The organism is Spirosoma aerophilum (assembly GCF_054782495.1).
This window is the reverse complement of sequence record NZ_BAAGSJ010000017.1, coordinates 461,373-519,043: the sequence shown is the minus strand read 5'-3', so window position 1 is coordinate 519,043 and position 57,671 is coordinate 461,373. Positions and strand designations below refer to the sequence as shown.

The 57,671-nt window shown below is 52.2% G+C and carries 43 protein-coding genes and 1 tRNA gene (2 of these 44 cut by a window edge); 15 read left to right on the top strand and 29 right to left on the bottom strand.

Going from position 1 to position 57,671, the window contains the following annotated elements:
- Positions 1-785 carry the 3' portion of a lysophospholipid acyltransferase family protein gene (locus tag ACYVK4_RS24505; protein WP_461130202.1) on the top strand. Its footprint begins 19 nt before the window's first position, so only the last 785 of its 804 coding nucleotides appear in the window; the start codon falls outside the window, past its left edge; its stop codon occupies positions 783-785.
- A gap of 181 nt (positions 786-966) precedes the next feature.
- Here ACYVK4_RS24505 and ACYVK4_RS24500 read toward each other — a convergent pair whose 3' ends face one another.
- The 4 genes from ACYVK4_RS24500 to ACYVK4_RS24485 form a co-directional block, all read right to left on the bottom strand.
- Complete coding sequence (locus ACYVK4_RS24500) at positions 967-2,388, bottom strand: inorganic phosphate transporter (RefSeq protein WP_461130201.1); 1,422 nt, start codon at positions 2,386-2,388, stop codon at positions 967-969.
- Positions 2,389-2,681: 293 nt separating this feature from the next.
- Positions 2,682-3,731 (bottom strand): dual-specificity RNA methyltransferase RlmN, encoded by a 1,050-nt coding sequence (gene rlmN, locus ACYVK4_RS24495; protein WP_461130200.1) that lies wholly within the window; start codon positions 3,729-3,731, stop codon positions 2,682-2,684.
- A 62-nt stretch (positions 3,732-3,793) separates the two neighbouring features.
- Positions 3,794-4,321: a CvpA family protein gene (locus ACYVK4_RS24490; protein WP_461130360.1), complete on the bottom strand. Its 528-nt coding sequence runs from the start codon at positions 4,319-4,321 to the stop codon at positions 3,794-3,796.
- Between the two features lie 104 nt (positions 4,322-4,425).
- Entirely contained in the window at positions 4,426-4,875 is a 450-nt protein-coding gene (locus ACYVK4_RS24485) for a GatB/YqeY domain-containing protein (protein WP_461130199.1), read from the bottom strand.
- 156 nt (positions 4,876-5,031) lie between these two features.
- On the opposite strand from ACYVK4_RS24485, the gene ACYVK4_RS24480 reads away from it, so the two are divergent.
- Both ACYVK4_RS24480 and mnmH read left to right on the top strand, forming a co-directional pair.
- Positions 5,032-5,760: a pyridoxine 5'-phosphate synthase gene (locus ACYVK4_RS24480; protein ID WP_461130198.1), complete on the top strand. Its 729-nt coding sequence runs from the start codon at positions 5,032-5,034 to the stop codon at positions 5,758-5,760.
- 231 nt (positions 5,761-5,991) lie between these two features.
- Positions 5,992-7,068, top strand: coding sequence for a tRNA 2-selenouridine(34) synthase MnmH (mnmH, locus tag ACYVK4_RS24475; RefSeq protein WP_461130197.1), 1,077 nt, complete (start codon positions 5,992-5,994; stop codon positions 7,066-7,068).
- Positions 7,069-7,174: 106 nt separating this feature from the next.
- Here mnmH and ACYVK4_RS24470 read toward each other — a convergent pair whose 3' ends face one another.
- Entirely contained in the window at positions 7,175-7,765 is a 591-nt protein-coding gene (locus ACYVK4_RS24470) for a hypothetical protein (RefSeq protein WP_461130196.1), read from the bottom strand.
- A gap of 191 nt (positions 7,766-7,956) precedes the next feature.
- Here ACYVK4_RS24470 and prfA point away from each other — a divergent pair, with 191 nt between their 5' ends.
- Positions 7,957-9,030 (top strand): peptide chain release factor 1, encoded by a 1,074-nt coding sequence (gene prfA / locus ACYVK4_RS24465; RefSeq protein WP_461130195.1) that lies wholly within the window; start codon positions 7,957-7,959, stop codon positions 9,028-9,030.
- Positions 9,031-9,114: 84 nt separating this feature from the next.
- Here prfA and ACYVK4_RS24460 read toward each other — a convergent pair whose 3' ends face one another.
- From ACYVK4_RS24460 to ACYVK4_RS24385, 16 genes are all read right to left on the bottom strand, one after another.
- Complete coding sequence (locus ACYVK4_RS24460) at positions 9,115-10,626, bottom strand: sulfatase family protein (protein WP_461130194.1); 1,512 nt, start codon at positions 10,624-10,626, stop codon at positions 9,115-9,117.
- Between the two features lie 397 nt (positions 10,627-11,023).
- The gene (locus tag ACYVK4_RS24455) at positions 11,024-12,343 is read right to left on the bottom strand and encodes a Gfo/Idh/MocA family protein (RefSeq protein WP_461130193.1); all 1,320 of its coding nucleotides are present in this window, start codon (positions 12,341-12,343) and stop codon (positions 11,024-11,026) included.
- A 185-nt stretch (positions 12,344-12,528) separates the two neighbouring features.
- Positions 12,529-14,817 carry a DUF7133 domain-containing protein gene (locus ACYVK4_RS24450; protein ID WP_461130192.1) on the bottom strand — a complete coding sequence of 763 codons (2,289 nt, stop codon included), beginning with the start codon at positions 14,815-14,817 and terminating at the stop codon, positions 12,529-12,531.
- A gap of 18 nt (positions 14,818-14,835) precedes the next feature.
- Positions 14,836-15,657, bottom strand: coding sequence for a ceramidase domain-containing protein (locus ACYVK4_RS24445; RefSeq protein WP_461130191.1), 822 nt, complete (start codon positions 15,655-15,657; stop codon positions 14,836-14,838).
- A 59-nt stretch (positions 15,658-15,716) separates the two neighbouring features.
- On the bottom strand, positions 15,717-17,966 hold the full coding sequence (locus ACYVK4_RS24440) for a DUF7133 domain-containing protein (protein ID WP_461130190.1): 2,250 nt from the start codon (positions 17,964-17,966) through the stop codon (positions 15,717-15,719).
- Between the two features lie 209 nt (positions 17,967-18,175).
- Positions 18,176-19,774: an arylsulfatase gene (locus tag ACYVK4_RS24435; RefSeq protein WP_461130189.1), complete on the bottom strand. Its 1,599-nt coding sequence runs from the start codon at positions 19,772-19,774 to the stop codon at positions 18,176-18,178.
- Positions 19,775-19,884: 110 nt separating this feature from the next.
- A complete protein-coding gene (locus ACYVK4_RS24430; protein WP_461130188.1) occupies positions 19,885-20,037 on the bottom strand; it encodes a hypothetical protein in 153 nt (50 codons plus the stop codon).
- 88 nt (positions 20,038-20,125) lie between these two features.
- A complete protein-coding gene (locus tag ACYVK4_RS24425) occupies positions 20,126-23,194 on the bottom strand; it encodes a DUF6797 domain-containing protein (protein WP_461130187.1) in 3,069 nt (1,022 codons plus the stop codon).
- A 28-nt stretch (positions 23,195-23,222) separates the two neighbouring features.
- On the bottom strand, positions 23,223-25,622 hold the full coding sequence (locus ACYVK4_RS24420) for a GH92 family glycosyl hydrolase (RefSeq protein ID WP_461130186.1): 2,400 nt from the start codon (positions 25,620-25,622) through the stop codon (positions 23,223-23,225).
- A gap of 91 nt (positions 25,623-25,713) precedes the next feature.
- Positions 25,714-27,669 (bottom strand): glycosyl hydrolase family 95 catalytic domain-containing protein, encoded by a 1,956-nt coding sequence (locus ACYVK4_RS24415; protein WP_461130185.1) that lies wholly within the window; start codon positions 27,667-27,669, stop codon positions 25,714-25,716.
- Positions 27,656-28,303 (bottom strand): glycoside hydrolase family 95 protein, encoded by a 648-nt coding sequence (locus tag ACYVK4_RS24410; protein WP_461130184.1) that lies wholly within the window; start codon positions 28,301-28,303, stop codon positions 27,656-27,658. The genes ACYVK4_RS24415 and ACYVK4_RS24410 overlap by 14 nt, the downstream gene beginning before the upstream one ends.
- Before the next feature lie 197 nt (positions 28,304-28,500).
- Positions 28,501-30,204: a hypothetical protein gene (locus ACYVK4_RS24405; RefSeq protein WP_461130183.1), complete on the bottom strand. Its 1,704-nt coding sequence runs from the start codon at positions 30,202-30,204 to the stop codon at positions 28,501-28,503.
- 233 nt (positions 30,205-30,437) lie between these two features.
- Entirely contained in the window at positions 30,438-30,926 is a 489-nt protein-coding gene (locus ACYVK4_RS24400) for a GtrA family protein (RefSeq protein WP_461130182.1), read from the bottom strand.
- 363 nt (positions 30,927-31,289) lie between these two features.
- Positions 31,290-32,048, bottom strand: coding sequence for a succinate dehydrogenase/fumarate reductase iron-sulfur subunit (locus ACYVK4_RS24395; RefSeq protein WP_461130181.1), 759 nt, complete (start codon positions 32,046-32,048; stop codon positions 31,290-31,292).
- Positions 32,049-32,163: 115 nt separating this feature from the next.
- A complete protein-coding gene (locus ACYVK4_RS24390; RefSeq protein WP_461130180.1) occupies positions 32,164-34,101 on the bottom strand; it encodes a fumarate reductase/succinate dehydrogenase flavoprotein subunit in 1,938 nt (645 codons plus the stop codon).
- 89 nt (positions 34,102-34,190) lie between these two features.
- Positions 34,191-34,886, bottom strand: a complete 696-nt coding sequence (locus tag ACYVK4_RS24385; RefSeq protein WP_461130179.1) for a succinate dehydrogenase cytochrome b subunit — start codon at positions 34,884-34,886, stop codon at positions 34,191-34,193.
- A 372-nt stretch (positions 34,887-35,258) separates the two neighbouring features.
- On the opposite strand from ACYVK4_RS24385, the gene fabD reads away from it, so the two are divergent.
- The 5 genes from fabD to ACYVK4_RS24360 all read left to right on the top strand — a co-directional run bounded on the left by fabD (position 35,259) and on the right by ACYVK4_RS24360 (position 39,015).
- A complete protein-coding gene (gene fabD / locus ACYVK4_RS24380; protein ID WP_461130178.1) occupies positions 35,259-36,134 on the top strand; it encodes an ACP S-malonyltransferase in 876 nt (291 codons plus the stop codon).
- Positions 36,135-36,259: 125 nt separating this feature from the next.
- Positions 36,260-36,330: transfer RNA gene (locus ACYVK4_RS24375), tRNA-Gln, on the top strand.
- Between the two features lie 315 nt (positions 36,331-36,645).
- Positions 36,646-36,903 (top strand): hypothetical protein, encoded by a 258-nt coding sequence (locus ACYVK4_RS24370; RefSeq protein WP_461130177.1) that lies wholly within the window; start codon positions 36,646-36,648, stop codon positions 36,901-36,903.
- 285 nt (positions 36,904-37,188) lie between these two features.
- Complete coding sequence (locus ACYVK4_RS24365; protein WP_461130176.1) at positions 37,189-37,752, top strand: cupin domain-containing protein; 564 nt, start codon at positions 37,189-37,191, stop codon at positions 37,750-37,752.
- A 90-nt stretch (positions 37,753-37,842) separates the two neighbouring features.
- Positions 37,843-39,015 carry a threonine aldolase family protein gene (locus tag ACYVK4_RS24360; RefSeq protein ID WP_461130175.1) on the top strand — a complete coding sequence of 391 codons (1,173 nt, stop codon included), beginning with the start codon at positions 37,843-37,845 and terminating at the stop codon, positions 39,013-39,015.
- Between the two features lie 27 nt (positions 39,016-39,042).
- Here ACYVK4_RS24360 and ACYVK4_RS24355 read toward each other — a convergent pair whose 3' ends face one another.
- Together ACYVK4_RS24355 and ACYVK4_RS24350 are read right to left on the bottom strand one after the other, a co-directional pair.
- Positions 39,043-39,522 carry a hypothetical protein gene (locus ACYVK4_RS24355; protein ID WP_461130174.1) on the bottom strand — a complete coding sequence of 160 codons (480 nt, stop codon included), beginning with the start codon at positions 39,520-39,522 and terminating at the stop codon, positions 39,043-39,045.
- A gap of 200 nt (positions 39,523-39,722) precedes the next feature.
- Complete coding sequence (locus ACYVK4_RS24350; protein ID WP_461130173.1) at positions 39,723-40,130, bottom strand: Hsp20/alpha crystallin family protein; 408 nt, start codon at positions 40,128-40,130, stop codon at positions 39,723-39,725.
- A 280-nt stretch (positions 40,131-40,410) separates the two neighbouring features.
- Between ACYVK4_RS24350 and hemC the strand changes: the two genes are divergently transcribed.
- The 3 genes from hemC to ACYVK4_RS24335 all read left to right on the top strand — a co-directional run bounded on the left by hemC (position 40,411) and on the right by ACYVK4_RS24335 (position 43,159).
- Positions 40,411-41,337, top strand: coding sequence for a hydroxymethylbilane synthase (gene hemC, locus ACYVK4_RS24345; protein ID WP_461130172.1), 927 nt, complete (start codon positions 40,411-40,413; stop codon positions 41,335-41,337).
- Positions 41,334-41,771: a GNAT family N-acetyltransferase gene (locus tag ACYVK4_RS24340; protein ID WP_461130171.1), complete on the top strand. Its 438-nt coding sequence runs from the start codon at positions 41,334-41,336 to the stop codon at positions 41,769-41,771. The genes hemC and ACYVK4_RS24340 overlap by 4 nt, the downstream gene beginning before the upstream one ends.
- 71 nt (positions 41,772-41,842) lie before the next feature.
- Entirely contained in the window at positions 41,843-43,159 is a 1,317-nt protein-coding gene (locus ACYVK4_RS24335; protein ID WP_461130170.1) for an ABC transporter permease, read from the top strand.
- A gap of 74 nt (positions 43,160-43,233) precedes the next feature.
- On the opposite strand, the gene ACYVK4_RS24330 is transcribed toward ACYVK4_RS24335, so the two are convergent.
- From ACYVK4_RS24330 to ACYVK4_RS24310, 5 genes are all read right to left on the bottom strand, one after another.
- Positions 43,234-44,280, bottom strand: coding sequence for an adenylate/guanylate cyclase domain-containing protein (locus ACYVK4_RS24330; protein WP_461130169.1), 1,047 nt, complete (start codon positions 44,278-44,280; stop codon positions 43,234-43,236).
- Positions 44,277-44,657, bottom strand: a complete 381-nt coding sequence (locus ACYVK4_RS24325; protein WP_461130168.1) for a response regulator — start codon at positions 44,655-44,657, stop codon at positions 44,277-44,279. The genes ACYVK4_RS24330 and ACYVK4_RS24325 overlap by 4 nt, the downstream gene beginning before the upstream one ends.
- 72 nt (positions 44,658-44,729) lie before the next feature.
- A complete protein-coding gene (locus ACYVK4_RS24320; RefSeq protein WP_461130167.1) occupies positions 44,730-45,785 on the bottom strand; it encodes an alpha/beta hydrolase family protein in 1,056 nt (351 codons plus the stop codon).
- A 62-nt stretch (positions 45,786-45,847) separates the two neighbouring features.
- Positions 45,848-47,218, bottom strand: a complete 1,371-nt coding sequence (locus ACYVK4_RS24315) for a sensor histidine kinase (RefSeq protein WP_461130166.1) — start codon at positions 47,216-47,218, stop codon at positions 45,848-45,850.
- Positions 47,215-50,397 carry a cyclic nucleotide-binding domain-containing protein gene (locus ACYVK4_RS24310; RefSeq protein ID WP_461130165.1) on the bottom strand — a complete coding sequence of 1,061 codons (3,183 nt, stop codon included), beginning with the start codon at positions 50,395-50,397 and terminating at the stop codon, positions 47,215-47,217. The genes ACYVK4_RS24315 and ACYVK4_RS24310 overlap by 4 nt, the downstream gene beginning before the upstream one ends.
- 401 nt (positions 50,398-50,798) lie before the next feature.
- Between ACYVK4_RS24310 and ACYVK4_RS24305 the strand changes: the two genes are divergently transcribed.
- The 3 genes from ACYVK4_RS24305 to odhB all read left to right on the top strand — a co-directional run bounded on the left by ACYVK4_RS24305 (position 50,799) and on the right by odhB (position 57,243).
- Positions 50,799-52,427, top strand: coding sequence for a SulP family inorganic anion transporter (locus ACYVK4_RS24305; protein WP_461130164.1), 1,629 nt, complete (start codon positions 50,799-50,801; stop codon positions 52,425-52,427).
- A gap of 289 nt (positions 52,428-52,716) precedes the next feature.
- Positions 52,717-55,506 (top strand): 2-oxoglutarate dehydrogenase E1 component, encoded by a 2,790-nt coding sequence (locus ACYVK4_RS24300; RefSeq protein WP_461130163.1) that lies wholly within the window; start codon positions 52,717-52,719, stop codon positions 55,504-55,506.
- 105 nt (positions 55,507-55,611) lie between these two features.
- A complete protein-coding gene (gene odhB / locus ACYVK4_RS24295; RefSeq protein WP_461130162.1) occupies positions 55,612-57,243 on the top strand; it encodes a 2-oxoglutarate dehydrogenase complex dihydrolipoyllysine-residue succinyltransferase in 1,632 nt (543 codons plus the stop codon).
- 227 nt (positions 57,244-57,470) lie between these two features.
- Here the strand turns inward: odhB and gpmI are convergent, their stop codons facing one another.
- Positions 57,471-57,671, bottom strand: partial view of a 2,3-bisphosphoglycerate-independent phosphoglycerate mutase gene (gene gpmI / locus ACYVK4_RS24290; protein ID WP_461130161.1) — the end only. It continues 1,377 nt past the right edge of the window; the window shows 201 of its 1,578 coding nt (coding positions 1,378-1,578); its start codon lies beyond the right edge, outside the window; its stop codon occupies positions 57,471-57,473.

Here is a 57,671-nt window from a genome sequence, read left to right as displayed (position 1 = left end):
CTAAATTCAGCTATTTGCCCAAGTTTCTGATGCCGCTGGATATACTCGGTCTATTCGAATGCGACCCTTTTGGCAACTCATTGTTATTCAGGCGGATAATAATTGGGCTAATTGGCTGGTTAACCTACGCACGCTATACGGTCGTGAACCGAATTCAGATCGAAGGGACTGAAAATCTGGAGAATTTACCGATCAACAACGTTCTGTTCTTGTCCAACCATCAGACGTATTTTGCCGATGTCATTGCCTTTTTTCACATCTTTTGCGCCGTAAAGTGGGGGTTTCAGAACACCCTTTTACCACCCGTTTATCTGTTCGGTCCACGAGCCAGGCAATACTATGTAGCCGCTTCCGAAACGATGAAAAAAGGCATTGTACCCCGCGTTTTTGCAGCAGGTGGCGCCTTAACAATCGAGCGTTCCTGGCGGGCCGAAGGACGCGAAGTGCAACGGGCAGTCGACAATTCAGCAAACGAGAAAATTGCCAGGGCGCTGGCACATGGCTGGGTCGTAAGCTTCCCGCAGGGTACAACAACACCATTTGCACCAGTACGGAAGGGCACGGGGCACCTTATCAAAAACAATGAGCCCATTGTGGTGCCGGTCGTGATCAATGGATTCCGGCGAGCCTTCGACAAGAAAGGATTACGCTTCAAAAAACGAAATACCCTGCTCACGGTCCAATTTAAGGAGCCAATGCAATTCGGCCCCGACGAAACCGTTGACGAGATCGTTGCCAAAGTCCGTCACGCCATCGAGCAGGATGCGCCGGAATGGGTTCAGTGATACGGCGTTTTTTAGGGAACGACCGGGATAAAGGCCGTAGTTAGTCAACCACAAAAATTAGTTTAACCACAGAGGCACGGAGTACACAGAGAAGGCCTAGAAACCTCTGTGTACTCCGTGCCTCTGTGGTTAAAATGCTTTGGCACTGATTCCGTTCCATGGCTTCCCAGCCATCAATACATTACAGAACCCAGCGGAAGAAAATATAGAGTGTGAAGGACAGCAGCACCGAAACAGGCAGCGTCAGTATCCAGGCCAGCGCAATATTTTTGACCGTTCCTGCCTGTAAGTTTTTAACCCCTTTATTGGCCACCATGCTTCCCGCAATACCCGATGACAGCACGTGCGTTGTACTCACGGGTAGTTTCAGCCAGGAGGCCATACCGATCATCATGGCGGCTACCAGCTCAGCCGACGCGCCCTGTGCGTAGGTTAGGTGTTGCTTACCAATTTTTTCGCCTACCGTCACCACAATCCGGCGCCAGCCAATCATGGTGCCAAGACCCAGCGATAAGGCGATCATCAGGATAACCCACAGCGGGGCATAATCCGTGAACCGGCGCAAGCCGCCCTCTTCGCCTAAGTTCTTATTTAATTGAGCTACCTGGGCCGCGCTAAGGTTTGAGCCCTCATCGGCCGTGATTTTCTTGATATTGCTGTTGATCAGCAGTAGGTCGCGACGCACGTCCAGCCGTTTTTCATTCGGAATCTTACCCTCAACGAGCGGCCCGTTTACCAACGCACTCAACTCAGCCAGCTCCGTATTCGTTTGAGCCAGCCGGACGCGGTTGGTCGACGACAGATGCGTTGAGTCCAGCGCGCTCATGGTCTGCTGAATAGCCGCCACGTTCGTCTGCATCAGACGCGGATCGAGGTCGGCCTTTACCGCAAAATGATAGGGAACGATACCGATCAGGATGAGCATGATCAGGCCTACACCCTTCTGCCCATCGTTGCTGCCGTGGAAAAAACTAACCAGCGAGCAGGTCGCGATCAATATAGCCCTTACCCAGGTAGGCGGCTCCGTGTTCTTCTTAGGTTCTTTAAAAAGCTGGTCTTTAGCCTCTTCCGGCACCGACCGACGTAAAATAAACATCAGCACAATGGCCAGACTAAAACCTAATAGCGGAGATAATAACAGGGCGTATCCCGTTTCAATGGCTTTATCCCAGTTAACGGCAGCGCCGGTTTTGTTTTCGGGCATGGTGGCGAACGCCAGACCAACGCCCAGGATAGAGCCAATAAGGGTATGTGAACTTGAACTGGGCAGACCAAAATACCAGGTTCCCAGGTTCCAGATAATGGCACTGAGCAGCAAGGCCAGTACCATTGCTACGCTATGATACACGTTCTGGTCGACCAGTAGTTCGACCGGAAGCAGGTTGACGATACCCATGGCGACACCAATGCCACCCAACAAAACACCGGTAAAGTTGCAAATCCCCGACCAGACAACGGCATAAGTCGGTTTTAGTGAGTTGGTATAAATAACGGTAGCAACGGCATTGGCGGTATCGTGAAAGCCGTTTACAAATTCGAAGGCGCAGGCAGCGAAAAGGCTGATAAAGAGGAGGATAAAAACATCCGTTTCTAATCCAAACATAAGTGACGTATCTTCTATGATTCAGCTAACGGTGGGTCCGTAAGCTTATGATTGCCACAAAAGTACGTGAAACTGAGCATTGCTATATTACCAAATTGTTAAGTAGAGATGTAATACCTTGCGTCTCAGCTCAGACAGAGGTTGACAATGGTCTATTAAACAAGAAAAAAGCCTATTGGTAATAGGCTTTCATAAGGCAAAGAATTGCCTGCATATGACACGCGAGGTATTGCCTTACAAGACAAACGCAAAGAATTGCCGTACCGGAATGCCGGACCACGGCGGACCGGTCTCTACACCTTCTTCCCGGCCAACTGCCCGCAAGCGGCATCAATGTCTTTACCCCGACTTCGACGTACATTGACAATAACGCCTTTATCTTCTAAATACCCGGCGAATTTATCCAGCGTTTTCGGATCGGTATTTTTGAAATTGGCCTCAGCAATGGGGTTATACTCAATAATATTTACCTTGGCGGGTACACGTTTGGTGAATTTCCAAAGCTCCTGCGCGTCCTGAAGCGTATCGTTGAAGTTGTAGAAAAGAATGTACTCAAACGTAATACGCGTGCCGGTTTTCTTGTAAAAGTACGTCAGCGCATCGCCCAGGGCCTCCAGCGTGTTGCTTTCGTTGATCGGCATGATCTGGTCGCGCTTCAGATCGTTGGCCGCGTGGAGTGACAAAGCAAGGTTAAACTTTACTTCGTCGTCGCCCAGTTGCCGGATCATCTTGGCAATGCCCGCCGTCGATACGGTAATTCGTTTCGGCGACATGCCTAGGCCATCGGGCGAGGTGATGCGGTCGACGGATTCGAGGACGTTTTTATAGTTCAGCAGCGGTTCGCCCATGCCCATGTACACGATGTTGGTCAGGGGCGCGTCGTAGTTTTCTTTGGCCTGCCGGTCAATAGCCACCACCTGGTCGTAGATTTCGGCCGCGTCGAGGTTGCGCTTCCGGTCCATATAGCCCGTGGCGCAGAACTTACACGTCAGCGAGCAACCTACCTGACTCGATACACAGGCGGTCATTCTATCTAAGTCATCATTGCGCAAAGCCGGAATCAAAACACCCTCAACCAGATTACCGTCAAACAGCTTGAATGACGACTTGATCGTGCCATCGTTGCTTTTCTGCTGCTGATCGACGGTTAACGGACGAATTTCGAAATTAGCGTTCAGCACCTCACGCGTCGACAGCGACAGGTTTGTCATCTGTTCGAACGACGACGCCGATTTTTTCCAGAGCCATTCATGCACCTGCTTGGCCCGAAAACCCTGTTCGCCGTTTTTAGTAAACCAGTCTTTTAACTGAACCGCCGTCAGTTTACGAATATCTTGTTTCATATTTTTAAAGAGCGAAAGAACGAAAGAGTGATAGAGCGCAAAGAACCGCGCCAGCCGCTCTTTCATTCTTTTACTCTATCGCTCTTTATATTTTCAGCTCGCCATTTCTTCCCCTCTTCCAGTCCTTTGGGCACCCAAACAGCGGCTTTGTCCATCACTTTAGGCGCAATGGGCCGGATATATGGGTATAAAAAGGCGGTTTCTGTTTGGCGGGCGGGCATTTTCACGCCCATATAACTGAACAACCAAAGGATAACACTAATTCCAAAAACCCACGTAAAAAGACCAACGGTGGCCCCGGCCACACTATCGAATGTGCCTAATATGGAGTACTTTAACGACCGTCGGATGGCAAATCCCATCTGGTTGATCATGATGACCGTCGGAAAAAAGATGACGGAGAAACCCAGCCAAGGCAGGATTTTCCGGGCCAGTTCGCGGCTGATGTATGGACTAAGCAGGTCAATGCCAAACGCCAGAAATTTAAACCCGACAATCATAGCCACCACAAACGCGATAATCGCCACGATCTCCACGAGCAGACCTTTGCGGTATCCGTTAAAAATCCCCCAGGCCAGGGGAATGAGCATGAGTAAATCGAGCGTATTCAAAGAGCGAAAGAGTGAATGAGCGAAAGAGCGATTGAGTAATTAGCGACTCTATTCGCTCTTTCACTCTTTCACTCTTTCGCTCTTTAGTTAAGAAGTTGTCTTACCATCGCCGAAATGGCTTTCCCATCGGCTTGCCCGGCGAGTTCTTTGGACGCGACGCCCATTACTTTACCCAGATCGGAGGGTACCGATGCGCCCAGGCGGGTCATGATGGCCTGAAGTTTCGCCTTCAGTTCATCTTCCGAAAGCTGCTTGGGCAGATATTGTTCGATAACGGCGATTTCAGCTTCTTCAACGGCCAGTAAGTCGGCGCGGTTTTGCTGCCGGTAGATGTCCGCCGAATCTTTCCGCTGCTTTACAGCTTTGGTCAGAATTTTGGTTTCATCCTCAGGCTTCAGGTCGCCGGACTGCCCTTCTTTGGTTTCTTCGAGCAGAATCATGGATTTTACGGCACGCAAGGCACGAAGCTTATCCTGATCTTTGGCCAGCATAGCCTGCTTTATATCGGCGTCAATTTGTTGTTTTAAAGACATAATGTAAAGAGCGAAAGAGTGAATGAGCGAAAGAGTGGTAAAAAACCAATGAACCTTCACTGTTTCGGCAAAGTTACGAAGTCAGACAACGTTATTCACTGCGCTCCGGCGTTCCGGTTCGCTCTTTCGTTCTTTTACTCTCTCGCTCATTGAAAAATGACACGTTTAAGCGTTAACATCAACAAAATTGCGACCATCCGTAACGCACGCGGTGGCAACAACCCCGATCTGGTGAAGGTCGCCCTCGATTGCGAACGATTCGGTGCGCAGGGAATTACGGTTCACCCCCGCCCCGACGAACGGCATATCCGCTATCAGGATGTGCTGGATTTGCACGAGGTCGTCACGACGGAATTTAACATTGAAGGTAACCCCGACGAGCGGTTCATCGAACTGGTGAAACGAGTGAAGCCCGCCCAGGTAACGCTCGTTCCCGATGCGGTCGATGCCATTACCTCCAACGCCGGTTGGGATACCATCCGCCATGCCGATCACCTTAGGTATCTGGTCGATATGTTCAAAGCCGATGGCATTCGCGTGTCTATTTTCGTCGATGCTGATGAGCGCATGGTCGAAGGGGCCAAAGCGGTGGGTACCGACCGGATTGAGTTATATACGGAACCCTACGCGGCCCACTACGCCGAAAACCGGGAAGCCGCCGTGGCACCGTTTGTTCGGGCGGCTCAACGCGCCAATGAGCTGGGCCTGGGCCTAAACGCGGGCCATGACCTGAGTCTGGAAAACCTGCGCTTCTTTGATGAGCAGGTACCCGGACTGGAGGAAGTGTCCATCGGTCACGCCCTAATCTGCGACGCCCTTTACTTTGGACTGGAGAACACAATTCAGATGTATTTACGTTGTCTGAACCGGGATTTAGCTGATTAATTTGACAGACTGTGATTTGAATGCGGGATTATGATTTAAAAGTAGGCAACTTTGATTCATTCAGGGGCCGTTTAAACTTTTATGAATGCGTAGGCAATAGGCGTTTTTTCCTAGAATGATGAATCTAACATTGCAACAAAAGTTTAAACAGTTTACCGATACAAAAAGCCTGAACAGTTGCTTAGCGAAATCATAGCCCATCAAAAAAATCAAATAAATCCTGGTTCAGACATGGTCCACAAACTATCCGTCGAAGAGTTTTTAAGCAAGGCACGTAGCCTGCCGGTCATTGACGTCCGGTCGCCGGGGGAGTATGACCATGCGCACATTCCGGGGGCGGTGAGTATTCCGCTATTCGACAATGATGAACGGGCACAGGTGGGCACCAAATACAAAAATGCGGGCAAAGATGCGGCTGTGCTGATGGGCCTCAGTATGGTTGGACCCAAGTTGGCCGACTTTGTCAAGCTGTCGAAAAAGCTGAACCCCCAAAACAAGGAGGTACTGGTTCATTGCTGGCGGGGCGGTATGCGCAGCGGCTCGTTTGCCTGGCTGCTCGACACCGCCGGGCTGACCGCTTCGACGCTGGTGGGTGGCTACAAAGCCTACCGCAATGCCGTACTCGACTCGTTTGTGCAACCCCTGAAGCTGATTATTCTGGGTGGCAAAACGGGGAGTGGCAAAACGGACATTCTGAAAGAGCTGGCTCGTCAGGGTGAACAGATCATCGACCTGGAAGGGCTCGCCAATCATAAAGGGTCGTCGTATGGAGCCATCGGGCAACGGCCTCAACCGGCTTCCGAGCAGTTCGAAAACCTGATTTTTCAGACACTCTTGACCTTGGATACCAGTCGGCGGATCTGGCTCGAAGACGAGAGCCGGAATATCGGTTCGTGCTTTATCCCAATGGCCCTCTGGCAGCAGATGCGGGCCGCTCCTGTCGCGTTTATCGACTTACCCAAGACCAAACGGGTCACCCGTCTAGTCACCGAATATGCCAACATTGACCATAACTTACTCGTTGAAGCTACCGAACGAATCCGCAAAAGACTGGGTGGTAAAGTCACCCAGGACGCACTGGATGCACTGGCTAACCACGATTATGCCACCGTTGCCGACTTGACCCTCGACTACTACGACAAAGCCTACCTGCACGGCCTTTCCCACCGCGACCCGTCTACCATTCAAACGATTGAAACGGCCGAGGATAACCCGGAAGAGACCGCAAAACAGTTGATTGAATGGGTAGATGCTATTGATAAGACGGCGGCTGGCGCAGCTGGCGCGAGTATTCACTCGTGCCTCTAATTAAGCCAGCATTCGCTGGCACTAATAATGTACATAACTGCCAGCGAATGCTGGCTTAATTAGAGGCACGAGTGAATACTCGCGCCAGCGCCAGACAGCCAAAGCCCTATGATTTCTTCTTCTTGACCGACGCACTCATCCGGCGGACGACCTCCCGTTTGTTGAAACCCAGGTGCCAGACGGCGAAAGGCGTTTCCTGCTTACCGAAGCAAATATCACAAATGGGGCTGCTAAGTGGAACAGGCTTGTTATAGACGTAGGTGGTATCCGTAATTTTCTGGATGTTGGAAATAGGCAACTGTTTCTGTTTGACGCTGTACAAATAGGCGTCCAGAATTTCCCGCTCCTTGGCATTCAGGGCCTTATTCTGGATGTCGGCCTCGCCCAACAGGCGTATATCCAGAGCATAGCGTTCGGCAATTGCTTTGGTACGGGGCAGGTTCTGTAACTGGCACAGCTTAGTGCGCTCGGCGGGGTCGGTTGTTTTCTGAAGCTGGGTCGTGAGTTCTTTTTCCAGTACGGCCGTCACCTTACCGCCCAGGTCATCGACCGTTTCTACGAGATCGGCATTGGTGATCCGCTTAATTTTCGAGTCGGCCATTTCCTGCTTCAACTCACTGGTGTAGCGAACCCGCTCGGGGTTACAGGCTATGGAAAGCGTGATTAGCAAACTGGAAATGATGATGGAGCGTATCATACACAGAAACTTACTGAAATAGAGTTTGGTCATTTGCCTGGAAAACGATTCGGCTTGCAGCTTGGTTGCACTTGATAAAGACAAAGCTAAACTGCCTGCGTGCCGAACCACAGTATTTTCGTAATTTTGTCTTTATTATTTAGATACTCGCTCTTGTTATTCGTGCGAATAACAAAAAAAGTTATACATATATGCTTGACCAGTTAGAAGCCATCCGAGAACGCTTCAACGAAGTAGCTCAACAAATTGTGCAGCCCGAAGCTGTTTCGGACCAGAAGCGGTTCATGAAGTTGAGCAAGGAATACAAGGATTTGGAAAAAATCGTCGTGCAGTACCAGGCGTACCAGCAACTGCTCGAAGAGATCGATAATGCAAAGAAAATCATCGCGACCGAAAAGGACGAAGATTTTCGGGAAATGGCTAAAGGTGAACTGGATGAACTGGTACCGCGCCGGGATACCCTGGAGGAAACCCTCAAGGAAATGCTGATGCCGAAAGACCCAAATGACAGCAAAAACGTCATTCTCGAAATTCGGGGCGGCACCGGGGGCGACGAAGCGGCTATTTTTGCGGGCGATATTTTCCGCATGTACCAGCGGTTCTGTGAAAAAATGGGCTGGCGTATGTCGCTGGTCGATTTTACCGAAGGCACATCCGGCGGATATAAAGAAATAATCACCGAGATCGAGGGGGAAGACGTGTATGGTAAACTGAAGTTCGAGTCGGGAGTTCACCGGGTACAGCGCGTACCGGCTACCGAAACCCAGGGCCGGATTCATACCTCGGCCGCCAGCGTAGCCGTGCTGCCCGAAGCCGAAGAGGTGGACGTTGAGATCAACATGAACGACATTCGCAAGGATACCTTCTGTTCGTCGGGAGCGGGTGGTCAGTCGGTAAACACCACCTATTCGGCCGTGCGGTTAACGCACATCCCGACGGGACTGGTGGTGCAGTGCCAGGACGAACGTTCGCAGCTCAAGAACTTCGACAAAGCCCTGACGGTATTGCGGTCACGACTCTACGAAATCGAGTTGCAGAAACACAACGACGCCATCGCATCCCAGCGCAAGACGATGGTGGGCAGTGGCGACCGTTCCGATAAGATCAGAACGTACAACTATCCCCAAAGCCGCGTAACGGACCACCGCATCGGCCTGACAGTATATAACCTGCCTGCCGTTATGGACGGCGGCATCGGTGAATTCATCGAGCAACTCCGCATCGCTGAAAATGCTGAACGGTTGAAAGAGGGCGCTACGGTGTAGATCGTGTCTTCATTCTTTGAAACATAACAGGGGCGGCAAAAGAGTATTTTGCCGCCCCTGTCGTTTCCGGTAATTGGTTTTACCTCAATGCTCCCCTTTAATTTTCGTCAGCAAATCCGTTAGCTCCTTTACTTTTTCGGGATGTTGCTGATACACGTTGGTGGTTTCCAGTTGATCGGTGGCGAGGTTGTACAACTGCCCAACCGGCTCGCCCGCTTTAGGCTTTATTTCTTTAGGCTCCGTAAATCCACCCGAGCCAAGTCCTTCAATCAACTTCCAATCCCCTTTCCGAATGGCAAAGAAACCGATTGACGAACTATGCACGACGGCTGGCTGGTTCAGCACATCGTTTGTCTTCCCCGAAAGCACCGACAGGATGCTGTAACTATCGTCTGTATTCGGATTTGCCATGCCCAGAATCTCCCGGCACGTCGCCGTCAGATTCGCCAGCGTTGTGGTAGCCTGGCTCACCGTTCCGGCTTTTACGGTACCGGGCCAGCGAACGATAAACGGAATGCGGTGGCCTCCTTCGAACGCATCGCCTTTCATACCCCTGAACCCGCCAGCGGCTCGGTGGTCGTAACGCTTCACATAGTCATCCCGCCAGTACGGCCCGTTATCACTGGTAAAAACAACGAGTGTATTACCGGCCAATCCCGTTTTTTCGAGAGCTGTCAATACCTCCCCCACTGCCGCATCGACCTGCTGCACAAAATCGCCGTACTCGCCCGCTTTCGATTTCCCCGCATAGCCTTTGGTTGGCATCCAGGGCGTGTGTGGGGCCGCCAGCGGCAAATACAGAAAGAATGGCTTTTGGGCGGTTTGTCGGCTCAGGAAACCAACCGCTTTCTCAACAAATCGGGGTAGCACGCCATGAAAATCGAAGGAGGGAGCCATGCTGCCTTCGCGCCAGAAAGGACCCGCGTAACCCGACTCTATTTTGTTGCCTTTGGTGTAACCAGTAGGTAACTCGGTCAGTTTATGATTTTCCAGGTAACAGTAGGGCGGCATATCGAGCGAAGCGGGCAGCACATACGAGTAATCGAACCCTATTGTGTTAGGCCCCTGCACCGGATTCTGCGAGAAATCGATCACCGCCGGGTCCATCTCCGACTGGATACCATACTCCGCCGATGCCAGCAACGACTCGCTGCCTTTTTTCGGAACCCAGTCGAAGCCCAGATGCCATTTGCCGATGACCGCCGTTTGGTATCCATTCCGTTTCAGCAACGAGGCCACCGTCGGGCGATCCGCTTCGATCAGCGTCCGGCTGTAGCCGCGCAAGACGCCTACGGGTAAGCGACTCCGCCACGGATAACGGCCCGTCAGCAGGGAGTACCGGGTAGGCGTGCACACACCCGACGGCGAATGCGCATCCGTAAAGCGCATTCCCTGCGCAGCCAGCCTGTCAATATTCGGCGTGGCAATCTTCCCCGTTGGATTGTAGGCTGACACGTCGCCATACCCCAGGTCATCGGCCAGTATGTACACGATGTTGGGCGGTTGTGGGGTAGCAGGTCTCATCGCCATGCCGACACAAATCAGCACACAGCCGACGATGCCCGTGATGACACTCCATTTAGTAAATCCGGCCATAAAAGACTTTGTTTTTGACATCTGGCAGGTTGTAGTACAACGGGCGGGGCCGCCCGCGCGGTGGTTATTCGTTGTACTTAACACAACCCTCGGTCAACAGGTAAATTAAGAGTGGCCTGTGAGGATACAATAACTTCGCATCGCCAAAAACGCCGAGCGGCTGAAAGAAGGTGCAACGGTTTAAATAGTGCCGACCTGTGTAGTGCTGTCAGTTTTGAGAAACTGACACGGCGGGTTTCTTAAAACCTACCGTGTCAGGCTGTCAACAAAACGAGGTTTTGAGACACCTCGCCGGTCAGTTTTAAGAAACTGACCCCACCATAAGCTTAACCTGGCAGCTATGTTATTCTCAAAGACCAGGGATGCAGTAAAGCGGCTACCCAGCCGCTTTACTTGATTAAATCTTGATACCCCACTGGTTTTTCATGGGGCGACCGAGGAGGGCATTGGCTTCGGTGTCGTTTTTAAACTGCTCTTTCTTTGGATTCCACTGCAGCGAGCGATTGAGCCGGTACGCAATGTTGCCGATGTTACAAACCGACGCCGTGCGGTGGCCTACCTCAACGTCGCAGATGGGTTTGCTGCGCTTACGCATGGCATCCAGAAAATCCTTGTAGTGGTTGTCGCTCCTATACACATGTTTTTCTGTCTCCCCGATCTCCTTCGTAGCCAGCGAGGCTGGTGTCGTTTCGATCTTCCTCCGCTGCACTTTAATTTCGCCCTCCGTCCCCACGAAGTGGATGGCGTTGTTCCAATCCCATTTTTCGTGGGTCATCACAATGCCATTGTCGTATTTATACGTCAGAAACGGGTGCTCTTTGCCATCGGGCGCGATCACCTCTACCGGCCCGCTGTTGTCCATATCCAGCGCCCACTGCACAATGTCGAACATATGCGCGCCCCAGTCGGTCACCATGCCCCCACCGAACTCCCGGTAGTTACGCCAGTTGGGGAATACATCTTTAGAGATTGGAGGTGCCAATTCCGAATTAAAGGCTACCGGCTGATTGGGGCCTAACCAAGCCTCCCAATCCAATCCTTCGGGAACCAGTTCGGCGGGCAGGTCGTAGGCCGTTGGTGGAGGGCCGACATTTACTTTAATGGTTTTCACCTCGCCGATATAGCCATTACGAATCAATTCGGCTGTTTGTCGAAATTCGGGCCATGACCGCTGCATGCTCCCCGTCTGGAATACGCGATTGTATTTGCGGGCCGCGTCGACCATCGCCCGCCCTTCTTTCACGGTCAGGGCCAGCGGTTTTTCGCAGTAAATATCTTTACCGGCCTGAGCCGCCCGAACGGCCATAGCCGCGTGCCAGTGGTCGGGGGTGGCAATGACCACGGCATCTATGTCTTTCCGGGCGAGCAACTCCCGAAAATCAGTATACACCGGAACATCGGCATACTTACCTGACTGTGGGTTCTTTTCGTAGTGCGCTTTGATTCGATCCAGACCCTGTTGCGCTTTGGCTTTATACACTTCACTAATGGCGACGATACGGGCTTCGTTCGTGCCCAGAAACGACGACATCAGCCCTTTGCCCTGCTTACCGGTACCGATGAAACCCAGTGAGATGACATCGCTCGGGGCCAGATATTTAGTCCCGTCGGGCCGCTTGCCGCCCAGTACAAAGCGGGGAACGATCATAAACCCAGCCACAGCGGTGGCGGCTTTCCCAACGAAATCCCGGCGGTTAATGGTGTTGTCTTCTTTCATGTGTGCAGCGAAAAAGGGGTTTGGGGAGGAGTACAGTTGTTTTTAGGTCGTTTCACCCCACCCCAACCCCTCCCCTAAAAAAAGAGGAGGGGCCAGGACAAGGGTACGTCGTTACTGAGCCCGGCAGCGGCCAACCGTCTCTCCTTTTTTCAAGGGGAGAGGCTGGGGGAATGACTACACCAACACTACTTTAGCGTCGTTGTGGGCAGGAGTTGTTTTTCGAGTTCGTCAATTGTCCAGGCTCCGCGCGATGATGCGTAGGCTTCCCGTACTTTTTTCACCTCCTCGGGCTGTACTACGGCCGATTGGCGACCTTTTATGGCGCGGGTCGATGTGCCGACAAATTCGTAGCGGATATAGCTGGCAACAGAGGCAATCCACTCGTCGGTGTTGTCTTTCATAGACGCCATTTCGCTGGGGTACTCTTTCCCTTCAATCGGGCCTTTCAGGCCGTGCAGCAGAATCCGAATGGCGTAATCACGGTCGTTATTCACGTGTTTGGCGCCCCGCAAGGCCGGTGCTGCATTCGTAGGCAAGCCGTTGCCATCGCCCCCGTGGCAGGGCGAACACATGCCTTTGTAGATTTCACCGCCACTCACGATCAACTTCCGATCGGCTGCCGTAAACGCCCCCAGTTTCATACCATATACCTTGGCATCTTCGTTGCGGTCGATGCTGTTTTTGGCGCGGGCCAGCATTTCGTTGCCCGAATTCCGGGCCAGAATATCCTGAACCAGTTGCCGGGCCTGCTCATTTTTGTTGGCCCCAAGCGACAAGATCAACTGGGTTTTTACGTCGTAATTTTCATCGTTTGCCAGACCGCCTACACGGGCAATCATGTCGCTGTCATTCTGTTTGAGATAGCGTTCGCTGATCCAGACAGCTGCCCGTCGCATTTGCGCATCGGTGTCTTTCAGCGCTGTGTAGAGCAGGTCTTTGTCAATAGCGTCCAGGCCTTCCAGCGTCCACAAGGCGTGCAGACGTCCCAAAGCCGAAGCCCCTTTCTGGCCACCAGCCATCTGTTTCAGCGTCGGAACAACCGATTTATCGCCGAGGAGTACGATCTGTTTCTGGGCATTATCCCGCCACCAGCCGTTGGCATGATCCAGGTACTTGACCAAATCGGCCGCTGGCACATCGAGCATGTGAGGTTTCGGACCGGGCGTGTAGCCATCGTGTACCAGACGCCAGATACGGCCCCGCTGGTTCACTTTCGCCAGGTCGTACTGGTCGATTTTATTCCGCAGGAACGTCCCTTTCTTCGTCCAGTTGGATTCCTGAATAATACCCCGGTTCATGTCGATGATATACAGCAGGCCATCCGGACCGGTGTAGGTGTTGACGGGCCGGAAGAAGAAGTCGGTGCTGGCGATGAATTCCTTGTGCTTATACACGTTTTCCAGGTAGGTCTTGCCTTCCCGGTTCACAACCTTGGCCCGGCGGATGATGCGCGCGACGGGTTCGTTGATCAAATAGTCGCCCACCAGATCGGCGGGCAGGCGGTCGCCCCGGAAAATAGACTGGCCATTCCCCGACGTAAAGTGATTCAGGGTGCTATCAGGACGTAATCTCGGCGGGCCGCCCTGCACTTCGGGATTGGAAATGCGCGACCAGACGGGGCTAAAGGTTTCTTCATTGTAGGCATCGGCAAACTCCAGCGCTCCGTATTTCGGATTGATCTGAAAGCCCGAACCGGCGTTTTCGCCCCCGCCCCGGCTGTAGAACAACCGACCGTAGTTGTCGTGCGTCAGTCCCCACTGGCCGTTGGAGCCGCTGTGCAGGGAGTCGGGTTTGAGCATCCCGCCCACATACCGAAAACGAATAGGGTCAACCGTCTGGTAGATGTAATTATCGAGGTTCCAGACCAGACCGCTACGCTGGTGTTCGAGGTTGCCGGGCGCTACTTTACCCACCGTGTATACGGCGCGTTTCTCATCCGCCACGCCATCACCATTGGTGTCTTTATAGCTGAACATATCATACGTATCCGTTTCATTGACAATCAGTTCATGATTGACACACAGGATCATACGCGGCAGCATCAGGTCTTTAATGAACACCGTACTCTTGTCCATTTTGCCGTCGTTGTTGGTATCTTCCAGGAGCATTACCCGGCTTTTTTTATCCTTTGTGCCGGTGCCGTCGGCGTCCTGCGTATAGGTCTCCATCTGGGCCACATACATACGGGCGTTGCCGTCCCAGGCAATAGCAACGGGTTCGGTAATCATCGGCTCGCTGGCCACCAGTTCCATATGGTAACCGGGGGGCAGCACAAACGCCTGCTGGCTTTGCTCGGGCGTTAAGGGCGTGATAGAAAACGGAGCCAGCGGCAGTGTGGTATCTTTATCGACGGCAGGAGCAGCCGCCACCGAAGCGGAGCTACCGGCTGGCGTGTTCGTTGCCATCTGCACTTTACACGCATAGATAAACGCGGATAAAGCCATCGTGCCAATCATTAATCGGTTACGCTTCATGCTAACGAGTATTTTGGTCTAGGTTTTAGCAAATCGAAAGAACGAATAACTGCAAACGCTGCTCAGCGCCGTCAGTAAATGCCAGATGGAATGCCCCTGAATCAGTGAATGCGGGTCGCAGCCTATTTTCTGCACATCCAGCGTGCGAAATCGAACGGCAACCACCATGAGCACCAGGCTGGCAACGGCTAACAGAATAGAGCGTTTTTTCCTGAATTGGAGATAATTTACCGCAATGCCTGCCAGCAGGGCCAGAATTAGCGAAGGCAACAAAACACTGCTGGAAATCAGTAGGGCAATTTTCAAAAACAGGAGTATAACAATGACTAAAGCAATGACCCAGACGTTTTTAACGGGTTGCGTAAATCTAATTTTATGCAACACATGATAAAGCGCGATACTGACCAGTACGAGCGTAATTCCGTACGTGCCGTTCATGTCGACCCGCTGGCCTATCCACGTCAGTGACGCGTGAAAAAAGGCACTCCCGAAGCTCAGATAAATGAAGCAAATGCCCATCAGGGCCGATAACTGCGGAAAGGCTTCCAGCCGGTTTTGCCGCTTGATGCCCTCGTTTTTATAGTCGTCGTAAGCGATTTGTGCGATCAGTACCCCAAAGTAGAAATAGGCCAGATTGGAATACGTATTCATGGGCTGGTGAAAGAACCGCGCTACGTTATTGAATTCGCAGTATTCGACCACCAGCGCCGATTTGCTGACCACCATGCCGGCCCAGACCGCCCCACTGAAAAACGAATCGAGCCCCCACCAGATAACGAGCATGCCCAGCGTCAGGAGAAACGAGCGGATGAGGAGTTTGAAGAGCGTTTGGGCGGGCATGGTATAAAGAGATTAAGCCGTTTATGGCTGTTGTACACTAAGCCATAGCCCCAAACTACTTACTTATCAAAGTCATCTTCCAGCAATTGCTTCTCGGTCAATACCCCACTTCCTGCCGGTTTTTTCTCTCTCATTTTCTTAACATCTGCCGTCGAAACCCGTTTCCCTTCTTTCGCCAGGGCGTTTTGAGTGTATTGAATAATGTCGACAATGTCCTGATCGCTGATGTCCTTGTTATTGAGCAGGGCGGGCATTTCGTTGTTCAGCTGGTAGAGTTTGCCGTTCACGTGAATCGGTCCGCTGACGCCGTGGAGAATGATGGCCGCCAGCCGCTTCATCGACCCGTCGATATATTCCGAGCCTTTGAGGGGCGGGGCCAGATCCTGAATGCCTTTCCCGTCGGCACCGTGGCAGGTCGCGCAAATGGTTCGGAACAGTTTCAGGCCTTTTGTGCGGTTATCGACCTCGTTTTTCTGGACCACAAAAATCGAGTTCATCTCGTTCTTCTGCCGCTTGTCTATGGTGGCGACCAGATTCTTTTTCAGCAACGCGCTGGGGTCCGCAGCCGCCAGATAATGCTCTTCTTTACCGGCAAGGCCGCTGACAAGAGCCTCCTGAACTAGTTTCTGGTCGGCATATTTTTTATCCAGTGCCGAGAGAACGGGCATAAACGTAGCCTCCGATACGTTGAGCCAGCCATTGAGCGACATCGCCAGATAGAGGTCTATCGTTTCATTATTCCGGGCCATTAGCTGCGTGCTGATCGCCTTCATGTTCGCCACTTGCTGCGGGGCGGCAAATCGCTCCATAAGGCCCAGCGCGTGGGCTATGGTTTCGGGCTGTTTCGATTGGCTGACAATGTCGCTCAGCGTTGCAAACGTTAGCGCATTCAACCCATCCAGCACATACAGGGCATGAATGGCCGTTGAAAAGGGGTTGTCCGCTTTGGTTAAACGGGTTAACGGCCCAACCACCGAGAGGTCTTTCTTTTGAATCAGCAGTTGCTGAGCGCGGTCTCGCAACCAGCCGTTCGGGTTGCTCAGGAAGCCGACCAGTTGGCTCGCCGTCGCCTTGCTCAGGTCGGGGGCGGGGTTTGGCTTGGTGACGGTGCTGGTTATTTTCAGGATGCGCCCCGCATTTTGCAGCGTATCCAGTTTTTTACCGGCAAGCTGTTCGGTGAGGTATTGGGAGATGTACGCTTTGTGCTGAATGATGCCTCTGTGCATGTCAACCACATACATGGCCCCATCGGGACCCGTAAACAGGTTCACCGGACGAAAACCTTCGTCAGTCGACGCAATAAATTCTTTGCCTTCCGTCGCCTGACTGGCCGTGGTTTTATTACCCTCAAAATGCAGAATATTCCGCTTGATCAGGTTGGCCTCGGGCACGCAGACGAATGCATTCTGATTATACGCGTCCGGGAAAGCCCCACCCCGATACACTAAGGGCCCGCAGGCCGCCGTCACTTCTTTCAAAAACCCTTTTTCGTCCAGAACGCCAGACTGATACCCACGGTTGACGGACGTTTGATGGATGGGATATACCCGATTGCTAGCCAGCCGCTGGTGCTCCGAGAGGGCGGGCCTGAAGTATTTGTTTCGGATTACTTTATTAGGCAGCACAAAATCACCCTGTAAATTGGTAGAGTTGTTGTTGTAATAAAGCCGTCCGAAGTTGTCTCTCGTGATACCCCACTGCCCCCGGTCGGTGGTGGGTTCTTTCAGCCATTTGCCACTTTTCAGCTGATAGCGGAAGTTGTAGTTGGCGTTGTAGATCCAGTTGTCGATGTTCATCATCAGTCCGTTGGACGAATGCTCCACGTTGCCGCCCTCTGCATAAACCGGGTCGACCAGCGTTTTTTTGCCGGGCTTATCATTTTTTATCTCGACAAACCAAAGGCTGGGGCCATCTATGTACAACAGTCCGCCATATACATGCGCCAGAGCTCGGGGCAGCACGAGCTTATCCAAAAATACCTTTGCGTGATCGGCGACGCCATCTTTATCCCTGTCTTCCAGAATAGTAATCCGGCCCGTTGGGTCTTCTTCACCGATACCTTCGAGGTTGGGCATGTAGCCAATCATCTCGACCACCCACATTCGACCTTTATCATCAAAATCCAGGCTGACGGGGGCTTTCAGGAGAGATTCTGACGCAATCAGCTTCAGCTTGAAGCCTTCTTCAACCACATAGCTGTCGAGTGAAATCCGGGGTTCTTCAACATTTATTTTCTGGAATCCTGCAATGAACGTTGAGAGCACGAAGAGGGAACCAATTACTAGTTTGACCGGTCTTTTGGTAGCCATGTCTATTGACATTTTTTTAATGTATTGTCTGGAAATATACTGCCCACCACCATGCTGTGGTGCCGAATATCGGGTTGAATTAATCTGTAAAGGTACCGATGTTTTTGTGTCGCTACACACCGCATAGCCGAAAGACACCGGTTAAAATAACGTATTTACTGAACACTTATTTGTTCTGATTGAATCGGTTAGCGGAGCGCGAAACCTTACTATTCCGGTTTCCCCGCCAATGGTTCGCGAACGCCTACCCGTTGCGCCCAGTTGTCGTACTCGGCCCGAAGGCTGGCAACGCGTTGAGGTTGTTTCTGGGCGAGATTATTGGTTTCGCAGGGGTCAGCTTTGATATTGTACAGTTCCCAATCCGCATCTTCGGTGTCTTTTACCAGCTTCCAGTCGGCTTTTCGGATGGCTTTGTTGCCTTCATGCTCCCAGCAATAGGTGCGTGGTTCGGCTTTTTGACGAGTCCACAGGCCCGACAAACTTTTGCCGGGCAATGCCTCATCAGCAGCCCCCGCCAGTTCAAGGCTGGTGGGCAGCAAATCCATAACGTGGCCAATGCCTTCCACAAAGCCAGCCTGCGGACGAATGCCGCGCGGCCATTGCATAAGGCAGGGCGTGATCATACCGCCCTCGTGCAGAAACCGTTTGTATTTCCGAAACGGCGTAACCGACACGTTGGCCCAGGGTGTGTCATACGTCACATAAGAACCCCGTTCCCCGATCTTTTTGGTGGGGTCGTTGAGTTTGCGCCCCTCCACGTTTTCGTTGGAGCTCCCATTGTCCGACATAAATACGATGAGCGTATTGTCGTACTGGCCATTCGCTTTCAGCGTTTTGATGAGCCGACCAATATTCTGATCCATCCGGTCGATCATGGCGGCATATACGGCCATTTTACGAATCCAGTCCTTTTTTTCGGTCACTGAATGCCAGGCGGGTACGTCGGCAGGGCGCGGGGTCAGTTGGTACCGTTTGTCAATCAGCCCGAGCTTGACCATTTTCTGGTAGCGCCGGGTGCGGGTCACATCCCACCCCTGCGCGTACAGCTTTTCATACTTGGCAATATCCGTTTCGTAGGCGTGTAGCGGGAAGTGGGGCGCCGTATAGGCCAGGTACATAAAAAAGGGCTTATCGGCCTGAACCTGCTTCTGCTGGTTGAGATACCGAACGGCATAATCCGTGAAGGCGTCGGTCATGTAAAAACCGTCGGCGGGGGGCGTAAACTCGGTATCGTCTTCAACAATGAACCGCTTGCCTTTCTCGGCGGGAACGATTTCGTAATAGCTGGACGCGCCGGAGATCAGGCCGAAATAATGATCGAAACCGCGTTTCAGGGGCCAGTGTTCCGGGCGTTCACCCACGTGCCACTTGCCGAGCATGTAGGTACTATAGCCTGTTTCTTTCAGTCGCTCGGCAATGGTCGGGTAGCGCGCATCCAGAAAACCCTGGTAACTACCGGGCTGAATGGCCGCGTTGGGCATGGTGACCATCAGCCCCATACCGACGGTATGCGGATACTGCCCCGTCAGCAGCGACGCGCGGGTGGGGCAGCACCGGGCGTTGTTATAAAAACTGCGCAGCTTAATACCGCCAGCCGCCAGTTTATCGATGTTCGGTGTGCTGACCTCGCCCCCGTAACAGCCAATATCCGAAAAGCCCATGTCATCGGCCAGAATGAACAGAATATTCGGGCGTTTAACCGACTGCCCAACCGCCCATTTACTGCTCGTAATGGCGAGCAGGACTAGCAATAAAAGTATTCTACCTAGTGGCCGGAACTGAATCATCTTATATTCGCACTTTTCCATAATTCTCACGATAGTTGACGTGAATTATGACTGATCTAAAAAGTTAATTATGCTCCTTTTTGTCATCCCGAGGAACGAGGGATCTTCGGATAACTTATAAAAAAACAGCCTTATCCGAAGATCCCTCGTTCCTCGGGATGACAAAAACCATCTCTATTCATATCGCCCGCTGGCCCATCACCTGACCCCAGCGAAAAACTGATTGTTGGCTTTTCCCAATCGGCTTTCGCATAGACCCGTGCCAGGGTTACCTCGTGAGTCATAGGGTAACCATGGTACGGGTCTATGCGATTTCATTTAACCACAGAGGCACAAAGAGCACAGAGGCCGATCAGGGGAAACTGTACCTCATTAGAACCTCTGTGCTCTTTGTGCCTCTGTGGTTAATAAATTTTTGCTCAAGTACTGCTGGTTGTTGGCTTTTCGCAACTGGTGAATCGTGTTCTGTACTTTCCCGGTAAACGGGTGCCCTTTCGCATCCGTAACTGAATACGCAATCGTCATGACGTCGGTTGGTTTTATGCCGGGAAGCATGAGCTTTACGGTCTTTTTATCCCGACTGAGTTTCACGTCGGCAATAGTCAGCGTCTGCGTGTTGTAGCGGTCCGACCCATACTTCCGGCTTCTTCGGATGTCCCAGCTTTTCACCTCGAAACGGGCGGGATTCCGGAGGCTTTTTTCGGCTAGCTCGCTGGCAAACGTCAGCGTCACGCCATCCGCTTCGGCGCTCAGCCGAGTGGGGAGCGAAACGGGCTTTCCGGTATAGCGAAGCCGGTAGAAATCGCCCCCTTTAATGGTTTGCGAGGTGCCCCAGGCCGACATGCCACAGGCGTATAACTGTCCATCGGCGGGGTTGAAGCGTCCGCGCATGATGCCGGTGCGGAATTTAACGCCCGGCAGGTCGATCACACCACCCTGTTTCTGACCATTGACATCTTCGGGCAACACCAGCTGAATTTTTCCGTAGCCGTACGAAAAGCTGAGCAGACCACCGTTCAGCGGCCCCCACTTTTTACTGTCGACCCATAAAAGCTCCGACGGCGACCGGTCAAACTCCATGTCAATCCAAACCAGCGGCTGCTCCATAGCGGCTTTGGTCGAGTCGGTGGGCGGGTTGTATCCCCACATATTGCCGTAAAATTTCCCCTTACCGTCAATCCAGTTGACGCGGTTCATGGGGTTCCAGTACCCCTGCTGGTCGGTCACGATAAAACTACCGTCGGGGTTGATGCATACGCCGTTGGCGGCTCTGAACCCGGTGGCAATAACCTGCGTGGTGGCCCCGTCCTTACTGACTTTCAACAGGGTTCCGTGTTGAGGAATCAGGGCCTCGCGGGCATGACGGCCACTTTTAGCGTAATACAGGTTGCCTTCCTTATCGGCTTGCAGACCCATCGCGAATTCGTGGAAGTGGTCGGTTACCTGGTGGTCGTGGTTGAAGCTTTCGTAAAAATCGGTTTCACCATCGCCGTTCAAATCCCGGAGCAGGACCAGTTGGTCGCGGCAGGTCACGTATATCTTTTCGGTCAACACTTTGATACCCAACGGCTGAAAAAGCCCCGATGCGATGCGTTTCCAGGCCAGACGCCCGCTGGGATTGGTCAGGCCTGTAACCCGCCATACATCCCCATCAGTGGTGCATAAAACAGCGACATTCGGGTTCTTCATAAAGTCGACACCACTGAGCTTCATCCGCGACTGCCACGGATTGTCGTAAGGTGGCGTCAGTTGATCGACCGCAAACAACCCGTCGTTTCTCCCCCGCGTAATGGTCGTGTACAGTGTTTGGGGGTAATGCGCCTTCCCGCCTTTGGTGTACGATTCGAGCGATTCAGGTTTGGGAGAATGGGCGGCAAAGTAGTTCAGGGATTTACTGCCGGGCCGGGTCATAAATAGCTTAATGGTCGTTTTCGCCGTGGCCAAAATCCGTAAAACAACATATCCGTCCTCCTCTTTCAGCGATGCCCCTTTGCCAATGGCCGTGACCCTGGTTCCGGCCCGCGCCACTCTGGTTTTCAGCAGTTCCTGCCCCGGATTGACGGTCAGGGTTCGGGTAAATACAGGCTGCCCCTCAAACATCTCCAACCCTAACTTTTCCAGAATAGCCGTCTGCCCAACGGAGTAGGCGATGATGACCGTATTTCCGTAATGATAAAGTCCTTTGTAGTTGGCCCACGTTTTAGGTAATGGCCCAAACTGGCGACCGTCACGGGCCGTAAACCGAGGGTCGTCGAACGAGCCGGTAGTGGGGTTTGCCCAGCCGGGGCCAACGGGCGTTTCGATGTGCAGCTGGCCGATGGTTCGGGGGTAAGTTTCGTGGTTATCGTTGAGCAGAATACCTTCCCAATCAATAAACCCTTTACCCGTCCACCCACCGGCCACGCGCATCAGATCATGGTCGAAGATCATCCAGGCTTTACCGGCCGCTACGCCACCTGCGCCGGTATCGACCCGCACGGCAATGCCTTTGTACGCAAAATTGTTCTTCCGGTAATCTTCGTCGGCATACGGAGGGCGTCCCGGCGAATGAAACCGTTTTGGCCCCGTTGCCGAATCAGCCAACTCGTAGGTGTTGATAAAGAAATTTCCGTAGTCCATATCCGACCAGGGATGATAGGGTTTTACCGCCGGGCCCTTCGATGTTCCCTTCGGCAGTTTGGCGAGATAGCCGGGCGTTGGAGTGTGGTATTGACCAGGATTCGTTTCCTTGATAAAGCCCTCCCGAATGTAGGTAATCACGTCATACTTTTCCTGCGGGGTGAGTGTCATCTGGGGCGGCATCGACCCATACCCTTTGGTAATGGTCTGGTACATCGAAAAGGGATCGTAACCAGCCTTGAATGGCTGCTTCCAGAACTTATGCGACAGGGGGATAGAGCCCTCGATATCGGGATTACCGTGACAGTTGACACAAATGGCATTGTAGATGCGTTCGCCCCGTATGTATCCCTGCCGGTCCATACGTTCAATCAGGCCCGCATGGTCAATGTCGTGTTCGAACGCGCTCAGCTCACTATCCGACAGAATGTAAGAGACATGGGGAGGGTTATAGGCCTGTGTGGGTTCAATGATGCGTTTCGCCAACAGCGTAAACCCTTTTGCGCCAGACGAAACTCGGCCCGTCAGACTATCTCCCGCCACCTCGGCCACCAGTTGATATTCATCTTTTCGCAGTTTAAAACGCCCGGTCAGTTTGTTGCCGTCGGTGGTCAGCTGCTGCAACGGTATCTCTCCCCGCTCGAAGGAAAAGAGGACGCCGGTATACGATCCGTTCACCCGGCTCAACGTCAGTGTACCGGATAGTTTTTCGTCTAAGTTGATTGCATAAGACCATGCTCCCTCCAGCGGATCTGCCTGAAATCCGGCGAAGCAAACGATCAGTACCAGCAATAAAAAGCAGCTCACTGAATTTCGGATCATAGCAAGGGATTTGGTTAAGGGTCAGCATTTATCGTTGTGCGGCCTCCATCGACATGGACACCGGTGCCCGTTCGGGCTTACTACCCCAGTTTTTGTTCGGCTGATCACCCATCTTCAGTGTCAGGGTGCCGCCGTTGACGACCGTTTCGTGCAGCATCCACGGTTGGTCGAGGGGTTGACCGTTCAACTGAGCCGACTGAATATAGACGTTCTGTGCCGAGTTGTTCGGCGCGTCGATCACAAACTGTTTGCCCTTGTAGTATTTCGGATTCAGTTTGATGGTGATCCGGTTAAAGATCGGGCTGGTGATTTCGTAGAACGGCTCGGGCGTGGTACCACCATTGGTAGAAAACAGGCCTGTCTTCAACAAAACCGACAGGCTGCCCATCAATCCCTGGTCTTCATCGCCACTGTAGCCGTAATCGGGCGAGAGGCCGCTGTACACTTTCTCGACCACCTGCCGCGTCCAGTATTGGGTTAGCCAGGGCGATCCGGCATAGTTGAACAGAAAAGCCGTTTGCATGCAGGGCTGGTTGCCGTAGTTGATGAATATCCGGCGTCGTTCTTCCTCCGTTTCGCTGGCGTGGGTTTTACCCGTCACGAAATCATGTTTCCGGGCCTTCTCGAACGAGCCATTGAGCTTATTGGTAAACGCATCCCGACCACCCATGAGGTTGATCAACCCGTGCACATCGTGTGGCACGAACCAGGTATACTGAGCTGCGTTTCCTTCTTCCCAGCCGTTGTCATACCGCAGAATATCGACCGGCTCGGCCCATTTGCCATCCAGGGTGCGGTTCCACATCCAGCCTATTTCGGGGTTATAGATGTTTTTGTAGTTCTGCGCCCGCTTCATGAACAGGCCGTAATCATCGGTTTTGCCGAGCGCCCTGGCCATCTGCGCCAGCGTATAATCCTGATAGGCGTATTCCAGCGTTTGGGTGGAGCCGTCCTGGTGAAAGCCATAGCGGGTGGTGCTCATCGGATGCGGGATATACCCGCGCTCCATATAAAACTCGATGCCACCCCCTTTGAAGGTCTTGTGTTCGTAACCGGCTTTGCTCATCAGGCCACCGGGAAAATGGTTCTTGCGCATCCCTTCGTAGGCCTTGTTCTGATCAAAACCCCGGATGCCTTTCAGGTAAGCACTTACAATGAACGGCGTTGACGAGGCCCCCGTCATGACAAAAGTATAGTTGCCCCCCGCCGGACCGCGCGGAATGAGGCCGCCATCGTCGTACATGAGCAGCATGGAGTTGACGAACGACTCCGTCACTTCCGGATAAACCAAATGCCAGAGTGTGTTAAGCGACCACTGTGCGCCCCACATAGCATCGAAATTATGGTGATTGAATTTCGGTTTGCCACTGGCATCCAGCGGAATCTGTTTGATCCGGCGCTCGGGGCCGGTCATATCGCTGTACTTTCCGTTCACGTCGGAGATGATGCGTCGGCCCTGCAACGCGTGCCAGAGGTCGGTATAAAAACGGCTGCGTTCGGTGTCTGTACCGCCCTGAATATCGATTCGGCTCAGCCAGTTGTTCCAGTCGGAGCGACTATCCTGCACCGTTTTCTCAAAATCCCAGTGCGGCAGCTCAGTGTTGAGGTTGATACGGGCCTGCTCTTCGCTGACGTACGAAATGGCCACTTTCATCTTCCGAACCTCGCCAGCTTTGGTTTTGAAAGTGATGTAAGCGCCCGTCCGCTCTCCCTCAATCAGGCCATCGGGCGTTTGGAGGGTGCCATTTCGCCAGCCTCTGAAAGAGTCAAACGGTTTATCGAACACGGCAACGAAGAAGACGGTCAGCGTTTTAGGCCGACGAATGGTCGGAGCCATTACGGCATACCCTTCAATTTCCTGATTACTGACCTTCTTGACATGCCCTTTCTGCGTATCCGACGGGCCTAAGAACGTAGAAAAGTCGAACAGAATGTGGCTCTGGGCTGAGGCTGGAAACGTGTATTTGTGAAACCCCACACGGGTAGTTGACGTCAGTTCGGCCGTGATGTTGTAGGCATCCAGCACCACTTTATGGTAGCCTGCTTTTACGATTTCTTTCTCATGCGAGAACCGCGACCCGTACTGATCCGAACCCAGATGCCCTTTGAACACTCCGGTCGTAGGCATCACCGGCACGCCCGACAATTGCCAGCCATGGATATGGCTAAAACATTTGATGCTATCCAAATGATAGCGGTAACCCGCACCCCAGTCGGCATTGACGCCGTTATCGGGACTCAGGTTGACCATACCGAACGGACGCGAAGCGGAGTTAAAAAAGAACCAGCGCGAATTAGCCGCGTCGACCAGCGGATTGACGAGGTCGACGGGTTGCTTCTGGGCCTGTGCGACTTGGTTTAGACTAAGCGCAGTGATTAAGTACAGTAAATAGTATGTGATTTTTTTAGTAGTTGCGCCTTGTCGCATGGAGTGGTACTCCGTGCAGCCATAAGCTACTAATTTTGAGCTATCACTTAGCCTGCGGCTGCACGGAGTACCACTCCATGTGACATGCGTTCTATCGAATTTCATACACTTTCCCCTTCTCCGTTTTAATAGCCAATGTAAACCCTTTTACCAAAGGCATCTGCCCCAATTTCGTTTTGTCTTTAATGATCGGCGTTCCGGCGTCGACAAAGCGGAACAGGGGGTTCCCGTTTCCGGCGGCAGGACTACCAGCGGGTTGCACGGTCGTCCGCTCGTTTGTCCGAATGCGACAGGTACCCCCAAGAGCTGAATGCACAATTGCTTTGGTCAATTTACCATCCTTCCATTCCATATCGACGGTGTAGCCTCCCCGCGTTTTCAACCCTTTCACACGACCGGTATGCCAGGCCTGGGGCAAAGCAGGAAGTAAATGGATTTCGCCCGCATGACTTTGTACCAACATTTCGGCAATACCCGCCGTGGCCCCAAAATTGCCGTCGATCTGAAAGGGCGGATGCGCGCAAAACAGGTTGGGGTACGTACCTCCACCCGACATGTGCGTCTTTTCGGTTGTAACGAGCGTAAATAAATTGGTGAGCAGTGTTAAGGCGTGGTCGCCATCCTGCAAACGCGCCCAGACATTCACTTTCCAGCCCATCGACCAGCCCGTTGCGCCATCGCCCCGGCGTTCCATCACGCGTTTGGCTGCACTGGCTAACTCCGGTGTCGACTGAAGATTGATCTGGTTGCTGGGGTGCATAGCGTACAGGTGGGAAAAATGGCGGTGCTGCACGTCGGCATCGTCGAAATCGTCCTGCCACTCCTGCAACTGACCGTATTTCCCGATCTGATACGGAAGCAACTGCCCCAGACTCTGCTTTACACCAGCGGTGAAGTCATCGTTAACACCCAGTATTTTACACGCTTCCAGATAACGGGAAAACGACTCCCGAACAATGGCCATGTCCATCGTTGGGCCCGGGCTGAAGGTAGCCTGTTTCTGATCGTCATATAGAAAATTCTGTTCGGGCGAATGGCCCACCGGCGTTACCAGATAACCCTGTTCATTTTTCACCAGCCAGCCCTGGTAGAACTGAACGGCTCCTTTGAGCAATGGAAAAGCCTCTTTCCGAAGAAACCCGGTATCGCCACTGAACAGATATTTCTCCCAGAAATGGCTCGTCAGCCACCCGGCCGCCATTGGCCAGAACGAACAGTTGCACAGATCGACGGGTTCGGCATGACGCCAGATGTCCATGTTGTGGTGGGCCACCCAGCCGTCATTGCCATACATGTTCCGGGCCGTTTCGTGCCCATTGATCGCCAGTTCCTTCACCGCCTTGAAAAACGGTTCCTGACATTCCGACAAGTTGGTGAGTTCGGCAGGCCAGTAGTTCATCTGGGCGTTGATATTAATGGTATACCCTCCGTTCCAGGGCGGCACCATCAGATCGTTCCAGATGCCTTGCAGGTTAAGCGGTTGCCCCCCCGGCCTCGAGCCGGCAATCATCAGGTAACGTCCGTATTGAAAGTAAAGCGCCGTAAAGGCCGGGTCTTTACCATTCGCAAAACGCGCCACACGCTGGTCGGTCGGGAGTTGCGATTGGTCGGTTTCGGCCGCCAGCTGAATAGTGACCCGATCGAAAAGCTTTTTGTAATCGGCCAGGTGCGTTCTGTACAACTCGGCATACGGCTTCGTCGCGACGGCCTTGAACCGCTGATCGAGGATGGGTCTGGGATTGACGCCGTCATAGGCCGGGCTTTTATTAAATCCGTTAAAGCTGGTGGACGCTGATAACACAAAAACAACCTCCGAGGCATCCTGAATAGTCAGCGAGTTCTTGTCCTGCCTGATTCGTCCGCCCGTGTTCGTGGCTTTCACTTGCGTTTCGAAGGCCATACCCAAACCGTTGATTTTCTGATCATACAGCATGTTCTCAATACCCGGTTTGCGTTGACCGCTCTTATCGTACACTTCGGGGTATTTGTATTGATCGCCTGCTTTTTCAATCTGCTCAAACGTACGTCGCAGCCTAAAACCAGGCAACTTTACCCCGCATCGTCAGCGTGTTTCCCTGAACGGTATAGCGGGCGGTTGACTCATGGGGTGTCGAGAAATGGAACGCGCCGTTGATTTTACCGGGCCCGCTGGCGGTTAGTTTTACCACAATAACATGGTCGGGGTAACTGGCGAAGTAGGTTCGGGTATAGGTTGTATTTCCAGCTTTGTATTGGGTTGTAGCGGTCGCCGTTGCCAGATCGAGCTGCCGTTTATAGTCGGAAACGGGCGCGTTTTTGTGGTCAACGTCGATCCAGAAATCACCCATGGGCTGGTACAGCTGGTGGTTTCGGCCCAGCCATTCTCTGGCAATCAACGCCTGCGCTTCCTGGTACTTTTTATCAGCCAGCAACGCACTGACCTGTTTAAAATCCTTTCGAATGTTGACCGTCCTGAACGTACCGGTTGGGTCGCCGGAGTACAACGTGCCTTCGTTGAGTTGCAGGTGTTCGTGAGTGGGGTCGCCAAAAACCATAGCGCCCATATAGCCATTGCCCAGCGGCAGGGCTTCGGGCCAAACGGCGGCTGGTTTGTCGTACCAGAGTGTCTGCGACGGGCTTTGGGCGAACGAGTGAACGCCGGAAAGCAATAGAAGAAACAGTAAAGAAATTAATCGACTCATGCCACGAACAATCAGCTTCTCCTGATAGGAGAATATAGTTAGGTATTTGGGTAAGTTTGTATGGTTAGCTACCCCACCCCAACCCCTCCCCTGTTTTCAGGGGAGGGGCTCCGTCTGGTCACCTCTAGCCCCTTCCCTTTCTTCAAGGGGAGGGGCTGGGGTGGGGTAGCTTGCCCCGGAACTGTAATTAGCGCCAGCTACCCCAGAAACAGACTATGCTTAAACGGCGTGTAGCCCGTCAAATAAACGGTTGGGGCATCCAAGGCGGGTAAAGCGCCCCGCAGCTGCACGCCTTTGTGTTCCGCTCTCCCCGGCCCGAACCGGATGGTGTCGTTCCCAACGATATAAGTACCTGACTCGTCGGAGAAAAGATAAGCGTTGTCTTTTTTAGGGTGTTTCGTAACGCCCCCCAGCGTACCGCCCGGTCGGAAAATCAGTTCCAGTGCCACCGGAACATGATCTGTCCCCGACAGGTCGATATCGACGCGCAGTCCGTTATTGACTTCGGCAACCGTAATCGTCGTGACGAGTTTCTGGATTTCACTTTGCGGGCGGTCGGTTCTGGGCATCTTGTCCCAATCGCCCTTGGCATCAATTTTACTGGCCGCGATGGGTTGATAGTAGGGCCCTTCCAACGACTGGCGCATCACCCAGGCATTGCCCTGCTGCTCTATTTTTTCGGTCTGAAATTGCCCCTTGCCGAAGAACGACGCAGCCACCCGTACCCCCTGCAAGACGGCGTTGCCTTTGTGGAAGGTGAGCCAGCCTGCATTATTCGACAACAGCGTGGCATCCCACCCCTCCCGCCGAATGCGCACCACGCCCGAGTAAGGAAACGCTTTGGCGTAACTGGTGGGCAACGGCTTGCTGGTGGGAAGCTCGTTCCAGAGCATGGGGTCTTCCAGAAAATAATCTAGGTAACCGGCCAGTTGCTCCTTCGGGCATGTCTTTTCGATCAGCCGACACATAGCCGCCATCTCGCTATTTTTGTCCAGCAGCGCCACATACCGGTAGCAATAGTAGTACCGCGACATATTGCCGATGGTACCCTTATCCTGCCGGTTCGACCCCTCCGTTACTACCTCGCCATTCGGGTGCACATAGTACAGCGTCATCAGCAAATTCTGCCGGACAGGCTCGAACAGCTCCGGTTTTTTTAGCCCCCGCGCCATACTGATCAGCGACCGGTCGACGATGGGCGAATAGCTGTTCGTGCTCTTTTCATTGTACTGGCCATCCGGGTCAATATCTATATGTTCGGCCAGCCACTGGTCGATGCGTTTGGTATACCGTGGATCGGGAAACAATTCATGGAGCTTGGTCAGCGCTGCCGACACCACCCAGCGGTGGTTCGGCGTGTGGATGCCTCCGACAACGAGTGCTTCACCGGCATTGGTTAGAAATGTTTTTAGGAGGCCGAGTGCGGTGTTGGTGCCTTTAGCGTTCGATTCCTTCAGGAATTTATAGGCCGGAACGATATTCTCCAGCACAAAGGCGGTGTCTGGCGTAGAATGAAAATTGGTATCGAGGTAGTCAATGGTCCCGTCGGCATGCTGAAATTTGAGCATACAGCGGGCAGCGGCCTCAATATCAGCCAGCAGTTTTGCCGACTGGTAATAGCTCGACTCAGGCGTTGAGACCAGCATACTGGCCTTCATCAGAAACCCGCTGGTGGAGTGGGGATTCGGCATGCCGGCCTCGTTCACATAGCTGCCGGCGTACGGACTGTTTGCATCCGTCACCTTGATGGGCGCATAGTTGGGCAGCTGCCGGTCATTGATTTTGATCCAGTCAAGCAGCCAGTCCGGTTTTTTCGCTGCGGGTCGCGCGACGGATGCGAACCCCAGATAAGGAAGCATGCTCAGGATGGCACTGCTTGAAATAAAATGTCGTCTGTCCATTCGGGAAAGCCTCTTGACGATGGATTTTGCCGGTTGATGGCTTCCATCTTGTTGTCATTGCATCACCCTAAACTGCACGAACCAATGGCTATTATCAGGAATACTGACTGCCGGGTTAGTAACATGATTAGTAGGATTCTAAGGCAGAATTCCCGCTGTTTTACCGTTTGCTATCCGAAATAATATGGAATGACTGACAAGTAGAGCTAGTTGAACAGGCTAAACGACAATACCTACAGGCCCAGCAGCCGCTTCAGACGCTCGTAAAAACCGGTATTGTGGAAGGTAAATGTCTTATGCAGAATATAATTACTGAAGAAGCTAAAGCCCATACCGGTTGTATGCGCGATCAGTTTAGTAACGTTAACCTGCTTTACGGAAAAGGGCACAACGGCCATCAGCACATCAAAATGACTGGCCGCATAGTCGTAAAGCAGGGAAGAGCCATAGACGGTGATCAGACACGAAATAATAGATACCAGTGTAAATTTGACGGCTTCCCGTCGTGTTTTTGTTGAATTTTTCGCGTTGAAAGCAAAAAGCTTTGTTAAAAAAAAACCCACAACAAACGAAAGGATATAGCCCGCCAGTAACGCCTGCTGATAACTAAACTGAAACCAATCCTGTAATAAACTTCCCGCTACGAGTTGCAAGGAAGCACCAATTGCCGCAACGATAAAGTAAGCAAGGATATCCCTGCGGTTAAAAAGCCCACTCGCCATAGTTCACAAATAAGTGGTAAAGCTACGGGTCGTTTTCAGAACTAAGGCAAACCGCAGGTTACTAATTTAGTAAGCGTGACATTTAAGCTACTCCCGAACAGGGCTATACGATACCGTTCCGCTTTTTATCAGGCTACTGCTCAAAGGGTTGCCCTGGCTTAACATTAGCTGACGCAGCCGGTTCGGGCAACGAGTATTCCTCCAGCATAGACTTTTAAATAAGCGACATCGATCACGTTCGGGCCAGGCTCTGGTTCGGCCTTTCGATAGGCTATCACGTTCAACTTGTCACCCCAAATCTATAAAGCACAAAAAAATCCGGCGCCCTGTTAAGAACGCCGGATGCATACTCTATTTTTACGCTTAGTTCTGAACGTTATCCGACGATAATTTAGCGCCAAGGTACTCCCGGTTCATGCGGGCAATGTGATCCAGTGAAATCGACTTTGGACACTCAACCGAGCAGGCACCTGTGAACGAACAAGCACCGAAACCTTCAGCATCCATCTGCGCTACCATGCGTTCGGCGCGCTCTTTGTGCTCAGAATGACCCTGTGGCAAGATGGCTAACTGCGACACTTTCGCCGAAACGAACAACATCGCCGAGGCATTCTTACAGGCAGCCACGCAGGCACCACAACCAATACAGGCAGCGGCATCCATCGCTTCATCAGCAATGGTACGAGGAATGAGGATTTCGTTGGCATCACGCGCGGAGCCCGTGTTTACCGATACATAGCCCCCCGACTGAATGATCCGGTCAAACGCCGACCGATCGACCATCAGGTCTTTAATAACCGGGAATGACCGTGCCCGCCAGGGTTCAACGACAATGGTATCCCCATCGTTAAACGACCGCATGTGCAGCTGACAGGTTGTCGCTCCGGTTTGCGGACCGTGTGCCCGACCGTTGATGTACATCGAACACATGCCGCAAATACCTTCGCGGCAATCGTGATCGAAGGTAACGGGGTCTTCGCCTTTCCGGGTAAGGGAGTCGTTCAGAACGTCGAACATCTCCAGGAAAGACATGTCCTCCGACACGTTATCTAAATGGTAATCAACCAGTTTACCCGGCGTGTTATTATTTTTCTGTCTCCAGACTTTTAGGTTAATTTTCATGATTACAGTCAGTGAGTCAATAAGTTGGCAAGTCAATAAGTCAGTAAGTGCTGACGCATGAATTGTATCGTCGTCAGCCACTTACTGACTTACCGACTTACCGACTTACCAACTATTATTTATAACTCCGCTGTGTCAGTTTCACGTTCTCGAATTCGAGAATCTCTTTGTTTAGTAGTTCCGGCTGGCCTTCTCCCTGATACTCCCAGGCAGCTACGTAGGCGAAGTTTTCATCGTCACGTAAGGCTTCGCCATCGGGTGTCTGGTGTTCCTCTCGGAAGTGACCACCGCAGGACTCTTCGCGGTTCAGCGCATCGTCGACCATCAGTTCGCCCAGCTCAATGAAATCGGCAACGCGTGCAGCCTGCTCCAGTGCCTGGTTCATTTCTTCCGAATCGCCCAGCACTTTTACATTGGTCCAGAACTCATTTTTCAGCGCCTGGATCTTTTGCTTGGCCAGCTTCAGTCCTTCAGCCGTGCGCGACATACCGCAGTATTCCCACATGATATGGCCGAGTTCCTTATGCAGTTCATCAACAGGACGCTCCCCTTTGATGGACAACAGCTTGTTCACCTGATCGTGTACCTTTTGTTCAGCTTCCTTAAAGGCTGGCGAATCAACGGGTATTTTATCAGCCGGGCCAATCGTTGCCAGGTAATCACCCACGGTGTACGGAATAACGAAGTACCCATCGGCCAGACCCTGCATCAGGGCCGAAGCACCGAGTCGGTTAGCACCGTGGTCGGAGAAGTTGGCTTCGCCAAGCGCGTACAGACCGGGAATGGTCGTCATCAGGTTATAGTCAACCCACAAACCGCCCATCGTATAGTGAACCGCGGGGTAAATCATCATCGGCAGCTCGTATGGATTCTCGCCGGTGATTTTTTCGTACATCTCGAAGAGGTTACCGTATTTGGCCTCAATCGTTTTCCGACCGTCGCGCTTGATGGCATCGGCGAAATCCAGATAAACAGCCAGACCGGTTTTACTGACGCCCCGGCCTTCGTCGCAAACGTATTTCGCGTTACGCGAAGCCACGTCGCGGGGAACCAGGTTACCGAAGGCCGGGTAACGGCGCTCCAGGAAGTAATCGCGGGCGTCTTCGGCCAGATCCGTTGGCTTTATTTCACCCTTCTGAATGCGAACTGCGTCTTCTTTCGATTTCGGTGCCCACACCCGGCCATCGTTCCGCAGCGACTCCGACATCAGTGTCAGCTTCGACTGGTAGTGGCCCGATACCGGAATACAGGTTGGGTGAATCTGCGTGAAGCAGGGGTTACCAAAGAAAGCCCCTTTTTTGTGTGCCCGCCAAGCGGCCGTCACGTTGCTGCCCATCGCGTTTGTCGACAGGTAGAACACGTTACCGTAGCCACCGGTGCAAAGCAGCACGGCATGAGCTGAATGTGATTCGATTTTACCGGTGATCAGGTTCCGGGTAATGATACCACGTGCCTTGCCGCCCTCAACCACGAGGTCGAGCATTTCAGTCCGTGGATACAATTTAACTTTTCCGTTGGCTACCTGACGGCTCAACGCCGAATAAGCACCCAACAACAGTTGCTGACCCGTCTGGCCCCGTGCGTAGAACGTGCGCGATACCTGGGCACCACCGAACGAACGGTTAGCCAGCGTACCGCCGTACTCACGCGCAAAAGGAACACCCTGGGCCACACACTGGTCGATGATATTGACACTCACTTCAGCCAGGCGGTGTACGTTGCCTTCGCGAGCCCGATAGTCACCACCTTTAATCGTGTCATAGAACAGCCGGAACACGCTGTCGCCATCGTTCTGGTAGTTCTTGGCGGCATTGATACCACCCTGAGCCGCAATCGAGTGCGCCCGGCGGGGGCTATCCTGGAAACAGAACGCTTTCACGTTGTAGCCCAGCTCAGCCAGCGACGCTGCCGCCGATGCACCGGCAAGGCCTGTACCCACTACGATAATTTCGTATTTACGCTTGTTGGCCGGGTTAACCAGCTTCAGCGAAAACTTATGCCGAGACCATTTCTCGGCTAAAGGACCTGCGGGGATTTTTGACTCCAGTTTCATTTGTCCAATTGTCAATGAGTGAATGAGTGACTGAGTGAATAGACCGTTTCCAGCTAAAGTAGCCTCTGTGTTATTCACTCATTAACTCATTAAATTATATGGTGAACCTGTAAAAACACATAGATTGGCATAGCAGCAAACGCCAATGGAATGATGATCGCAAAGAAATATTTGCCCACCGTCTCAATGAGGGGCGTGTATTTCTTATGCCGGACGCCAAGCGACTGAAAACCGCTCTGGAATCCGTGCGCCAGGTGATAGCCCAGAGCAACCATACAGACAACATACAACAGCACATACCACCACTCGCCAAAAGCAACCTGCACCACAGCGTACAGATTCTTATACTCCTTGCCGTCGTACTCGGCCATTGGGACCGAACCAAAGTGCATTTCGTACCAGAAGGTGCGCATGTGAATGATGATGAACAGCAGGAGAACGGTACCCAGAATACCCATGTTGCGGGACGACCAGTCACTGTTCGCTTCCGGCTTGCTGTACGCATACTTAACCGGCCGTGATGCCTGATTGTGGCGCGTTAATATAAAGGCCATCAGCGCGTGTACCAGAATCGAGGTGTAGAGCAGATACGAAACGGTCATAATAACCGGATTGTGGGTCATGAAGTACGTATACTCATTGAAGGCCCTCCCGCCATCACCCTTGAACAGCTGGAGATTACCAGCCATATGTACAATAAGAAAAGTACTTAAAAACAGTCCCGTCAGCGACATAATGACCTTGCGGCCGAGGGAGCTGGACAGAGTTTGTGTTACCCAAGCCATACGGTGAACGACACGAAAAATTTAGTGGTAAACTATTGAAGAAAAGCCGCTTTAAACGGCGCATCAAAGCTAAAGCACAATCCCGATGGAAACAAGGTTAAGCGGTATTATAAGCCGTTTTATAACTTTATTTACAGTCGGTATAAATTGCACGATCGCCCTAATTTCTCAACATTGTGTTCAAAACGTTTGTTCGATTTGGCAGGGTTTTAATTAGAGAGCTTTCAAAAGGTTTCCTCGCTGTATTTACGGGCAGGCAACACACTCAATAATGCTTTGATAAACAAGAACTTACCGAACCATGTCCGTTTTATCTTTTGAACAGTCCTATTTATCCGGCTATTTTGCACCATCAGTTAGTTCATCTCTATTATGAAAGCATACGTATTTCCCGGTCAGGGCTCCCAGTTTCGGGGTATGGGTCTGGACCTCTATCAACAATCCGAAGCGGCACGCCAACTGTTCGACAAAGCCAATGAGGTGCTGGGCTACAGCCTGACCAGCATTATGTTCGAAGGGACCGACGAAGACCTCAAACAAACGATCTATACACAGCCCGCCGTTTTCCTGCACGGTGTCGTGATGGCGATGACGACCGAGTCCTTTTCGCCCGAGATGGTGGCGGGCCACTCGCTGGGCGAACTATCCGCGCTGACAGCAGCGGGCGTACTTTCCTTCGAGGATGGGCTGCGGCTGGCATCCGTTCGGGCTACGGCTATGCAGCGTGCCTGCGAACTGGTACCCTCGACTATGGCGGCTGTACTGGGTCTGGCCGATGAAGCCATTGAACGGGTATGTGCCGAGATTACAGATGAGATTGTGGTACCCGCCAATTACAACTGCCCCGGCCAGGTGGTTATTTCGGGAAGCGTAGCGGGTATTCAACTCGCCGAAGAACGCCTGAAAGCCGCCGGTGCCAAACGTGTTGTACCCCTGGCGGTAGGTGGCGCCTTCCACTCTCCGTTTATGGAGCCCGCCCAGACCGAATTTGCCGAAGCGGTTCAAAATATGCCTTTCAGCGCCCCCCGCTGCCCCGTTTACCAAAACGTGAATGCCGAACCAACAACCGATCCGCAGCAAATTAAAGCCAATCTGATTGCTCAGTTGACCTCGCCGGTACGCTGGACTCAATCGGTGGAGCGGATGGTGGCCGACGGGGCTACGGAGTTTTATGAATGCGGACCGGGCAAAGTATTACAGGGATTAATTAAAAAGATCAGTTCTGCTACGCCGGTTGCGGGTATTTAGGAATTGATAGATTCCTGATAATCAATTAAAAGGCGATATACCGGCACGAAAAAGCCATTTTTTTTGTGCCGGTACTTGTTTTTAACCCTATGCATCTGTTACCTTTGCACTCGCAATTACAAAACAGTCCGATAGTATAAGGGTAGTACGACAGATTTTGGTTCTGTTTGTGGAGGTTCGAATCCTTCTCGGACTACAGAAAAAAGCCGCTTGATTCACATCAAGCGGCTTTTTCTATTTTCCGCCCATCTTATATTACTGTAGGGCTATTCCCTGTCACCTACGCATCGGCACAAAACACACTACCTGTCAGGACATTCCTTTTGGCATTCGTATCGTTGTCCTTTGTCTCCAGCATTTGATGTAAACACAAGAGTTGTATGCTACCTATTATGGGTACATGTTCCTATCTTTTAATACAAATTTAACTGGATTCGTTACTTGGCGGCTCTTCAGATATGACATAGATACGGATTTGCTTAGTAATTTTGCTTAGGTACAATCCACAGCCATGTTAAAGACGCAATACCATATTGGTGACGCTGTCGTATATGTCGACAGTCAGTTTAAACCCAGATTAGGTGAAGTAATCGATATTGACGCCCAACGTCAGAAAGACGGCATCAAAACTCAGTTTTTATTAAATAACGGCCGCTATTATCAGGCGAGTGAGCTATTTCCGAATGTAGCAGCTGCCAAGGCGTTCTATCGCAAGCATTTTAAGGATTTGCTGGCTCGTTTTGATGAAACATCCCTGGCAGCTGAATAAAAATCCTGCTTAAGGGTTTCCACGAACGGGTTCAGAGCCTGCCCCTCACATCATCGGAGCACTTCCTGTGTATTTGCATGACTACCCTTCCAATTTCGTAGACTACGGATGTTAATCCGCTAGTTCCATAAGAAAAATCTACAAATTAGGTAAAGGCTGGCTGCCATAGCCTAATGCTTCGTTCCGTTCAATAAAAGCTTTCCGGGTTCTATCTGGCTACGGGTATACCTTACTCGCTCAGAGGAGGAACCCTGATGGTCTAAACACCTCAAACTGAAGGCTTTTATGAAACGCAGAACGTTTATTCAAACCACTTTGGCCGTTGCTCCCACGGCGTATACGGTTGGTAAGACTCAACCTACGCTCGATCGGGCTACTAAAGGCTTCAAAGTGAACCGGGGCGAAGGCCGATACCACGGGCATATTCAGCTTAAGGGTGTCAATGCGAACATTCTGGATGTGAAAGTATTGGGAAAAGACACGGATGGAGGTCTCGCCGTTTTTGAACAAACCTCGCTTTCGCCCAAACGAGGCACTCCACTACACGTGCACCCCAATCAGGACGAGATGTTCCATGTACAGGAAGGTGAGTATGCGTTTCTGGTCGGAGAAGATAAGTTTCGGCTACAGACCGGCGACAGTATTTTTTTGCCCCGCAACGTGCCGCACGCCTGGACGCAGATCAGCGACAAAGGCCGGATGACCGTCATTTTTCAGCCCGCCGGCAAGATGGAAGAATTTTTTGTGACGGTGGCGGGCTTAAAAAGTGAGCCATCCAAAGAAGAAATGGCCAAAATTTTTGCCGCTAACGACATGCGGATAGTTGGCGGCCCTTTAGTCGTGGATTAATGGAGGCCGATGCAGCAACAATCAATGGGTTGACTATATTTAGGGGTAAAGGTCAATCCTGACTTCCCTGTTTATAACCAAGCTCACTGCATGTTTACCCGAAGAGACTTCCTGCGCGTATCCAGCCTGTCGGCCGTACCGACGGTATCAACGCTGGGTCATTTTCCGTACAACCTGGCACCGGCTCCCGTGATGGCCGAAAAAGTGCGCTTTAACGGTGACGGCCCTTTGTATTCGCCTACGGAATTCATCGCCAAACTTCAGCAGATCAACAAGGAGCACCCTATCGAATGGGACTTCTACGCCAAAGGGGGCAGCGTTGATAAATTAACGAGCGAGTTTGCGCGTATAACCGGCAAAGAAGCGGCTATTTTCCTACCCTCCGGTACGTTGGCGAATCAACTGGCCATTTCGGTACTCAGTGGCGAAAACACCAAAGCTTTCGTGCAGGAAACCAGTCATGTGTACCGCGATGAAGCGGATGCGGCCCAATCTGTCTTTAGCAAGCGGCTTATTCCGCTGGCACCGGGCAAAGCGTATTTTACACTGGATGAACTTCAGCAATCCATTGACTTCCATACGAAAGGCGAAGTTTTTCCAAGCGGCATTGGCATGGTATCCATCGAAAACCCGGTCAGGCGGTGCGATGGCCAGTATGTGCCAATTGATGAGATCAAAAAAATAGCCGCCTTTTGCCGCCAAAAAGGGTATAAGCTGCATCTGGATGGTGCTCGTATTTATCTGGCAGCTGCCTTTTCCGGCACCTCTGTCAGCGAGTATGCATCGTATTTCGACACCGTTTACATCTCACTTTACAAATACCTCGGCGCGGCTGGTGGAGCGGTTTTGTGCGGCTCTAAAGACGTTATCGGCCGGATGGATCACCTGACCAAAATACACGGGGGTGTTGTGTTTATGAACTGGGCCAATGCCGCTATGGCCCTGCACCACCTGCAGGGACTGGATGATCGACTGAAAGGCAGCGCTATACAGGCGCGACAGTTATTTACCCAGCTAAATCAACTTCCGGGTATTAATATCACCGAGATTACCGGCGGGACAAACATTGTCAACCTACAGGTATCGGCTTCGGTCAATGCCTCAAAACTGAGAGAGATTCTGTGGGCCAAACACGGAATAGACCTGCCACCCGCCAAAGCTGATGGCTCAATGAAACTGATGATCAATGAAAGTCTATTAAATAGGACAAACGACCAGCTTGTGGCAGCGTTCACCGAAGCCCTGACTTCGGCCAAAGCTTGATGATTTCCCGATAAGGGACTGGAGGGCTTAGTTAGCCGAGCGGCACTGGCTGATGGCGTTGTCGAAGCGTTGCTTCATTTCCTGTACCAGCTTTTCATCCGTCGTATTTAAGGTGAAGGAACTATGACCATCTTCCCCTTTTGACCGAATCTTTTTGGAGAAAATACCCACCTTCATTTTCCCCTTCACTTTGTCGCCCGGAATATCGAGCAGGAGCGTGTATTTACCTCCGCCTGCTGGCTTATAGCTCACTTTTTTAATTTCTTTCAGCGGCCAGTTCATGTTCATCTTCACGGCAATACCATCCTCTTTAGTATCAACGGCCATCATCATCTGACAGTCGCTGAAGTTGAATATTGGCGTAACGTTGTCTTCTTTATCCGTTACGAGGCTATTGAGGTGCTGTTTCAGCCAGTCAGTATTGTTGGCAAGGGTCTGAGCGTGAGTAGTCAGGGCGAGCAGTAAGCTCATACCCACAAAAAGCGGAGCGATTTTCTTGAAAAGCATAGACGTTTACTTGAGTCAGGAACGTCTAAATATACATAGGATGATGAAAAAATGAAAAGCCTTAAAAATCAAAAAGCCGCTTCCGTAGAAGCGGCCTGAACTCATCTATAGGCTACAGAACCAACTGTGAGGCTCCGGGAAGAAATACACAAGCTACTTATGGAAAAGCTGGTAGATAACCACTTCACCTGGTTCACTTTCTAGAAGAGGTTTTTGATGTCAATCCGACGGTGCATATGCTCTTTGTCTTTAAAAGGCAGCATAACCATCACCTGACCGTGTTCATGAATGGCTTCGATCTGGTCGGCGTCCACAAAGGATGGTATGTCGAGCACCCGCAAGAACATAGGAACGGCTAGCCGCTGGCTCGTACCGTCCTGAAGAGACTGGTTCGATGTGCTAACCAACAAAGTATAAAGAACCAGTTTGTTGCCTTCAACCAGCACATTAAACGAGTTAGCACTGACGCCGGGAGCCGACAGGGTAATGACCAGGCGTTCGTCTTCGCGCTCCACATTCATGGTTGTTTGAGTCGAACCACCGTAGAGCGTATTCAGCAAATCAATTTGACCGCCTGTTCCCTGAAACACATTTTCTATCGCTTTCATAGTGGATGTTGTTTACTGTTCAAGTATATAGTATTAGACAAACGTCGTGCCTAATGGATTAATCGGGGATTTTGCCGCCGGTTTGTCAGCTAAATCAGGATAATTTGGGCCAATTATGCCGTTTTGACACGACGGAAGCCGATTCAGCCATTTTAGCAGTTTTTTACAGATTCATCAATAGTGTTGCCATTTGTGGTCTGACTGTGGTTGTCTTTCTACACATCACCACAATGGAGAGACGTACAAAAAGCCGGTTTTCATGCCGTATCTTTGTTCTATCATGCATATTCGAATTGGAACACGAAGCAGTCGCCTGGCGGTGTGGCAGGCCGAACATATACAATCCTTACTTCATCAGGGCGGTTTGACCTCTGAGTTAGTTCTCATTGAAACCAAAGGCGATCTGGTTCTCGACCGATCGCTGGCGAAGATTGGCAGTAAGGGCGTTTTTACGCAGGAACTGGAAGACCAGCTGCGCTCCGGTGCGATTGACATTGCGGTTCACAGCGCCAAAGACTTACCCTCCAGTCTCCCGGCCGATCTGCACATCATTGCCTTTACCGAGCGCGAGCCCGCCAACGATGTGCTCGTTAGCCGAAATAAAGATCTTTCGCTGCGGGGTGGCGAATCGTTTCGGATTGGCACGTCGTCGACCCGACGCGTTGCTATGCTCAAGCATTATTGCCCGCACCTTACAACCGTCGACATGCGCGGGAACCTGCAAACGCGACTCCGCAAGCTCGACGAAGGGCAGTGCGATGCGCTCCTGCTGGCCTATGCCGGGGTGCACCGGATGGGTTACGACGAGTTCATTGTGGATCGACTGCCCCTCGATGAGTTTACACCCGCCGTTGGGCAGGGGAGCATTGCCATTGAAGTAGCGACATCGCTGACCAGCGCGGTGAGCGAGGCCATTACCCCCCTGATCAATCACGCGCCCACGGCGGCCTGTCTGCGGGCCGAACGGGCTTTTCTGGCCCGACTCGAAGGCGGCTGCAGCATTCCGTCCTTTGCCCTTGCCCAATGGACCGAACATGAAACCATCAGCCTGACGGGTGGACTGGTAAGTCTGGACGGGAGCCAGTTGCTCCGGGAAACATTTACGGGCCCACCCGAAGAGTCCCACTTGCTGGGGCACTCCCTGGCCGAAGCCATTCTGGCACGCGGTGGCGACACCTTACTTTTGGAAATCCGCGCACACTTATGACCCCTACGATTGCCCAGACCGATGCCGACATCCGGCAGTGTTTGCCCGCCATGCTGGCGCTGCGTCAGCACTTGACCCCCGAACAGGCCTTTGAGCAGATTCGCTTTCAGCAGGAAAATGAACGCTTTGTGCTGGCGTTTATCCCGGCCGGGGACCCATCGGAACCGGCACCGGCCGTCGTTGGCTACCGGATGATGAATTTTCTGTACTGCGGTAAAACGATTTACATCGACGACTTGTCGACGCTGCCCACGGCACGCGGAAAAGGCTATGGCAGTGCGCTGGTCGATTTTGTGATCGAGCAGGCCCGCCAGTCAGGTTGCCAATGCATATCGCTCGACTCCGGTCAGAACCCGGCTCGCTACGATGCACACCGGCTGTATCTGAACAAGGGATTCAATATTACCAGCCATCATTTCAAGCTGGATCTGTAGTGTATTCTTTACACGCAAAAAAGCCTTTATTTGCGTTCTTTGCAGCTTAGCGGTTAAATCCTGATAGACAAATGAATTTGTTCCGAATTAGTTGGAGTAATCTTAAAGACAAACCCCTGAGCAGTTTTTTGAGCGGGCTGCTGATGACATTCGGTATCACGATTATTTCGTTGCTGCTTTTGCTCAATAAGCAGTTAGACGATCAGTTCCGAAAAAACATCAAAGGCATCGATATGGTGCTGGGGGCAAAAGGAAGTCCGCTCCAGCTGATTTTGTCCAGTATCTACCAGATTGATTCGCCCGTGGGTAATATTTCGCTCGAAGAAGCCCAGCGACTGACGCGAAATCCGATGATAAAAACAGCCATTCCATTGTCGATGGGGGATAATTATCAGTCGTTTCGGATTGTGGGGACCAACAAAAAATACCTCGATCACTTTGGAGCCACCGTTGCGCAGGGGAAATTATTTGAGCAGGATCTTGAAACGGTTATCGGTCCCCGCGTAGCGGCTGTTACGGGATTGAAAATAGGCGATACGTTCTCCGGCTCACATGGCCTCGACAAAGAGGGCGAAGTACATGCCGATACAAAATATAAAGTTGTGGGCATCATGAGCCCGACCAACACGGTTACCGACCAGCTTATCCTAACGCCCCTGTCCAGCATCTGGGCCATCCATGACCATCATGAGGAACATGAAGCAGCAGCCGGCAGCAAGTCAAAAGAAGAGCATGAGGAGCCTCACGATGAAGAAACACGCCCGACAGGCATGGTAGCCGGTCCGATGCTTGCCAGACCAATGCTCGCCGGGCCGGCGCCTGACGCTTCGGAAGAGCCCGAAGAGCCGCGTGAGATTACCAGTATGCTCATTAAATTTCGGAATCCGATGGGCATGATGCTGGCTCGTGGCATCAACAGCAACTCCAAACTTCAGGCAGCCTTGCCGAATATCGAGATCAACCGATTATTCTCTCTCCTCGGCGTAGGAGTCGAGACATTGCGGGGCCTCGCCATTGTGATTATGCTTATTTCGGGCATCAGCGTCTTCGTATCGTTATACAACTCCCTGAAAGAGCGACGGTACGAAATGGCTCTAATGCTGTCAATGGGTGCCACGCGCGCCCAGCTTTTCGGAATGCTGCTGCTCGAAGGGCTCGTGCTGGCGTTGATTGGATTTATCCTCGGCATTTTGCTAAGCCGGGTTGGGCTGTGGTTATTTTCGAGCAGCGTCTCGTCGGAGTACCACTACAACCTGGCCGCGTTCGGTATTTTACCCGAAGAGTGGGTTTTGCTCGGTGTTGCTATCCTGATAGGCTTGCTGGCCGCTGCCCTCCCCGCCCTGGGCGTCTACCGCATGAACATCTCCCGAACCCTGGCTGAAGAATAAGAAGAGATGTATGATGTATGATATAGCTGGCCGCGAAAGCAATACATCATATATCCTACATCATACATCTCTCTTCACCCCAGCACGTTATACACCACGACCGGAGCCGATTTGTTTTTCAGGGTCACTTCGCCAATACGTTCGCAGGTGAACGATTCAGCAATTTGTTGCTGGGCCGATTCAACAATTACGATTTGACCGGCCTGCGCTACGCTCTGCAGGCGCTGGGCCATGTTGACAGCATCGCCGATGACGGTATAATCCAGCCGACGGAGCGTAGCTGAGCCAATATTGCCTGACACCATCTCGCCGGTATTGATACCAATGGAAACCTGGGGATGGTAATTCGGATGGTTCGGTAAATTATCTTCCAGCGCGGCCACCTGCGCCCGAACAGCCAGGGCGGCCTCTACAGCCCGGTCGAAGTGATATTCCCCCCGAAAGACCGCCATAACGGCATCGCCCATGAACTTGTCGACGTAGCCGCCCTGGGCAATAATCTCTTTGACCATGACATCGAAATAGCGGTTCACGAGCCGCACGACCGTATCGGCCGACTCGCGCTCGGAAATGGCGGTAAACCCACAGATATCGATAAAAAGGACCGTTGCCACGACGATCTCACTGGCTGATAGGGATGTTTCGAACTCGGGCCGATTCATAAACGTCAGCACCGACTCATCTACGTACATCCGCAGAATATTGTTTTCTTTGATGGCCTGAAGCGTTTGCCGGAGCTGAGCTACATACTCCATCGTTTTCTGCATGGTCAGCTCCAGATCTTCAAAATTGACAGGCTTGGTCACGAAGTCGAACGCGCCCCGGTTCATGGCGGTGCGGATGTTATCCATATCTCCATAGGCCGATACGATAACCGCTTTGAGCATCGGATTGCTCTCGTGCAGCTTCACCAACAGCGTCAGGCCATCCATACCCGGCATGTTGATGTCTGTCAGCACCATGTCGACATCCGGTTGCTGAATCAGCATTTCCAGGGCTTCGGTCCCATCGTGTGCAAACACAAACTCGTACTGCTTTTCTCTGATCTGCCGCCGGAACTTCTGCTTTATAAGTAACTCAAGGTCTGTCTCATCATCGACCACCATTATTTTGGCCTTCATGCTAGATCGTGGAGTTTTTGTTTGAGAAGTGTGAAGTCGAGCGGTTTCGTCAGAAAATCATTCGCCCCCAACTGTACAGCCTGCTGCTGGGATTCGGGATCGCCATAAGCCGTGATCATCATAACAACGGGTGGTGGCGGTGCCTGAAAATCTTCCCGGATATGGCGCAGCAGCTCAAAGCCGCTCATCCCGGGCATGTTTATATCCGACAGAATGAGAATAACCTCCGATGTGTGCCCGGCCAGGTAGGTCAGGGCTTCTTCGCCCGAATTGGCGAATTCCAGCTGAAACTCGGCACTCCGAATCTCTCGACGAAACCGCTGCAGGAAAAGGTCCTTTACGTCTATTTCGTCATCAACTACTAAAATTTTAGTCATAAGAAAAGGAAGGCTAAAGATCAAAGATAGAGGGTTTTGAGTAAGGCATGATCACCTCAATCGGGTTCGTGGTTATCGGACGGCAGCAGGCGGGGTCAGATAACGGGCCAGAAATCGGTAAATATCGTCGCGCGATTCGCGGGCCAGCTTTGTATCAAGTCGGTTGAAACTATGCCCACCCGGTGCATCCTGATAAATTTTATAGTCAAACTTTTTATCGTGCGCCTTCAGGGCATTGATCAGCGACTCCACTTCCAGAACATTGACATCTTCGTCATTGGTATTGGTATGAATGAGCAAGGGCGTTTTCAGCTTCTGTGCATTCCAGACCGGCGACCGACGGCGGTACTCAGCCACGTTATCAGACGGGTCTTTGCCAATGTGCGTGGCTTCTGAAAATATCGTTCTGTAAGCCTGAGGTTTATACCCCAGGCGGGCAATGATGTCCGTAACGGGCACACCGGCATACGCCACCTTATAATCGTCGGGATGATCGAAAATATTCATCAGCGAGATCATACCGCCGTGGCTCCAGCCAATAATGCCTACACGGTCAGGATCGACCTGCGCCATGTTTTCGACCGCCCAGCGCTTACCCGCCAGCACATCGTCATTTTCATAATCGCCGTAGTCGATCTGTTTATAGAACTCACCGCCGTAGCCAACGCTCCCCCGGTATTCGGGCGCGATGATGAGATAACCCTGATCCAGCAATTCACGAACGACGTGGGCGTAGAGCCTACTAAAGTCGCCGTGGATGCCATCATGGACAAAAATGAGTAGCGGTAACTTCTTCGCTGATGCGAACTTCCGGGGAGTGAATGTATAAGCCGGAATGACAACCGGGTTGTTGGCCCCCTGCCCCGTTGGGTTTTTGATCACATGGGGCGGTTTGCTGGCGTAGCGAATTTTATCAATGACGGCAACATCGCCCAGTTTCTGGTACCAAAGCAAATCATCGATCGTTTTGGTTAATCCCTGGTTGGCAAAGCGGAGATTTTCTTCCAGCATACGCACCCGTTCGTTCAGATCGGCGGGTGAGGCCGTTACCGTGGCTGGCGGTGTACTTTGGGCAGAAACTGCGTACGAGATAAAGAGAAGAAAACAACAGAAGTAGACATTACGCATGGGTTGATGAATGGTTAAATGATTACTTATTTTCCGTTCAGGTAGTTGTATTCATCGGTCAATTAAGCAGGCAGTGTAATAATAAACCTCGTCCCTTCCCCTTCTTTGCTTTCTACTTCCATAGTGCCGTTATGGCCTTTTGTTACAATATCATACGCGAGCGACAGGCCCAGGCCGGTTCCTTCGCCGGTGGGTTTAGTCGTAAAAAATGGTTGAAAGATCTTCGTTTTCAGGTCTTCAGGAATACCGGTACCATTGTCGCTGACGGTGATCACCGCTTCGCCATCCGCGCAGCGCGTCGCAATGGTTACCTCTGGCTGATAAGTGGCGACTCCACCCTTTTTCTGACGCTGCTGAACGGCATAAAACGCGTTGGTCAGCAAATTGAGCAGTACGCGGCTGATGTCTTGCGGCACAACGCTTACCTGCCCAAGCGAGGTATCGAGATGGGTACTGAAGAGTGAATTGAAGCTTTTATCTTTGGCCCGTAAGCCATGGTAAGCCAATCGTATATACTCGTCGCAGAGTGCGTTGATATCCGTTGGTTCGCGCTGTCCGGTATTCGTACGCGAGTGTTGGAGCATACCTTTTACAATGGAAGCCGCCCGCCCGCCGTGGTGATTGATCTTTTGAAGATTCTGCTTTAGATCGCCCAATATTTCGGCTTCCAGACCCGGATCTCGGTCGGCTCTGGCCTGCTCTTCGGCCAGTTCGTCGATGAGTTCGATGCTTACTTCCGAAAAGTTATTGACAAAGTTGAGGGGGTTTTGTATCTCGTGGGCAATACCAGCGGTCAATTCACCCAGGGAGGCCATTTTCTCACTTTGGATCAACTGAGCCTGCGTGGCTTTCAGTTCGACGAGGGCTTGTTGCAGTTCATCTTTCTGCAGACTGATTTCGGCCGTTCGCTCAGCCACCATGTACTCGAGTTCCTGCTTTTTCGCTTCGATAACGCGTCGTTGCTCGGCTTCCAGAAGGCGCTCCTGCTCCAGTCGGAGAAACGTTTTTTTCTGGCCATTCGCAATGAGGGCAAACGTAAACAGCCAGATCAGGGCGAATCCGCTGCTTGTCTCGAACTCACCTTCATTCGCCTTATAAAAATCGGAAGCCAGATGTTGAACCAGATCCCGAATAACGTAGATGATGGCAAGGGGAGTTATACCCAAAAGGAGTATTCGAGCGTGCCGCAACTCATACAACTGCCAAACAGTATAGGCAATTGCTGCGTAGACAATGACCAGATACCAGGTTAACCATGGATTTGGAAACACCCATCCAAGGCCAATTAACACAAACCCGGCTAGCCACACTCGTTTTAGTAACTCATCCCACCGAGGTAACCGGGTAGATGTTTCCAGAAATTTACGAACGTATCGAATGGCGAAAGGGGCCATTAAAATGGCGACCCACGTATCATTATCTACCCAACTCATACGGTCTGTTCGTTAACACGTTTCGACTGGCTGGCAATAAATTCATTCTGCCGTCGAATTCGACCCGACAAGCTTTTAACAATACTACGAAGAACCTCGCTCCGTTCCTCCATCAAATCATAAAAATCGTCCTGATCAATGCGCAGGAGCCGGACATCGGTAATGGCTTCGGCAGTTGCCGAGCGGGCTTCGGTATCCAGCAGCGCCAGTTCGCCAAAGAAATCGCCCCGTCCAAAGCGAGCCAGCTCCGTTTCGCCATCCAGGATCACCACTTCGCCCGTGTAGATCACGTACATGCCCGTTCCCAGGTCACCTTTATGAAAAACAGGCTCACCAGCCGGGTAAGCTTCTTCCTTCATGATGGGCGTGATACTGGCCAGTACGTTTTCGGGCGTTTGCGCGAACAGGCTGGTTTGAGCTAACAGCAACACTCGGTCGTAAGCTGAAATTTGATCCGTCGGATGGGCAGCGTGAGACATAAGCAAGGGAGATAGAGACGCAAAACGAGATTGTAATTCCTGCTGGGCAGCCAGCGCATCGGCAGGTGGCAGGCTTCGGAGCACAACGCTGATGGTCCAGGCTGAAAAGATTGTCTCCCCGGTCCGCAAAATATAGGCCCGAATCGGCTCCGAATCGGTAAATGGCCCAAGCTCCACGTCGAGAATCCGATTTTTCTCCGTTCTCGGCAGATCATCCACCAATACCTGCAATGTCTGGTAGGTCGCTCTGGGAATCAGGTTGTCGAGCATTTCCAGAGCATTGGCCCGGCGTTCGCGGGCGGGATGCCCCACCCCCAGCCGTGCCCCGGCAATGGCTTCCGAATCGTAAAGCTGCATTAATATGTCGAAAAGCCGCTGCACCAGCACCGACAGTTCGTAATCGAGCGTATCGGTAAGCGCAGCATCGGTAAGGCTGCCGTGCAGCAGTCGCTGGGCCAGCCGCACCTCTTCCTCCATAATCGTGCGGAACAAGGCATCGTCGGCAGGTTCGTTCGCGAAATGACGAAGGGCCCGTAAGGCCGCGCTGCGCACGACCCGATCCGGTTGCTGTGCCAGTCCATTGAGCAACTGACGGCTTTCAGGTGTATGAATAGCACCACATACGGCAGCTATTCGTTCCAGCGTCAGCCGGTCGGAGGTCGATTGCCGAACTGTCCGTAAAGCAGGAATGGTTTCGGTTCCCCGCGCCTTGAGCGACTGAGTTACGACCCGCCCAATGGTTTTGTTGGTCAGGTTTTCAAGTAGAAACTGGGTCAGACCCGGGTTGACAATGTGCCCCGCTGCGGCAATAGCGGCCCGCTTTACATCGGTATTGGAACTGGTGAGCCGCTCAGTAATTAACGGTGCCAAATCGGTCAGGTGCAGCGTGGCAATCAGATGCAGTGCCATTTGCTGGTGCGCCGGGTCTTTATCCGTAGCGAGCCGGGTCAATACAGCCTGGGCTTCGGCATTATGCGGGTTCAATTCCAGCACCCCTTTAATGGCGCCCTGTCGTATAAAGATGTCCGTATGATGAAGGAGTGGGGCCAGTTCAGCGGCTTCGGCATTGATTCGCCTTCCAAGCAGATAGGCGGCCTGCTGGCGCAGCGTCGGTTCATCGTCTGTCAGGGCAATATGGGTCAACTGGCGAACGGGCACCTTCTGGTCGACATGGGCAATCACGCCCAGGGTTCGGCGTCGAACGGCCGCAAGGGAGTGGGTCAGTAATGTCGGAATATGCTGCGCCAGTGCGGCCGGGTCATGGGCATCCAGCCAGCCAATGGCCGTCAGCACATCGTCGGGACGTTCACTTTGCAGCTGACTGATGAGGCTTGCCTTTGCGACAACCGGCATGGCCAATTGGTCGCGTTCCAAAAACCGGCGGCCAATGGCATCGTTCAACTCGTGGAGGTACCGTTTGTAGGTGTGGCGTAATAGCCAGACGCCCGCAGCCAGCAGAAGTCCCCAAACCAGCGCCCCACCGGAGTCTAATGTAGCATGAAGCAGAAAGATCAGCAAGCCAGCTACACCCAGGCCAATCGGTTCGTACAGACCTTTCGCCAGGGTATGCCCCTTAAGCCGTTGAGGAGGGAGCAGCGGCTGAAACAGCACCAGAAAGACAGGGTCGAATAGCGCCCGCCGAATTACCTCGAAAACCAGGTAAAGGCCACAGAAATAAATGAGCAGCACAGTTTCATTGACCACAAAATACCGGATGATTATCAGACCGGCCAATCCGGCCAACGCTATCCAGGGCAACGTGAGCAGTGATCGCTCGACACCAAACTGGTCCAGCACCTGCCGCGAGAGCAGCAGTTTGGCCAGCATAGCCACCCCGTATGTCAGGGCCAGCACATAGCTCACATACCGGATAACATCGGTCTGGTCGTGAAACCGGTGCTTCACGTTCATGAAGAAGTTGTATTCGATTTCGGTGGCAACGGCGGCCAGAACCGCCAGACTCAGGCACATGTAAAAGATCAGCTCACTCCCCCCAAACCGCTTTCCGATCAACCTCGATGGTTCCCGCCGGGCTATGCGCTCGGCACCGTGGGGGGCGTGCACCTCGTGCGACTGGATGGTCAATCGAAGCACGTATAAAGCGGCTAAAAAGGCACCAAACGCGACCAGCAACAGCCGCAGCACATCGGCATGGGCATGCACAAGCGCAGCCAGGATGGCCCCTATCGCTTTGGCAGGCATATCGCCCGAGCTGATCACCCCAAACAATCGCTTGCTCTGGCGCGTATCGAACACCACGGCCGACACGCCCCAGAATTCGAGGTTAGTGAGCAGGTAAATGACCCGATATCCCGTCATAATAGCTACCGCAGCCGCCACCGAATGGCCAACGATCACTAAAATCCCCACCACTACCGTCATCACAACGGCAGCCATCAGCACCCGAACGGCCAGACTTCGCAGGAGCAGGTGATGCTCAAAATAGGCGTATAGCCGACCCACCCCGATCATCGCCACCGCCGACGCGATATAGGCCACAGGCAGACTGGTTTCGGGGTTATTTTCCAGCAGGATGGCATTGGCGGCCACATAGATCAGGATGGTGCCAATACCCAGTAAGAAATTATGAATAAAGAATAGCCCAACCGTTCGACTTTCCTCCGGCCGGATGCCTAACACACGGTGCCATCGTTGAGTAGAGGAAGCCGGTTGAGAAAAAGAGTCTGCACCAACAAGCATAAGCAGGATTTACGACGCGATTTTATCGTCAAATATAAGCATCTGCGCATGAGAAGATAATAGGCAGCTGATGAATAAGTGACATTGCCGTGATTGAGACTAGTAAAAAACAATTTTATGTCTATTGATTTCATCTCCATCCTACCAGGCCCTTTTACCCATAAACGTATAGAGGAGACGTATTCTCTCTTACGCTATTAACTGCGCAAGTCGATCCAGTCAAATTGGCCTCCACCACAACTTATTAAATCATTGGCATTTGACCTTTTACACCAAATAATATAATCCTAATTGAGCAAAATATAGACATTAACCTCTTTTTAATGCTACGTTAATAGCAGGTTAATATGGTTTGACGAACCTTGTATATATAATTCCCCCTAATGTAACTACGTACATACATGAATACATACGTTAAGCTTACCACTCACTACATCCCGGCAAAAGGTCTTGCCGGACTCAAAGAAAATTGGCAGTCCGATTTGTTATCAGGCTTTCTGGTCTCCTTGATCGCTCTTCCTTTGAGTCTCGGCATTGCCTCGGCGAGTAACTTCCCCCCCATTATGGGGGTGTTAACGGCCATTGTTGGCGGCTTGATCGTGGCTTTTTTTGCAGGGTCGGAGCCGACCATCAAAGGGCCCGCTGCGGGGTTGATCGTTATTGTGGCTGGCTGTGTAGACGAACTGGGCAAAGGAGACAACGAACTGGGCTGGAAACTGGCTCTGGGCGTCATTGTTGCCGCCGGGGTCGTTCAGGTACTGATGGGTGTTTTGAAAGTTGCCAAACTGGCTGACTTCTTCCCGCTATCGGCTGTGCACGGTATGCTGGCCGCTATCGGTATCATTATTATGTCGAAACAGATTCACCTGGCGGTAGGTATTGCCCCTTCAGAACTGAAGGGCAAAGAGCCCCTCGAACTGATTGAAATGGTACCGCACAGCCTCAGCCATATGGAATGGCACGTGGCGGTAATCGGTGTGGTGAGTTTAGTTATTCTGTTTAGCTGGCCAAGCCTTAAAAGTGCCGCCATCAAGCGTATCCCACCCGCCCTGGTTGTTCTGGTTGTCGCCATAGCCCTCGGGTTGTTCTTCCACCTGTCCGACACGAAACTGTATAGCGCCATCAAACCACTGGTCAACCCCGGTGATTTTACACTCTCTTACAATGCCAGCTTTGGCGCATGGTCTGGCGATAGGCTGCCCATCGCCTTAAAATACCTGGCCATGTTTGCACTCATTGGCTCGCTCGAATCCCTCTTGACGGGTAAAGCCATCGACCTGCTCGACCCCTACAAACGCAAGTCGAACCTGAGCAAAGACTTAACCGCTGTGGGTATTGGCAACATAGGCTCGGCCCTGCTGGGTGGCCTGCCCATGATCTCGGAGGTTGCCCGTTCGTCGGCGAACTTAACAAACGGCGGAAAAACCCGCTGGGCTAACTTTTTCCATGGCGGCTTCCTGCTGATCTTCGTCGTAGCGCTGGTTCCACTTATCAAACTGGTACCGGTAGCGGCACTGGCGGCCATTCTGATCGCCGTTGGTTTTCGTCTGGCCGCTCCCAAAGAGTTCCGCCACATGAAGCATATTGGCTCTGAACAACTGATCGTTTTTGTGATCACGATCATTGCTACCCTAACCACCGACTTACTGATCGGCATTGCGGTAGGTATTGTCACCAAGCTTCTGATTCAGCTTGTACTGGGTATGCCTATCAAGTATTTGTTCAATCCTGATCAGGAACTAGCCTCAGAAAGTGGGCATCACACCCTCACGATCCGGGGTGCTGCGGTGTTCACCAACTACCTGTCCATCAAAAATCAACTGGATACCATTCCACAGGAAGCCGGTCAATCTGTAACGGTCGACCTGCACCGGGCGCGCTACGTTGACCACACGGTTATGGAGAATCTGCACAACTACGAGCGTGATTTCCAACTGGCCGGTGGCGAGTTTCATATTATTAATCTCGATGACCATAAGCCCATGTCAGCACACCCACTGGCAGCGCGCCGGAAGCGGGAATTGGCTTAGGGTCCTCAATAGCCGATTAAAAAAGCTACCTCTGGTCAGGGGTAGCTTTTTTAATTGTACTGCACCGGAATAAGATTATCAAACTCAACAGGAAGATTATTGGTTTATTCAGATGGTACTACCCTGTTTTCCGACAGGAAATCTTTTTTTACAATAAATATCAATTTTCAATTGTTGTAATCTGGAAGGGTTGTTGTTAACAATCAGTTGAATAAAAACAAAAATTTTGCGATTAAGTGTTTGGCCGAAACGCTACCTTTGCGGCTCATAACAACGACGCGCCCCCGTCATGGATCAGTTTTCATATATCGCCAATTCCGACGCGGCTTACGTAGACCAACTGTATCAGTCTTTTAAACAAGACCCACAGACAGTTGACGAAAGCTGGCAGCAATTTTTTAAAGGGTTCGAGTTTTCACTCACCTACGGTGAAAAAACCAACGGAAACCACCCGGCCGAAGCCGAAAAATCGAATGGCGTCGCGGCCAATGGTGCCGCCAATGGCCAGGCTACAGCGACGAAACCGGTAGACGCCAGCCACGCTGAAAAGGAAGTTTCTGTTGCCAGTTTGATCAAGGCCTATCGGTCACGTGGTCACCTGCTGGCCAAAACAAACCCGCTTAGAGAACGTAAAGATCGCCAGCCCCGCGTCGATCTGCCCGACTATGCCCTGTCAGAAGCTGATCTGGACACGGTATTTGAGTCTGGCAAATTGCTGGGTATTGGACCCGCTACGCTCCGTGTTATTATGGAGTCGCTGCGTAAGATTTACGCGGGCGAGATCGGATTCGAATACATGTACATCCGGGAACTGGATGTGAAGAACTGGCTCCGGAACAAGATCGAGAAAGAAGCGCTTGTTTTCATGCCTACGCTGGATGAGAAAAAGCGTATTCTCGAAAAACTGAACGAAGCAACGGTTTTCGAAAACTTCCTTGCTACCAAATATCTGGGGCAGAAGCGTTTCTCGCTCGAAGGCGGTGAAGTGACCATCCCGGCTCTCGATACCATCATCAGCCAGGCAGCCGATATGGGCGTTGAAGAGGTGATGATCGGTATGGCTCACCGCGGACGTCTGAACGTGCTGGCCAATATCCTGGGTAAATCGTACGAGTCGATCTTCGATGGTTTCGAAGGCAACGTGCCCGAGCAGGTGCATGGCGATGGCGACGTTAAGTACCACCTGGGCTATTCGAGCCTGACCGAAACTAAATCGGGCAAGCAGATCAGCGTCAAATTAGCGCCCAACCCATCGCACCTGGAAGCCGTTAACCCGGTGGTAGAAGGCTTTGTGCGGGCGCAGGCGGACGAAGAATACAAAGGCGATTTCACGAAGATCATGCCTATCCTGATTCACGGCGATGCCGCTGTGGCTGGTCAGGGTATTGTATACGAAGTAACACAGATGGCGAAACTGGCGGGTTATACCACCGGTGGTACCGTCCATTTTGTGATTAACAACCAGATTGGTTTTACGACCGATTTTGAGGATGCCCGCTCGTCGATCTATTGTTCCGACATTGCCAAGATCATTGACGCGCCTATTTTCCACGTCAACGGCGACGATCCGGAAGCGGTTATCTTCTGTGCAAAACTAGCCGTTGAGTTCCGGGAGAAATTCAACCGGGATGTGTTTATCGACATGGTTTGCTACCGTCGCTACGGCCACAACGAAGCCGATGAGCCGAAATTTACGCAGCCAACGATGTACAACATCATCGACAAGCACCAGAACCCCCGCGAGATCTACAAAGAACTGCTTGTGAAGCGGGGCGATGTGGATGCCGAGCTGGCGCAGCGTATGGATACGGAGTTCAAGAAGCAATTGCAGGACCGGCTCGACCGCGTAAAGCAAAAGGCTGAAATTCCGTACAAACCGCTTCGGCTTGACCGTGACTGGTCTGAACTTCGGTTCAGCGAGCCGCAGGATTTCGAGAAATCGCCCGAAACGGGTGTTTCAGCCGAGGTGTTGCAAACCATCGGTCAGGCACTGGTTAAAATACCGGAAGGATTTAAGCCGCTGAAGCAGATCGATAAGCTGCTGAAAGACCGGCAGGCCATGCTCACCGACACGAAGATGGTGAACTGGGGAACGGCCGAGTTGCTGGCGTATGGTTCATTGCTGCTCGAAGGCCGACCCGTTCGGTTGAGTGGTCAGGATGTTCAGCGGGGTACGTTCTCGCACCGTCACGCTGTCCTTCATGACTCGGAAACGAACCAGTCCTACTCGTCCCTCGACTTTATTCAGGACGGTCAGCAGAAATTTCAGGTTTATAATTCCTTGCTGTCGGAGTATGGCGTACTTGGTTTTGAGTATGGCTATGCGATGGCGAACCCACACGCGCTAGTGATCTGGGAAGCGCAGTTTGGCGATTTCTCCAACGGTGCCCAGTTAATTATCGACCAGTTCATTGCCGCTGGGGAGTCGAAGTGGGGTATTCAGAATGGCGTGACCATGCTGCTTCCTCATGGCTACGAAGGCCAGGGGCCGGAACACTCCAACGCCCGGCCTGAGCGCTACCTGCAATTGTACGCAGACTACAACATGGTTATTGCGAACGTGACAACGCCCGCCAACCTGTTCCACATCATGCGTCGGCAGTTGGTCTGGGGCTTCCGCAAGCCGCTGGCGATCATGTCGCCGAAGTCATTGCTTCGTCATCCAAAATGCATTTCTCCCCTGGAAGACCTAACGAAAGGATCATTCCAGGAAATCCTTGACGATACCTACGCCGACGCGAAGAAGGTAAAACGCGTGTTGCTGTGCACGGGTAAGGTCTATTACGACCTGCTCGAGAAACAGCAGACCGACCAGCGCGACGATGTGGCTATTGTTCGTCTGGAGCAGCTGGCCCCGCTATCGAAAACTCAGCTGAACGCGGTGTTGTCGAAGTACAAGAAAGCCGAGCTTTTCTGGGTACAGGAAGAACCCGAGAACATGGGATACTGGACATACCTGCTGCGTATTGGCTTGAATTTGCCAGTCATTTCGCGCAAAGCTGCGGCTTCACCCGCTACCGGTTACCCCAAAATACACACTCAGGAACAAGCCGACATCGTTCGGAGAGCGTTTGAATAAAAAATAGTCGGTAAGTCAGTAAGTTAGTAGGTCAATAAGTGCTGCCGCCTTCATGACTTGTTCACTTACTGACTTATCGACTTACTGACTTACCGACTAATTATTATGGCCGTTGACATGAAAATCCCTCCCGTGGGGGAATCCATTACCGAAGTAACCGTTGGCACCTGGTACAAGAAAGAAGGTGATCACGTAAAGATGGACGATGTACTTTGCGGACTTGACTCCGATAAGGCTACGTTCGAATTAACGGCCGAGGCCGATGGTATTCTGCACATTCTGGCCCAGGAAGGTGATGTTTTACCGATTGGAGCCAGTATTTGTAAGATTGACGATGGTGGCAGCGCCCCAAGCCCTGCACCCGCAGCCGAGCCCGCCAAAGCAGCCCCTGCGGCAGCGGCTCCCGCTCCCCAACAGGCGGCTCCTGCCGCCCAGTCGGTAGCGGAACCGGCACAGGCTCCCGTCGCGCAGGCCGCGTCGAGTGTTATTGAAATGAAAGTTCCAGCCGTTGGCGAGTCGGTTACTGAAGTAACGATTGCCTCCTGGAGCAAGAAAGACGGCGATCAGGTGGCTCTCGACGAGGTCCTTTGCGAACTCGAATCCGATAAAGCTACGTTCGAGCTGCCAGCCGAAGCCGCCGGGATACTCCGTATTGTGGCCGAAGCGGGCGAAACGCTGCCCATTGGCGCGCTGATCGCTAAAATTGAAGTGGGTGCGGCTGCTGCTGCCCCCGCCAGTGCTCCGGCTCCCCAGCCAGCCAACAGCGCACCAGCACCCGAAGCGGCTTCCAATGGTCAGAATGGTACCAGCTATGCGGCTCATTACCCATCGCCGGCTGCCGCTAAAATTCTGGACGAAAAAGGCATTAGTGCCCAACAGGTTCAGGGAACTGGCGTTGGCGGTCGCCTGACGAAGGAAGATGCCCTGAAAGCGTCGCCTGCTCCGGCTGCTCCAACACCAGCTCCGGCTCCTCAGCCAGCGGCCGCTAAACCAGCCGCTCCGGCACCGGCTCCAGCAGCTCCATCCGTACCGGGCAGCCGTAACCAGCGCCGGGAAAAAATGACTTCCCTGCGTCGGACCATTGCCCGCCGTCTGGTAGCGGTTAAAAATGAAACGGCGATGCTGACTACCTTCAACGAGGTAGATATGAAGCCGATCATGGACCTGCGGAATAAGTTCAAAGACAAATTCAAGGAGAAAAACGGCGTAGGGCTGGGCTTTATGTCTTTCTTCACGAAAGCGGTTTGTATTGCCCTGAAAGATTTTCCGGCCGTGAACGCCCAGATCGACGGCGACCAGATGGTCTTCAACGATTTCTGTGATATTTCGATTGCCGTTTCGTCAGATCGGGGACTGGTTGTACCGGTTATCCGGAATGCCGAACAGTTGAGTTTCGCTCAGATCGAAAAAGAAGTGGTTCGTTTGGCAGGCCTCGCCCGCGAAAACAAGCTGACCATCGAGCAAATGACGGGTGGTACGTTCACGATCACGAACGGCGGCACCTTCGGTTCCATGCTCTCAACGCCGATTATCAACGCCCCTCAGTCAGCCATCCTGGGCATGCACAACATTGTTGAGCGTGCGGTTGTGGTGAACGGCGAGATCGTTATCCGGCCCATCATGTACGTGGCGTTGTCATACGACCACCGCATCATTGACGGTAAAGAATCGGTAAGCTTCCTGGTCCGTGTCAAACAGATCCTGGAAGATCCAACCCGGATTTTATTCGATATGTAATTGACATTGTTTTATAAAAAAAGGCCCCTCCGACATTCGGAGGGGCCTTTTTTTATGTAGCATGGACGGGGCCGCCCGGGTGGTGGTACTCCGTGCTACAAAACGCTTAAATGTGGTGTCGGGTCCTCAGACCCGACACAAGTTGCTGACGCGAGCGTGTCGGGTCTGAGGACCCGACACCACACTTATATAACCTGCCTCGCCCGACCGGGACGGTCGGCATTACACTACTCCGCGATCAAACTCACACCACCCATTTCGGCGGGCTGCGAAATGCCCATCAATTGCAGAATCGTTGGGGCAATATCGGCAAGTTTACCATCTTTCATGGCTGGATGGTAGTCTTTATCGATCAGAATACAAGGCACGAGATTGGTCGTGTGGGCTGTATTCGGCGAACCATCTTCGTTGGTCATGAATTCGGCGTT

Coding starts and splice junctions, on each gene's coding strand:
- ACYVK4_RS24395 (WP_461130181.1), bottom strand. CDS start 32,048: ATGAAAATTAACCTAAAAGTCTGGAGACAGAAAAATAATAACACGCCG.
- ACYVK4_RS24400 (WP_461130182.1), bottom strand. CDS start 30,926: ATGGCGAGTGGGCTTTTTAACCGCAGGGATATCCTTGCTTACTTTATC.
- ACYVK4_RS24485 (WP_461130199.1), bottom strand. CDS start 4,875: ATGTCTTTAAAACAACAAATTGACGCCGATATAAAGCAGGCTATGCTG.
- ACYVK4_RS24470 (WP_461130196.1), bottom strand. CDS start 7,765: ATGATACGCTCCATCATCATTTCCAGTTTGCTAATCACGCTTTCCATA.
- ACYVK4_RS24450 (WP_461130192.1), bottom strand. CDS start 14,817: ATGAAGCGTAACCGATTAATGATTGGCACGATGGCTTTATCCGCGTTT.
- ACYVK4_RS24330 (WP_461130169.1), bottom strand. CDS start 44,280: ATGAAGGCCAAAATAATGGTGGTCGATGATGAGACAGACCTTGAGTTA.
- ACYVK4_RS24390 (WP_461130180.1), bottom strand. CDS start 34,101: ATGAAACTGGAGTCAAAAATCCCCGCAGGTCCTTTAGCCGAGAAATGG.
- ACYVK4_RS24445 (WP_461130191.1), bottom strand. CDS start 15,657: ATGCCCGCCCAAACGCTCTTCAAACTCCTCATCCGCTCGTTTCTCCTG.
- ACYVK4_RS24300 (WP_461130163.1), top strand. CDS start 52,717: ATGGATCAGTTTTCATATATCGCCAATTCCGACGCGGCTTACGTAGAC.
- ACYVK4_RS24325 (WP_461130168.1), bottom strand. CDS start 44,657: ATGACTAAAATTTTAGTAGTTGATGACGAAATAGACGTAAAGGACCTT.
- hemC (WP_461130172.1), top strand. CDS start 40,411: ATGCATATTCGAATTGGAACACGAAGCAGTCGCCTGGCGGTGTGGCAG.
- ACYVK4_RS24410 (WP_461130184.1), bottom strand. CDS start 28,303: ATGAGTCGATTAATTTCTTTACTGTTTCTTCTATTGCTTTCCGGCGTT.
- ACYVK4_RS24315 (WP_461130166.1), bottom strand. CDS start 47,218: ATGAGTTGGGTAGATAATGATACGTGGGTCGCCATTTTAATGGCCCCT.
- ACYVK4_RS24320 (WP_461130167.1), bottom strand. CDS start 45,785: ATGCGTAATGTCTACTTCTGTTGTTTTCTTCTCTTTATCTCGTACGCA.
- mnmH (WP_461130197.1), top strand. CDS start 5,992: ATGGTCCACAAACTATCCGTCGAAGAGTTTTTAAGCAAGGCACGTAGC.
- ACYVK4_RS24370 (WP_461130177.1), top strand. CDS start 36,646: ATGTTAAAGACGCAATACCATATTGGTGACGCTGTCGTATATGTCGAC.
- ACYVK4_RS24310 (WP_461130165.1), bottom strand. CDS start 50,397: ATGCTTGTTGGTGCAGACTCTTTTTCTCAACCGGCTTCCTCTACTCAA.
- ACYVK4_RS24405 (WP_461130183.1), bottom strand. CDS start 30,204: ATGGACAGACGACATTTTATTTCAAGCAGTGCCATCCTGAGCATGCTT.
- ACYVK4_RS24420 (WP_461130186.1), bottom strand. CDS start 25,622: ATGCGACAAGGCGCAACTACTAAAAAAATCACATACTATTTACTGTAC.
- ACYVK4_RS24355 (WP_461130174.1), bottom strand. CDS start 39,522: ATGCTTTTCAAGAAAATCGCTCCGCTTTTTGTGGGTATGAGCTTACTG.
- fabD (WP_461130178.1), top strand. CDS start 35,259: ATGAAAGCATACGTATTTCCCGGTCAGGGCTCCCAGTTTCGGGGTATG.
- ACYVK4_RS24490 (WP_461130360.1), bottom strand. CDS start 4,321: ATGCTCATTCCCCTGGCCTGGGGGATTTTTAACGGATACCGCAAAGGT.
- ACYVK4_RS24340 (WP_461130171.1), top strand. CDS start 41,334: ATGACCCCTACGATTGCCCAGACCGATGCCGACATCCGGCAGTGTTTG.
- rlmN (WP_461130200.1), bottom strand. CDS start 3,731: ATGAAACAAGATATTCGTAAACTGACGGCGGTTCAGTTAAAAGACTGG.
- ACYVK4_RS24440 (WP_461130190.1), bottom strand. CDS start 17,966: ATGGCTACCAAAAGACCGGTCAAACTAGTAATTGGTTCCCTCTTCGTG.
- ACYVK4_RS24480 (WP_461130198.1), top strand. CDS start 5,032: ATGACACGTTTAAGCGTTAACATCAACAAAATTGCGACCATCCGTAAC.
- ACYVK4_RS24360 (WP_461130175.1), top strand. CDS start 37,843: ATGTTTACCCGAAGAGACTTCCTGCGCGTATCCAGCCTGTCGGCCGTA.
- ACYVK4_RS24455 (WP_461130193.1), bottom strand. CDS start 12,343: ATGAAAGAAGACAACACCATTAACCGCCGGGATTTCGTTGGGAAAGCC.
- ACYVK4_RS24350 (WP_461130173.1), bottom strand. CDS start 40,130: ATGAAAGCGATAGAAAATGTGTTTCAGGGAACAGGCGGTCAAATTGAT.
- ACYVK4_RS24335 (WP_461130170.1), top strand. CDS start 41,843: ATGAATTTGTTCCGAATTAGTTGGAGTAATCTTAAAGACAAACCCCTG.
- ACYVK4_RS24460 (WP_461130194.1), bottom strand. CDS start 10,626: ATGGCCGGATTTACTAAATGGAGTGTCATCACGGGCATCGTCGGCTGT.
- ACYVK4_RS24305 (WP_461130164.1), top strand. CDS start 50,799: ATGAATACATACGTTAAGCTTACCACTCACTACATCCCGGCAAAAGGT.
- ACYVK4_RS24425 (WP_461130187.1), bottom strand. CDS start 23,194: ATGATCCGAAATTCAGTGAGCTGCTTTTTATTGCTGGTACTGATCGTT.
- ACYVK4_RS24430 (WP_461130188.1), bottom strand. CDS start 20,037: ATGACTCACGAGGTAACCCTGGCACGGGTCTATGCGAAAGCCGATTGG.
- odhB (WP_461130162.1), top strand. CDS start 55,612: ATGGCCGTTGACATGAAAATCCCTCCCGTGGGGGAATCCATTACCGAA.
- ACYVK4_RS24365 (WP_461130176.1), top strand. CDS start 37,189: ATGAAACGCAGAACGTTTATTCAAACCACTTTGGCCGTTGCTCCCACG.
- ACYVK4_RS24385 (WP_461130179.1), bottom strand. CDS start 34,886: ATGGCTTGGGTAACACAAACTCTGTCCAGCTCCCTCGGCCGCAAGGTC.
- prfA (WP_461130195.1), top strand. CDS start 7,957: ATGCTTGACCAGTTAGAAGCCATCCGAGAACGCTTCAACGAAGTAGCT.
- ACYVK4_RS24435 (WP_461130189.1), bottom strand. CDS start 19,774: ATGGAAAAGTGCGAATATAAGATGATTCAGTTCCGGCCACTAGGTAGA.
- ACYVK4_RS24500 (WP_461130201.1), bottom strand. CDS start 2,388: ATGTTTGGATTAGAAACGGATGTTTTTATCCTCCTCTTTATCAGCCTT.